Genomic DNA, 57,671 nt, shown 5'->3' with positions numbered 1-57,671 from the left:
GAGTTACTGGCAATTTTTGCGTTTCGTCGCAACGAGCTGGTACCGGCTCAACAACATTTAGAACAAGCTTACCAATTGGCACTGCAGCATCAGCACCACGAACGCATTGCCTCCATTACCACCAATAGTGCTTTGTTGGTACGAAGTATTGGCTTGTACGATGAAGCCAGCCAGTTGCTGCAACAAGCAGAGCAATTGGCAAATCGCTACAGCCTGAGCGCCGCTACCAGGGCCATTATCCGTAATAATCAATCGTCACTGCTGGTGGCGATGGAGCACTATGAAACAGCAATAGCGCATCTGGAAGAGTCTCTGCAACTGGCTTTTTTCCAGGCCGATGACATTGCCTTTGTGCAACGCACCCTGGCCAGCAGCTACCTGGCACTGCAGCAATACGAAGCGGCCAGTCACTACGCATCACTGGCGCTTGATTACTACCTGCAACGTGATGATCCCTACTCCATCAGCCAGATGTACCTGGTGCAGGCGCAACAGGCTTTAGCCCTTGGAGCACTGGATAGCGCTGAGCAAAAGCTGGCGCAAGTTAGCCAGTTGCTGGCAAAGCATTCCCTGCCAGAGAATGAGCTGCAAGCGGTTCTGTTGCAAAGTCAGCTCTATCAGGCACAACAAAACTATCCGGCAGCACTCGAGGCCTTGCAGCAATACCAGCGCCTTTATAGCCAAAAGCAAAACGAACAGTCACGTCGTCACGTGGTGGGGCTACGGGACCAGTTGTATTTTCAGCAACAACAACAAGCCATTGCAGAGCTGGAAACCCAGTTGCTGCTCTCTGAATTGACGGCGCGGCATCAGCACCGCCAAAATATCACCATTATCAGCGCACTTGCTCTCGGTTCGCTGTTGCTGATTTATTTTTTCCGGCGGCAGCAACAAAAACGCATTCAGGCCGAACACCTGACCAGGAAGCTCCATCAATCACTGCAGCAGTTGCAGCAGGCACAGCAACAGCTTATTGAATCAGAAAAGATGGCGTCGCTTGGCACTCTGGTTTCTGGCCTGGCGCACGAAATGAATACACCGCTTGGGATCCTGACGACAGCGCTCTCGTTATTGGATGAGCAAGTCACCGTATTTAGCGCCTCAGCCCGGAACAAGCAGTTGACTCAGCAAAAGTTTCAGTCTTTTTGTGAAAAGTCGGCAACAACCCTTAAATTGTGCCAGCAAACCCTGCAGCGCTGCTCAAATCTGGTGCAGAATATCAAGCAGTTGGCCATTCGCCCCGAACAGGACTACGATGTCAGTCTGTCGGCTTTAATCGCCAGCGTCCGAACGTTATTGAGTGAGCAGCTGCGAAGAGTTCAGGTGCTGGAAGAAGGCACAGAGCTTACGCTTCATTGCAGTGGTCAACAATTGCAGATGGTGTTGCTGGAGCTGTTTCAAAACTCATTACAACATGGCTTAACCCAGGAGGAAAAGCCACAGATCAGGCTGGCACTGGAGCAGCAAACCGACCATTTAGTGTTACGCTACAGTGACAATGGCTGTGGCATCGAAGAGACAGAGCGTCAACATGTGTTCGAACCATTTTATACCACAGCCCGGGGAGCCGGACGGACCGGCCTTGGTCTTAACCTGGTGTACAACCTGATGACTCAGGCATTTGGTGGCAGTGTCGAGCTCACTGCCTGCCAGACAGGTTTTGAGTTATTGCTGTATTTCCCCAAAGCTCTGCTTACTCATGCGCCGGCAGCAGCCAACTGCTCCAGCACCAAACAGCCAATGGAGTAACCTGCACCAAAAGAGCACAAAATGGCCTTATCACCCGCTTGCAGCCCGGTCTTATGTTGGTGAAAAGCAATGATGGAGCCCGCTGATGCTGTATTGGCATAGCGATCCAATACCAAAGGTGCTTCCTCCGGCAACGGATCCCTGCCAAGAATTTTTTTGGCGGCAAAGATGTTCATATTGATATTGGCCTGATGCAACCACAGGCGCTTTAATTGCTCCGGCGTCACCTGCTGTGCAGCCATCTCTGTCGCAATCACATCGGCCACCAACGGCAGTAACTCTTTAAACACCTTGCGACCTTGCTGGCGGAAAAACGCGATCTCCGGCTCGGGTGATGCAAAGCAATGCTCGGTATAGCCAATATCGCAGCGAATGTTGTTAGAAAACTCGGTTTTAAGGCGCATGCCCAAAATCCGAAACGCCAAAGGTGAACTGCAAGTGTCTTCGGCTTCAATAATAGTGGCGGTGCAGACATCGCCAAAAATGAAGTGGCTATCGCGGCTGCGATAATTGACCTGAGGTGAAGCAAACTCCGGGTTTACTACCAATACAACTTTGGCGGTACCGCCACGAATGGCATTGGCTGCATTGCTGATGGCAAAGGTAGCAGAAGAACAGGCTACATTCATATCAAAGGCATAACCAGTTACACCCAACTGCTGCTGCAGCTCTACCGATAAAGCCGGATAAGGCCGCTGCATATTGGAAGCGGCGCAGATGATCAGGTCAATATCACTGGCAGTTTTGCCAGCCTCTGCCATCGCTTCTTTGGCAGCGATAAGCGCCATTTCCACCATTTCCGGCGCCTGGTCTTCACCACGACGCGGAAACACCGGATGCATCACCGCAGGATCCAGAATACCCTCTTTGTAGAGCACATGGCGTGACTTGATGCCGGAGGCTTTTTCGATAAATTCGCAGCTCGAATGCCCCAGGGCCTCCAGCTCGCCACGTTCAATCTCAGCCGCATGCTGCTGATTGAAGTTATCCACATACTGATTGAAGCTGGCGACCAGCTCTTCGTTGGAAATACTGTCGGCTGGCGTAAAAACACCTGAGCCACTGATCACAATATTTTTCATAGCCTAACCTTGTCGTATTCGATCTGTGCTGTCAGATCTGGTCTTTATCAACTGATTATACCGCTGTCAGCAAAAGCTGACAGCGCAAATGTGACCTTTTTCTGACTTTAGTTCAATAAAGCCCGCATCGCCTGCTGCAGACCATCCAATGTCAGTGGATACATGCGCTTTGTCATGATGCGCTGGATCTGGCCAATCGACTGATAATGCGGCCACCAGGCCTCAGGTTGCGGGTTCAGCCAGACGGCTTTGGGGTACTGAGCCAGCAAGCGCCTTAACCAGACTTCGCCGGCCTCTTCGTTGTAATGCTCAACACTACCGCCGGGCCAGGCAATTTCATAAGGGCCCATAGTGGCATCACCGACAAAGATGAGCTTGTAATCCGAGCCGTAGGTGTGGATCAAATCCAATACACTGGTCTGCTGCTCACGCCGGCGTTGATTGTGTTTCCAAACACCTTCGTACACACAGTTGTGAAAGTAAAAAAACTCCAACTGCTTAAACTCGGCTCGCGCCGCGGCAAACAGCTGCTCGCATTCCTGAATATAATCATCCATCGAGCCGCCAACGTCAAAAAACAACAGCACCTTGATGGCGTTGTGCCGCTCTGGCTGCCACTGCAAATCCAGCCAACCGCCCTGCTGCGAGGTAGCACGGATGGTTTCCGGCAAATCCAGCTCCTGACTGGCGCCGCTGCGGGCAAAACGACGCAGTTGCCGTAACGCCAGCTTGATGGAGCGGTTATTGAGCTCGGCATCACCATCCAGATCACGAAACTCACGCTTGTCCCAGACTTTAACCGCCCGTCTGGCACCCGAGCGGTCCTGACCAATTCGGATCCCCTCCGGATTGTAGCCATAGGCACCAAAGGGTGAGGTGCCGCCGGTACCAATCCATTTGTTACCACCGGCATGACGTTTTTGCTGCTCGGCTAAACGCTCTTTAAATTGCTTGAGCAACTCATCCAGACTGCCAAGGCCTTTCAGCGCCTCTTTTTGAGCCTCAGTCAACTGGCGGATCACATCCGGCTTTAGCCAGTCGTCAGGGATTTTGCTGGCAATATCGACGGCAGCAACACCTTCGAAGTACTCGGCAAAAGCCCGGTCGAACTTGTCGTAGTTGCGCTCATCCTTCACCAGCACCAGCCGTGCCAGGTAATAAAAGCCTTCGGTATCGGCAAACACCACCTGCTTATCCAGTGCTGCCAGCAGATCCAGCAACTCAGTAAGGCTGACGCTCAGGCCATGCTTGCGCAGCGTTTGGAAAAACTGGATCAGCATCAGCGGCGACGCGCCATAAAGGCCAGTTTTTCTACCAGGGCGACATCCTGCTCATTTTTCAGCAAGGCGCCAAACATCGGCATTAAACCGCCTTTTTGTTGTTTGTCTTGCAGTACTTCGACCGGGATATCTTCCGCCAGCAGTAACTTTAACCAGTCCAACAGCTCGGAGGTGGACGGCTTCTTTTTCAGGTTGGGCAATTCACGCAGTTCAAAGAATACTTCCAGCGCTGTGCTCAGCAGCTGTTGTTGAATGTTCGGGAAATGCACCCCAACGATCTCCCTCAGCAGCGCTGCATCCGGAAAGCGGATGTAATGGAAAAAACAGCGACGCAGAAATGCATCCGGCAGTTCTTTTTCGTTATTCGAGGTAATGATCACGATGGGTCGTTGTTTGGCGGCGACTTCCTCACCAGTCTCGTGTACGTAAAATGCCATCCGATCCAACTCATACAACAAGTCATTGGGAAACTCGATATCGGCTTTGTCGATTTCATCGATCAGCAACACCGGCCGCTGTTCTGCGGTAAAGGCCAGCCACAGCTTGCCGGGTCGAATGTAGTTGCTGATGTCCTGCACCTTATCACTGCCAAGCTGGCTATCACGCAACCGCGAGACGGCATCGTACTCGTACAGACCATGCTGGGCTTTGGTGGTGGATTTAATCGGCCAGCTGATAAGCTCAGCTCCCAGGGCCTCGGCCAGCTCTTCCGCCAGGCGGGTTTTGCCGGTACCCGGCTCGCCTTTGATTAACAGGGGCTTTTCCAGTGTAACCGCCGCATTGACCGCCAGTGCCAACTCATCGGAAACGATATAGTGTTCGGTACTTTGAAACGACATAATGGATCCTTTTTGCAACCTGCTGCTACTTTACCTTTTGCCTGCAGGTCATACCAGCATCAGCCATAAAAAACCATGAATGTTGCTTCATTTTAACGAAACTTCAACTATACTGCCTGTTGTATCCTGGTCACGGAAGGCAAGGTCTGTCTGTTTCGCTGTCTGTCCTCTGCGTATTCTCCGTTGTATTCCTTAAGAATGGAGCTGCACGATGAGACTGCGTATTTCCCCCAGAAACATGCTCACATCCAATAAAGATGGTGAGTCTTTCCTGCCACTTGGCGAGTACACCAGCAAAAAACGCCTGACCCGCAAGGATTTGCGCTTTATTCAACGGCAGTCTGCCGAGCGAAACCGAAAGAAAGGAATTTGGGGTACGCTGGGCAGTTGGGACCATCAGCCCTTTCTGCTGAAAGGCACCCTTTTATGCTCATCCCACGGCAGTGTGGCATCCTCTGTCGCCCATTCTGGCGAATCCACCTTACAGGAAATTCAGGCCATCCGCGAAGGACGGCCTCAGTACCTGAATCAACCAGGTCAGCCAGACAGCGAGCCTGTGATCGAGCGTTACCTGAGCCTGGAACAAGTCACACTTCCCGACTGCGGCCAGGGCTTTACCGCAGATGAAATTCCGATGTTACGGCTTACCGTTTTTGTAGCAGCCGACGAGGGTGCGCTGGTGTTTTACCAACGGATGTCGAAAAAGAAAAAAGGCGACATGTTGGCCGACCCAACCGATACCAGCATTGAATATCTGCTCCCGGAGCCTACCGACGATCAGCATCAGTGCCACCAGCGTGACCGTTTGCATTACCGTATACCGGCTTATCCGGCAACCGGGCTGGTACTCAGCGAGGAAGGTGGTGCTCTCCCTCCCCGTCTGTCTACTCAGACTGATGACGACATCGCAGCAACCAAGCTGGTTCTCAAGGTGCTTATTTTTAAACGGCAAAACAGCACCTCTGCAGATATCCTGCGCCGGGTAGCCGACCGGGTTGGGTTGGTAAAACACAATCTGCTACTCTGGCAAAACCAGCAGCAAGGCTATTACTTTACTGATGTAACCGCTGAAGATATTGATTTTGATCGCAAAACACTGCTGCTACTGCATGGCACCTTTTCCTCAACCCGGGGTACTTATGGCAATCTGTTTGAAAAACCAGTAGCGGGCAGCAACCAGGTGTTTCTGGAGCAGTTGCTTGCCCAAACAGACTTTGAGCAAATTCTGGCATTTGATCACGATACCTTGTTCTCAACGCTGGAACAAAATGCCGCTCAATTGCAAGACATCCTTGGCAAGCGTTGTTTCAGCCAGCCTGTCACCGCACTGGGCTTTTCACGTGGGGCTTTGCTGCTGAAGTACCTGGCAGTCCACTGCCCCAACCTGAATATTCAGCATGGCGTTACTGTTGCAGCGGCAAACGAGGTTGGCTATCTAACGCTCCCCCGCACTTTGGCAACCTTTTGCAGTGCCATGCGCCTGTTAACCCTTGGCAGTGCACCTCTTACCATGCTGAACGCCCTGGCTCAGCATTCCGAGCGCGCCTTACAGCAATTACCGGGCCTGCAGATGATGAGCAAACTGAACACAGAAAATCAGGCGCTACGCGCGCAAGGACCGCTCACTACTACTCTGGTCACTGTATCCGGTACCTTCGATAGCAGTTTAATCCGTGAGCAACGCTTGCTACGGCGGATTGGTGCGCGCACCTTGCATGCTTTGATCTCTGCGCTTCTGGTATCCTGGCGCCATGACTGGGTAGTGACGGAAACAGCACAACAAATCATAGCTCCCTGTCAGCCCCATCCGGTAAAACAACCAACTCAGGTAAAAAGTCGGCATACCTCGTATTTTGGCCAACAGCTCTCAGAGAGTGATTTATTCAATGCCCTGTATCCCTAAAGTGCTCAAGAGCCCGCACTATGCTCCTGACTTGCGGGCATTTCAGTACTCAGGCTATGGCCAAACAGCTATAACTTATAGCAAAACGCTTCTTTGCTTTTGGCCGTCCAGGCGTTAATTTAGGTTAAATTCTGCTAGGAAACTGGAGTCTTCGTAATGGCAAATATTTTTGATGACAACTCGTTGTCGATCGGCCGTACCCCGCTGGTCAAACTGAATCGTGTCACTGGCGGCAAAGTGTTCGCTAAAATTGAAGCGCGCAATCCAAGCTTTAGCGTCAAATGCCGGATTGGTGCTGCTATGATTTGGGATGCCGAGCAAAAAGGCTTACTGGGTGAAGGCAAAGAGTTGATCGAGCCGACCTCTGGTAATACAGGTATTGCGCTGGCATTCGTTGCTGCCAGCCGAGGTTACAAACTCACCCTGACCATGCCGGCGACCATGAGCCTGGAGCGCCGCAAGTTGCTAAAAGCGCTGGGGGCTAATCTGGTGCTGACCGAAGGCCCTAAAGGCATGAAAGGTGCTATTGAAAAAGCAAAAGAAATTCAGGCCTCCAACCCGGAAAAGTACGTACTGCTGCAGCAGTTCGACAACCCGGCCAACCCGCAAATTCACTTTGAGACCACAGGCCCGGAAATCTGGAACGACACCGATGGCAAAATTGATGTCTTTGTAGCGGGTGTCGGCACCGGTGGCACCATTACCGGGGTAAGCCGCTTTATCAAACTGGAGAAAAAACATCCACTTATTAGCGTAGCGGTAGAGCCAACCGACTCACCAGTTATCACCCAGCAGCGCGCCGGTGAAGAGCTAAAACCAGGACCACACAAAATTCAGGGCATCGGTGCCGGTTTTATCCCGGGCAACCTGGATCTTGAGATGATCGACCGGGTTGAGCTGGTCAGCAACGACGACGCCATTGCTATGGCCCACCGCTTAATGAAAGAGGAAGGTATTTTAGCTGGTATCTCTTCCGGCGCCGCAGTGGTTGCCGCAAACCGCTTGGCCGAATTGCCAGAGTTTGCCGATAAAAACATTGTGGTTATTTTACCAAGCTCAGCAGAGCGCTATCTCTCTAGCCCACTGTTTGCCGATGTCTTTACCGAACAAGAGCTGCAAGCCTAAGCTGCGGTTTATTGCAAAGGTCGCTTCGGCGGCCTTTTTTTCTGCCTGTGTTTCGCCTTAAATAAAGTTGCTACTTTACAGATTGGCTTTCAAAGCCCAAACTTGAGTTCTGAATGCTATTTAAAAGTCTTACCAACCATGCTAATACGCTTATTACTTGCATCCATGCTGTTACTGCTTTTTACTGCTTGCTCTGAGCAAAATGAGGCTTTATCCGGCACCTTTCACGCACCTGAGCATGCCGCTGCAGAGTTCTTTGACGCCATTTACAACAAAAATGATTTAGAGCTGGCAAAAAGCTTAAGCACACCTGAGCTGGCCGAATTAATGGCGCATTACGCCACACCGCGGCAGGTAGCCCGGACTTTGATCAATATGTCGTACGATGAAGTCACTATTAATGTCAATCGGGCCGGACAAAACCTGCGCGAACAATACGGCAATGAAACCGATGTGATGCTGGTGTTCAGCGGCCCTTTTGATGGTCGTATTGTCAATGAAATGCGGGTAGTCCGGATGGTGCGGGTACGGGGCCGTTGGCTGGTAGCCGAAATTAAAAATGATCCTTTCAGCAGAGGCCACAGCTAACAGCTGCGGCCTTCACCATTACTTTTTCCGGAAAAACTGCTGCACCGCTTGCTGGCAGGCATCACTTTGCAGCAGTTGCTGGAACTCATTGAGCTCTTCCCGCAAGGTATAATGCAGTGCTTCTTGCTGATTGGCTTTGAGCAAACGTTTGCTGCTTTGGATTGCCTGAGTTGGCATGGCAGCCAACTGGTGCGCTTTTGCTAACGCAAAAGCCAGCAACTCACTGGCCGGCAGCAAGCGATTGACCAGTCCCATCCGCTCGGCAGCAATGCCATCAAAGGGTTCGGCCAACAACAGGTATTCACAAGCCCGGTGGTAGCCTATCAATTGTGGCAATAACAAACTGGATGCGGCTTCCGGACAAAGCCCAAGCTTGGTAAAGGGCAACTGAAAGCGGGTATCTGCAGTTGCATACACCAGTTCACAGTGCAGTAAAGCTGTGGTACCAATCCCAATGGCCAAACCTGCCACCGCTGCCACAACCGGCTTCGGAAATTCAGCCAGTTGATACAAAAACCGAACCGTCGGATGTTGCTGGTTCAGCTCACCGCCCCCCATAAAATCCTGCAAATCATTGCCAGCTGTAAAGCAATCGTCCTGGCCTTGCAACAACACTACCTTGACTTGTTCATCAACAGCAGCCTGCTTGAGCGCATCGGCCAGTTGCTGATACATCAGCAGGTTCAGTGCATTCTTTTTATCCGGGCGCTGCAATGTGAGGCAAAGTACGCCATCTTGCAGTTGTTGTTCCACGCCTGCCATTCGTCGTTCCTTTTCTTTAATGTCCAAGTACCTGTCCTTCACGGCGCGGATCGGCTCCACCTTGCAAGCCAGCATCCAACAGCACGATGCCATGCAAGCCACTGTTTAAGTCGATGATCCGCACCTGATGCCCCATTTGCTCCAGGGCCGATTGATGCTGTGCGATAGCAGTGCCTTTTTCCAAAGCCAGAAAATCATTACGGTGCGTTACCCGGGGTAAATTAATGGCCGACTGAATATCCAGTTGCCAGTCAATCAGTGCAACCAAAGTCTGGGCAACATAGTTGATAATGCGGCTACCACCCGGTGAGCCAAGCACAATACGCAAACTGCCATCACCATCAAACACCATCACGGGGGACATGGATGAACGGGGTCGTTTGCCACCCTGAACCCGATTCGCCACCAGCTCACCGTCCAGCTCTGGTGCCAATGAAAAATCGGTCAGTTGATTATTCAACAAGTAGCCATTCACCATCAAGCCGGAACCAAATACATTTTCAATGCTGGAGGTCATGCTAACGGCATTGCCATTGGCATCGACGATGGAAAAGTGAGTCGTATTGCTAAGCTCCGGACTTAAACTGCTACTCCGCGCCAAATTTGCAACGGGCTGCCCCGGCCTTACTTCAGACAAGGCTTTATCGGGCTGAATCAGCGCACTTCTCGCAGCCAGGTAGCTCGGCTCTATCAACTGCTGGGTCGGTACCTCGATAAAATCGGTATCAGCCACATAGTGATCACGATCCACGAAAGCAAGCTGCGATGCCAGAGCAAACAAATGGATGGCCTCAATGCTATCCGGAGCCAACTGGTCTAACTCAAAACGTTCCAATAAACCAAGAATTTGTACCACAGCGATGCCACCCGAGCTTGGCGGCGGCATGCCACAGATGGTGTAACTGCGATACGAGCCACAAACAGGATCACGCTCGACCGCCTGATAGGCCGCTAAATCGGTGACAGCCAAAGTTCCTGCATTGACAGGTGCTTGCTGCACCGTCTCGGCGATGGCAGCTGCATTCCCGCCCTGATAAAAGGCGTTAGGCCCATGCTCCGCCACCTGCCGTAAAATATCGGCATAAGCCTGATTGGTAATCACAGTGCCAGCTTGCAGCGGCTTTCCATCCGGATAAAAATACGCGCTGGCTGCAGGGCTATGCTGAATGCCCTGATTCCAACCGACTGCCAATTGCCGGGCCATCCGATCAGACACCGGAAAGCCGTCACTTGCCAGTTGAATGGCATCCTCAAACAGCTGCTCCCAGGCTAAAGTGCCATAGCGCTGATGTGCCTGGTGCATGGCCGCAAATAAACCGGGCACGCCAACAGACTTGCCTCCCACATAGGCCTCTCGCCAGGGCATGGCGTTATCGCCTTGCATAAACAACTGCTCGGTGGCGGCTTTGGGTGCAGTTTCACGGCCATCAAAGGTGGTCATCTGCTGCTTTGTCTGATCCCAATGCAAAATAAAAGCTCCGCCACCTATGCCGGAGCTTTGGGCTTCCACCAAGCCCAGCACCAGTTGCACAGCTATCGCTGCATCGATGGCACTGCCGCCTTGTTGCAATACCCGAATTCCGGCCTGGGTAGCCAGAGGGTGAGCTGCTGACACCATAAAACGCTCAGCCTGCACCAGTTGTTGCTGATAGTAACCCGTTGCTGCTTCAGGCTCACGATCAGCCTGTACCGGCACAGACGCCAGTACCAGCTGTGAACTGCACAAAAGATAAAGTGATGGAATAAGAAACTTCATAAGAACCTACTACTGCAAGCTGTACCGAACTTAACCCTACCCAGAAGCGACCTAAAGATCAATCCAGATTCTTCATGACAGAACAAAAGACTCTGGCTAGACTAGCCGGATGCAAAATATTTCCTTATTACACCGACGCCCTTCCCGGCTGTCCTTGCTGACCGCAGCTAGCTTCCTGCTAAGCCTGGTGCTGCTGCTATGGCTGCCAGATCACTGGGTGGACCGGTTCAACTATCAACCGGCAGCACTGCGGCATGGCGAGTGGTGGCGCCTACTCACAGCCAATCTGTTGCACACCAATCACTGGCACTTACTACTTAACCTGGCCGGGCTCAGCTTGCTATGGCTATTGCACGGCCAGCACTTTAACAGCAATCGTTATTTGCTGTGGCTCTTGCTGGCCGGGGTTCTAACCAATTTGCTGCTGTTGCTCACCATGCCAGAGCTTGATCGCATGGTAGGCCTGTCCGGTGCTTTGCATGCCATGGTGGTGCTGGGTGCTCTGGCCGATATCCGGCGTAAAGATCGCACCGGCTGGCTCCTGCTGCTGTTGGTATTGGCAAAAGTTGGGCATGAACAGTTGCAGGGTGCAGATAGCCAACTGGCCGATTTGATTGCAGCCCAGGTCGCCGTCGATGCCCACCTGGCCGGTGTTGTGGCAGCTATGCTGTTGTTTCCGGCCTGGTACTGGCGCAGCAAAAAAAAATCCACTGCCTGAGCAGTGGATCAGAGAGCGGGTTTTAGTCACTTAACTGCTGCCACCAGTCAGGCTGATCTTTTAGATGCTTATCGAACCAGGCCAACAGATGATCCCACCAGACATAGCGCTTTTCACGATCAATAATGTGGTGATCTTCGCCTGGGATCTCAACCAGTGCTACTTCACGCCCCAGCAATTTCAATGCTGTAAACATTTGCTGTGATTCACCAGCCGGCACATTAACATCGGAATCGCCAGTGATCAGCAGCAATGGCGTCGTGATTTTATCAGCCATATACAAGGGGCTCTGACCAACATAAAGCTCATGATTGTTCCAGGGAAAACTATCGCGGCTGGCAATACCTGAATACAGGAACCCCCACCAGCCCTGCCCCCAGTACGAGCTGAGAGCACTGATGCCGGCATGGGAAATGGATGCAGCAAAGAGATCGGTTTGTGTGGCCAGATACATGGTCATAAAACCACCGTAGGACGCGCCAATATTGCCCAGCCGTTTGCCATCCACAAAATCATGCTCGGCGACAAAACGTTCGGTGGCATAGATAATGTCATCGGCGGTGTATTTACCCCAGGCATTTACATGCAACGCCGAAAAGCGCTGACCATAGCCAATAGTCCCGCGTGGCTGCACTACATAGACAATGTAGCCATTGGCAGCCCAATGATGAAACGGGTAGCGACCGGTAAACTGGCGATTCACCGTAGTCGTGCCACCATAGTAATACACGATGGTTGGGTATTTGTTACCGGCGTCAAAATCCGGCGGCAGATAATAACGGCCTTCAATGCGGTCACCTTGCGGATTCTCGACATGGAAATCGCGCACCTCACCAAGTTGCGTATGCTGGTACAAGGCAGTACTGCTATGCAGCACAGTGGCGCGGCGCTGACCAGGCCTGACCAGCTCAAGTTGCTGCGGTGTCGCCACACCAGAGCCAACAGCCAACACAGTGGCTCCCCGGTCATTGGCCAGTTCAAACCGTTCAATCACATCCAGAGATAACGCCAGCTTCTGAAAGCGTTGCCGGTTGGTATCTACGTTGTACAGTGCTGAGCGGTCGCCTTCGTTGATCAGAGCAATAACCTGGCCACGTGCATTCACCGCAACAGAACTAATGGCAGGGTTAAAGTCCTTCGACAAGGGCTGAATATGGCCGCCATCTGCATCCATCAGATACAACTGACCATCGTAATCATTGGCAATGTAATCCTCCGACGGCAAGTTAACTCCTGCGCCAGCGGCAAAGTTCGGGCCGGCAACAACCAGCAGTTGATTCCGGTGGTATTGCACCTGGTTCAGATGCTGAAAAGTACCAATTTCGCGGCTTTGCAGGCTGGTTAAATCCAGCTCAAACAAAGCTGTGCTGGCATGCGGTGCAGCAGTACGGTCATTGACTCTTTGGGTATAGAGCAAAGCCTTACCATCAGGCCGCACATCGCTTAAGGTGCTGCTGTTGGCATCGGTGGTAAGGGCTCGTACCAGGCCGCTGGCGATGTCCAGTTGAAACAGACGGCTGGTATCACGGTAGCCACGCCAGCGATCTTCCAGTGCGCGGTACATTTTAGCTTTGGCTTGCTGCAGACTGGTATCCGGCTCTGTCCATTGCAACAAAATGCTGTTGCTATCTGGAGCCCAACGATATTGGCCCAGACCGCTTTGGTTTTCCAACAAAGAACGCAATTCACCGGTGTTCAGGTTCATCAGCCACAGCGTATTGTTGGCGATGTAACTTAGCCACTGATTGTCCGGGCTAAAAGCGGCCCGGCTTAACACCTGGCCGCTCCAGCTATGCTGCACCTGGTTGCGGCTGACGTCGCGCAGCTCCGTCCGTTGCAGTTGTACGTCACTTACATCCGAGCGGCCACTAAAACTCAGCAACATCCAATTGGTATCCGGCGATAATGCTAGCTGCGTGATGGTTTCGGCATTGGTTAACTGACGATTGTTCACCGGCTCTTGTGCCGCCAAACGAAACTGAGCCTGAACCTCATTCTGGCTGGTCAGTTGCAGTTGCACATCGTCTTGCGCATCGCGACCATCGGTAAAAAGGATTAACTGCTGCCAGCCTGTTGCCAAAGCAAGCTCGGTACTGACGCCATTTTTTGGCTGAAAATTCAGGTACAGCTGAGGGGCTTGCAAACCTGAGATCTCCAGTTTGCCTTTTAAAAAAGCATCGTGTTGCAGTTGAACAAACCAAACACCAGGGCCGGCCTCGGCAGCTTCAGTCGGTGTCAACTGCCGCCATTGCAAACGCTGCCCAAACAGCTCGACTGAACGACCAGCTACGGGGATGGGCTGACGCTCCAGCAAACGCAGTACTTGCTGGCGCTGCTGTTTCGCTTTGCCGCTTTGCTGCAACTGCTCGGAGGCAAAAGCTGGCAAAGGACCAAGAAATAGCACCTGCTCTGCTTTCACAGTCTGGGGAGCGGCCAGTGCGCCAAATGGCAGCACCAGCAACAACAGGGCAAAGGTACAGAGGATTCGTATCATGGCGTTTGATTCTCATCTTATGGAAAAAACAATGCAATGCTATGCTAACAAGCAGCCTGCTGGCTCACAATGCCGTGAAGATAAAAGGGGTGATGATTGCGACCAGCGTTGGAGTGCGACCAGCTCGCATTAAAAGTCAGCCTCAGCCGTAAAGGTTAAGGCTTTCTGGCTTACCGGATGAAACAATGTCAGTGTCGCTGCATGCAGCAACAGGCGATCGCTTTGCGCCTGAACTGCTTTAGGCGCGTAAAATGGGTCGCCCAGGATCGGATGACCGTACGCCGCTGTATGCAATCGCAACTGATGGGATCGCCCGGTTACAGGGTGCAGCCGGATTCGGCTGCAATCCATATCCGCCTGATAAGACAGCAATTCAAAATCGGTAACTGAAGCCTTGCCTGCCGGGCAAACTTTGTAACGTGGCCGGTTTTCAGCATCCGGAGCTATTGGTAAATCAATCCGGCCATGTGCTTGCCGCCACTGACCAGCAACGACTGCCAGATAACTCTTTTTGACCACTCGGGCCTGAAATTGCTTACTAATGGCTGATAACGCTGCAGGATGCAGCGGTAATACCAACAGCCCACTGGTGTCATAATCCAGCCGGTGCACCACGGCAGCTGTTGGAAATTCTTGTTGTACCCGCTTGATCAAGCAATCCTGATTGTCCGGATGTCGGCCTGGTACGGTCAATAATTTGCATGGTTTGTTCACCACCAACAGGTGCTCATCCTGAAACAGCAACTGGTATGCTTGATGGGTGGCGGGAAGAACAGCAAGATCGGTGGCAGCAGGCGTCATAAGGCATCATCAAAAAAATAGCGGCATCAGCCGCTATTATTGCAAAAGTAAGCGCATTTAGAAATCATGCAGCTTTTTAAAAGTCGTATTTCGCCATAAACTGCAGCCGGTTTAAATCGCCATCGACGCCTGATTCCAGTTTACGGGTGGCATGACGGAATTCCAGACCAAATTGCAAATGCCGTGATGCCTGGTAAATCATGTTGGCCGCCAGGCTTTCGGTGCTCTTGGTAGCCCCAACCCCCGTCAGGTCAGTATCATTATCTACCCGTAAAGTGGCATAAATCAGGTTGGTACGCCAGTGCGCATCCCAAACATGGCGGTAAGCGGCAGTAAAACCAGTTGATTTAATAGCGTGTAATTCGCCATTGGCATCCAGCACAGCTCCATTGGATGTGTTTAAACCAATGTAGCGGCCTAAGCCTTTGCCGGTATTCAACGTAAAGCGAATATCATTGGTATCGGACACCATCACTTTACCAGTCACCGATACACCATACCCCATCACGCTGTCGTCAATTTGCAAGGCTCTGTCCTCATACGCCAATTGCCGTACTAAACCTGATACCGACAGACTGCCCCAGTCCCCTTTGTGATTGTAACGTGCCACCAGATCCGGCATGGTATTGTCATCGCTGACGATACGTGTCCCGCCTAAGTGTGGAGTAATGGTACTTTCCGGATTTTCAATGGCAAACTGGAAGTTGCCATGGGTGTAACGAATTTGCGGCTGTCGCACGAAAATCTGACCATCGGTATTACCAACAAAGTCGACGCTTTCCGGCAAAGAGGTCAGGTCCATAAAGGTGGACCAGGTCTGGCCAAACAACCATTTGTCGTAGGTAAAAAATGCATGGCGGATCCCAGGCGAATAGCCATTGGAAATACGCTGATCCCCCCCTGGAGTCGACATCATATCAAACTCCAATCGCCCACCGATGGTTTTACCATTCTCAAGTTTGGTTTGGGTGGTAAAGAAGAACCGCGACTGGCGGGCATGCATATCAAACTTTGTGCTTTCGCCTTCCCCTGCCACAGGCGTGAGTGAAGGAATATAAAAATCCCGACCTATACCAGTGGCCAGATTGCCGTCCGGTGTATCGTTCAGCATTACATCCAGCTTCACAAAACCACCAAAACTGATGTCGGTATTGCCTACGGTAAAAGATGCCTGGGCCTGGCTCAAGCCAAGCGTCATACTTGCTGCCAGTAAGGTACAGGCAAAAGGTAGTTGTTTCATGCGGTGCTCCCTGGTTTTCTTGTCTTATTGGTGCGATTGTTTTCTGAGCTATTTACCATGGCTAAGGTTGGTTCAGGGCTTCTCATTCTGCAATTAGCCTTTAGTCGCATCAACTGCTAAAGTCGTTACAACCATTTTTTGCCGCATTCTAGCCTGAATCTCAACAAGCTAGACAATGGTCTAATTTCTTTCCGCGCTGTTATTGGTTAGAACATAAGTTCTTTATTTTTGATTAGAAAACTAATGGGGACACAGTTATGACACAGCCGAGTCTTTACCCGGTTCCAGCGGCCGCCGAAGCACGCTGTTTGATTGATAACGAAGCCTATCAGCGGATGTATCAACAGTCGGTGCAGGATCCGCAGTCGTTCTGGGCTGAGCATGGTAAGCGCATCGACTGGTTCACACCCTACACCAAGGTGAAAAATACCAGCTACCAGCCAGGCAACATCAGTATCAAATGGTTTGAAGACGGCGTACTAAATGCCAGTTACAACTGCCTGGATCGTCACCTGCCACACAAAGCCAACGACATCGCCTATTTCTGGGAAGGGGATGAGCCAGGCGTACAAAAGAATGTTAGCTACCAGGAGCTGTACGAGCAAGTTTGTCAGTTGGCTAATGGCATGAAATCTCTTGGTGTGGTGAAAGGTGACAGAGTTACCATCTACATGCCAATGATCCCGGAAGCTGTAGTGGCTATCTTGGCCTGTGCCCGGATTGGCGCTGTGCACTCTGTAGTCTTTGCGGGTTTCTCCCCCGATGCATTGGGCAGCCGGATCCAGGACTGTGATTCCAAACTGGTGATTACTTCCGATCAGGCCCCGCGGGGCAGCCGCTTAACTCCGCTGAAAGACAATACCGACCAGGCTTTGGCGCATCTGGGTAAAGCCAGCCCCGTGCAACATGTGATTGTAGTAAAGCATGTAGGCGACAACATTGATGAGCACCCAGGCCGTGATGTCTGGTACCACGAGCTGCTGGCCAAACAGTCGAAACACTGTGAGCCAGAACCAATGAGTGCTGAAGACCCACTCTTTATACTCTACACCTCGGGTTCTACCGGCAAACCAAAGGGGGTGTTGCACACCACTGGTGGTTACATGGTCTGGGCTTCAATGACCCATCAGTATGTCTTTGATTACCACCCCGGCGATATTTACTGGTGTGCAGCCGATGTCGGTTGGGTCACTGGCCACACGTACATTGTCTATGGCCCATTGGCCAATGGTGCCAGCAGTGTGCTGTTTGAAGGGGTTCCAACCTATCCATCGGTGAAACGGATGGCACAAATTATTGACAAATATCAGGTCAATATTCTGTACACTGCCCCTACCGCGATCCGGGCGCTGATGGCACATGGTGAGGCGCCAGTTGCAGGTGCCCAACTCAATTCATTACGTACCTTAGGCAGTGTGGGTGAACCCATTAACCCCGAAGCCTGGAGCTGGTACCATGAAAAGTTTGGTCATGGCAATTGCCCTATTGTCGATACCTGGTGGCAAACAGAGACAGGAGGTATCCTGATCACGCCTCTGCCCGGCGCCACTGCATTAAAGCCGGGCTCTGCTACCCGACCATTCTTTGGCGTAAAACCTGCCATTGTCGATAACGAAGGTAAACTGCAAGAAGGAGCAGCCGAAGGTAATCTGGTGATCCTGGATAGCTGGCCAGGCCAGATGCGCACAGTCTTTGGTGATCATGAGCGTTTTGAGCAAACCTATTTCAGCACCTACAAAGGCACCTACTTTACCGGTGATGGTGCCCGCCGTGATGAAGATGGCTATTATTGGCTAACCGGCCGGGTTGACGATGTACTGAACATTTCAGGTCATCGTCTGGGTACTGCTGAGATTGAAAGCTGCCTGGTGGCCCACGATGCCATCGCCGAAGCGGCCGTGGTCGGCTACCCACATGACATCAAGGGCCAGGGCATTTATGTGTATGTCACGCCACGCGTTGGTGTTGAACCTTCCGACGATCTAACCAAAGCAGTCCGCGCCTGGGTACGGCAGGAAATATCGCCTATCGCTTCACCTGATATTATCCAGTGGGCTCCTCAGGGCTTACCAAAAACGCGCTCAGGTAAAATCATGCGCCGTATCTTGCGTAAGATTGCAGCCAATGAACACGACCAGTTGGGTGATATTTCCACTCTGGCCGATCCATCAGTAGTTGATCAATTGATTGAAAACAGGTTAAATCGTTAACAGGGACAGTCCGTTGTCTCACGCTGTATACATCAAGGCCGCATTTTGCGGCCTTTGGTTCTATACTAAGCCGAAGAAAATACAATAATAAAGACGAGGAAGCATGGCCAAATTGATCGTGGCAGACGACCACCCCCTGTTTCGCAATGCGCTGATCAATGCCATCAGCAATACCTTCAGTACCAAAGCAACCATCGAAACCGACTCTTTTGAATCGACTTGCCAGGCACTGGAACAACATCCCGACACCGACTTGCTGTTGCTGGATTTGCATATGCCCGGTAACTGTGGCTTTCTAGGCCTGATCCAGCTGCGCAAGAACTACCCTACGTTACCTATCGTAGTGATTTCCGCCAGTGAAGAGCTGGATGTGGTGAAACGGGTGATTTCCTTTGGCGCTTCGGCCTATATCCCAAAATCTGCCAATCCGGCACAAATCAGCGACGCCTTAAAAGAAGTGCTGGCGGGTGAGCTTTGGGTACCAGCCTCCATGCAAAAGGCTTTGCAAGAGCAGGAAAGTCAGGGCGAAGATTTGGACTTAGCCGCCCGGGTTGCACAGCTGACGAATCAGCAATACAAGGTGTTGTACTACCTGACGGAAGGCTGGCTTAATAAACAAATTGCCTACGATTTAGCTATTTCTGAAGCAACCGTCAAAGCCCATATCACAGCGATTTTTCGCAAACTGGGTTGTACCAACCGTACCCAGGTCGTGATCCAAGCTCAGCGCTTAACGCTCGAACCACCGGTGAATAAGGCATTGTCCGGCCATGAGCACGATTGACTCGCCCTGCATTGCTTGTTGCAAGCTGGATACACACAAAGTGTGCATCGGTTGCTACCGGCATATTACTGAAATTGCCAACTGGAACCGAAAAACCGCTGCAGAACTCAACGATATTATGCAACGAGTGGCCGAGCGAAAGCAGCAGTATGCCAGCCTGAACCACAACGATATAGCGACCACAGCCATTACCCAGGCGGAATGGCAGGCCGCCAAAGTCAAGGCCCGCTTAAGCTAAACCCGGGCCAAATCCTGCTGCACTGGCTGCAGCTGTTTCAGCAGCATCGCGTGCTGCAACGACTGTTGCAGCGGCAGCTTCACTTTCAGTTGATAACAAGCTCCGGGGGCTAACAGCAAGTCGTGGTTTTGCTGATCGCGCAGCGCCTCAAGCACAAAGGCTTGATTGCCCAGCGGGCTCATCAGCACCAGTTGATCGCCAACGGCAAACTGGTTTTTAACCTCCACCAGAGCAAAACCGTCCGCATCGGCCTCCCCAATAAACTCACCGACCAGTTGCTGTTGCCCGACACTGTGGCTGGTCTGGTAGTTTTGCAGCTCTTGCGGCAGGTGACGGCGTAAAAAGCCTTCGGTAAAACCGCGATTGGCCATGCCATCGAGCTCCTGCAGCAAGCTGGCATCGAAGGCTTTGCCAGCCCCCGCATCGTCAATGGCCCGGCGGTACACCTGAGCGGTGCGGGCAACATAATAGGGCGACTTGGTGCGGCCTTCGATTTTCAGTGACTGCACCCCCATCTCGGTCAGGGCTTTAACATGGGCAATAGCGCGCAAATCTTTCGAGTTTAAGATGTAACTGCCATGCTCGTCTTCTTCCATCGCCATCAGCTCACCGGGGCGGCCTTGTTCTTCAATCAACACCGGCTCACTGACCGGCTGGTTTTGAACAGGGGTAAACTGGCCGACCGCATCTTCGGTAGCCGGATGCACCTGATAGCTCCAGCGGCAGGCATTGGTGCAGGTGCCCTGGTTTGGGTCGCGTTTATTGATGTAACCGGATAACAGGCAACGACCAGAATAGGCCATGCACAAGGCACCGTGCACAAAGACTTCCAGCTCCATCTCGGGTACCTGGCGACGAATTTCCGCAATCTCTTCCACCGCCAGCTCGCGCGATAAAATCACCCGCTCCACGCCTTGCGCCTGCCAAAATTTGACCGCGGCCCAGTTCACCGTATTGGCCTGCACCGACAAATGCAGTGGCATCTTAGGAAAGTGCTGCTTTAGCAGGTAAATCACGCCGGGATCCGATACGATCAGCGCATCCGGCTCCAGCGCCACCACCGGCGCCATGTCCTCGACAAAACGCGTCAGCTTGCTGTTGTGCGGCGCAATATTGACCACCACATAGAACTTCTTACCGAGCTGATGCGCTTCACCAATGCCAGTGGCCAGGGTGGGCAAGTCAAATTCGTTGTTGCGCACCCGCAAACTAAAACGCGGCTGGCCGGCGTAGACTGCATCGGCGCCATAGGCAAAGGCCAGCCGCATGGCTTTTAAACTGCCGGCTGGCGAGAGCAACTCAGGGGCAACCCCCTCAGACACAGACTGATCGGATACAGACAAGGACACAGCAAGACTCCGGAAAAAAATAACCACCGCATGGTAATGATTTTTTTCGGTGTCATCTTGATCCAGCACAACAAAGCCACAGGTTCACCAGTCAGGCCGCCTGCTCTTTCGCCTGCAAGGCGGTTGGCAGCTGCAGCCTGGCTTGTTGCTGCCGGTAACGCAAGGCCACCTGGCCAATGATGATCAAACAAGGCGTACTCAGGCTGGCGGCAACTGCTGCGGCCGATTGCAGATCCGTTAACTGGATCTGCTGCTGTGGCCGGCAGCCCTGCTGCACCAGAAGCACCGGCCAGTCGGCCGCTAAACCATGCTGTTGCAGTTGCTGGCTGATCTCGCCCAAAGCGGCCGTACCCATGTAAAACACCAGCGTCTGATTGGGCGCGCTTAAATCGGCCCAATCCTGACTGGTGGCCGAGTGTTGATCGACCGCACTGATAAAGCGCAGCTGCTGTGCCTGGCCCCGCTCCGTTAGCGGAATACCGGCCGCAGCAGCGCAACCGGAAGCTGCGCTGATGCCAGGTACCAGTTGATACGCAATGCCCGCCTGCACCAGCGCATCCAGCTCTTCGCCCAGCCGGGCAAAGATCGCCGGGTCGCCGCCTTTTAACCGCAGTACCCGCAGCCCCTGCCGCGCATAGTGCACCAGCAATTCACCGATGCGCTGCTGGCTGACGCTGTGCTGGCCACACTTTTTTCCAACATCAATGCGCCGGCACTTTGCCGGCAGCAATGCCATCACTTCGTCACTGACCAGCCGATCGTACAGTACCACCTCGGCCTGCTCCATCAGCCGCACGGCGCGAAGCGTCAGCAAATCGGCAGCACCGGGGCCGGCCCCTACCAGGGCGACTTCACCGGCGGCAAAGGCTTGATTGAATCGCATCATCTTTTTCTCCTTCCTACATCAGTAGGATTAACTAGCAACCGCCAGGCGGCTGTGCTGGCGCAACAAGGCGGTTAATTCCGGAATACAAGAGCCGCAATTGGTACCGCAGCGCAGTTTTTGCCCCAGACTGTCCAGGCACTGCTGGCCAGCCTCGATAGCCTGACAGATCCGGGCTTCACGCACCTGAAAGCAGCTGCAGATCACTGCGCTGTTATCTGTGTCGCGGTTATCGGCAGCACAGGCCTGCAACAGCTGGGGCCGCTGCTCTGCAACAACGTCAGTGGCAAATTGCTGATCCAGCCAGGCAAGATCGGCCTTGGGCTTTTGCGCTGACCACAGCAGCAGCCACTGCAATGCATCGCCATCAAAACCGGCGGCCCGCACCTCGCCACTGTCCGACTGATAGCTGTACAGACTGGCTTTTAACCCCAGCTGCGCCAGCCAGCTATCCGCCCAGAGCAACTCGGTATCCGGCACATCCGCCAGCTGATAACACTGGGCATGAGCCAGTGGCTGGCGGGCAAAGTAATGCCCGGCCAACTGCTGGTGCTGCTGCTTTGTCAGCGGCTGACGGCATAGCAGCAGCGCCTGCCAACGACTTCGCAGCGGGCGAACTGCCACCTGGCTCAGCTTCAGCGCGGGCTGGCCGGACAGCGGATCCACCCGGGCAACAAAGAGCACATCGCAGCGGCCATGGCTGCTGTACTGAGCGGTCCAGTGCATCGGCACAAACAGCTCGCCGCGTCGCTGGGCAGCTGTTAACTCTGCCCGAGCCAGCATCCGGCCCTGCGCATTGTTCAGCTGCACCAAGTCGGCGGCTTTAATCGACAGCAAGGCCGCATCATCCGGATGCAAACAGACAAAAGGTTCGGCTTTTTGCTGCATCAGCTGTGGGATCTGGCCGGTTCGGGTCATGCTGTGCCACTGATCGCGGATACGACCACTGTTCAGCAACCAGGGATGATTCGCTTCCTGAACGAAAGATGGCAAAGCCACCTGTCGTACCGGCAGCAGCTGCGCCCGGCCATTGGCGGTAAAAAAGCGGCCATCGGCAAACAGCCGGGCGCAACCTGCCGGATACTCGCGATTGACCGGCCACTGCACCGGCAACAAGGCCTGATAGGCTTCAGCAGACAGGCCCTGCAACCCGGAGATATCAAAGGCCCGGCGCTGGCACTGGGCCCGTTCGCTGCTGCTTTCTATTTGCTCAGGGCTGTTTTCTTCTCGCTCAGGGCTGCTGTTCATATGCTCAGCGCCATTGCACCAGGCGGATAATGCCGCATGTTCGGCAAAAATATCGGCCGGCTGTTGGTAAGAAAAATCCCTGGCAAAGCCCATCGCCGCAGCGACCTCGGACAAAATCTGCCAATCGGCTTTGGCCTGGCCCGGCGCTTTGAGCACAGCACGCTGACGGGAAATACGCCGCTCAGAATTGGTGACGGTGCCGTCTTTTTCACTCCAGCCGGCAGCCGGCAACTGAATATCAGCCAGCTGCACGGTATCGCTGCTGTGGTAGATATCCGATGCAATCACCAGCGGGCACTGCAGCAAGGCCTGTCGCACCGCATCGGCATCCGGCATGCTGACCACAGGATTGGTGCCAATGATCCAAATCGCCTTGATGTCGCCGCGCTGCACGGCCTGAAACAGCTCCACCGCCTTGTAACCAGGCTGGGTCACCAAAGCCGGAGCCTGCCAAAAAGCGCCCACAGCAGCAATTTGCTCCGGCACCGAGTAATCGATATGGGACGCCAGCTGGTTGGCCAGGCCGCCCACTTCCCGCCCACCCATGGCATTGGGTTGGCCGGTCAGTGACAGCGGGCCGGCCCCCGGCTTGCCAATACGGCCGGTGGCCAGATGCACATTGAGAATGGCATTGACTTTATCGGTGCCATCCACCGCCTGATTCACGCCCTGCGAATACAGCGTCAGGCTGCGGTTTTCATTGGCGAACCACTGATAAAAGCGCAGCACATCGGCCAGCGGCAGATCGCAAACGCGGGCCACCCACTCCGGCTTCACCGCATCCAGTCGGGCACTGCTTAAAGTCGCAGCCAGCCCATCGCAGTGGGCCTGAAGATAGGTCATATCCAGCTGCTGTTGCTCAGCCAGATAGCACAGCAAGCCATTGAATAGCATCACATCGGTGCCAGGGCGAATGGCCAGATGCAGATCCGCCTCTTCGCAACTGGCCTGATGGCGGGGATCGATCACCACCAGCCGGCTTTTTGGCTGCTGCTTGAGCACCGCCTGAATCCGCTGAAACAACACCGGATGGTTCCAGGCCATATTGGCCCCCACCAGCACAAACAGACGGGCCTGTTCAATGTCGTCGTAGCAGCCCGGCACCACATCGGCACCAAAAGCCCGCTTGTGCCCGGCCACGGTCGAGGCCATGCAGAGCCGGGAGTTGGTATCAACATGCGGACTGCCAATAAAGCCTTTCATCAGCTTGTTGGCAACGTAATAATCTTCTGTCAGCAGTTGGCCAGATAAGTACATCGCCACCGATTGCGGGCCATGCCGGGCAATGGTTTGCTGCAAGCGCGTGGCCACCGCCTGGGTTGCCACCGGCCAGCTTTGTGGCGCACCATCCACCACCGGCTGCAGCAGTCGCTCCTGCTGGCTCAGGCTTTGGCCCAGTGCACTGCCTTTGACACAGAGCCGGCCGAAGTTGGCTGGATGGTCGGGATCGCCCTGCACTGTTATGCTGGTTTCGCTGACCTCTCTGTTTTCACTGGCAGCTCTGTTTTCCCTGGCTTCGCTGGCCTGCTGCGACTGGATCAGCACACCACAGCCCACGCCGCAATAAGGACAAGTGCTCGCTGTTGCCATCATCTACTCCAAAAGCGACTGCAAAAAAAGCGCCCGCCGATCAGCCGGATTTTTGGGGTCCGGTCATCGTGCGAGCGCCATTGCTCATTCGTTCATAAGTTGTGGCTTAGCACAGCAAATGCTATGCCAGGCAGTTTAACTGATGAAAAATCAATGCATTATATTTTATGCCTCAGCAAGCAAAACCGCACAGCTGCCTTAAAGCTGTGCAGCTTGCACCAGCACTGAGCAAGCGAACAGTGCCCGATGCTGCGCCAGGTGCTGTGAAAACCAGGCCAAAGCCATGGCCCATCGAACAATTAGCAGGTTGGAACAGCTCTTGCTATGACCCATCACCATGAAGATCACAGGATGCAGCCTCAGGGTGGAACGCGCAGAATTATCCGTTATGCTGGTAGACGATGAAACCGAGCGGGCTCAGTTGCTGGAGCAGGCGCTGCAGCAGCATGGTTACCAGGTGATCTGCCGGCTAACCAGCACCGCAGCACTGCGTCATCATGTCGAGCGCTTGCAACCCGATATGATCATTATTGATATGGACTCGCCGGACCGGGATACGCTGGAGCACATGGCGGTGATCAGCCAGCACAACCCCAAACCCATCGTATTTTTTGCCGAGCAGGATCAGGACCCAGACAATATCCGCTTAGCCATTCAGGCAGGCGTCAGCGCCTACATTGTCGATGGGCTCACGCCGAAACGGGTCAAACCCATTCTGGATGTCGCCATCGCCCGCTTTCACGAATTTCAGCAACTGCGACAACAGCTGGCCAGCAGTCAGACGGCTTTGGCCGAGCAACAACTGCTGGAAAAAGCCAAGCGGCTGCTGATCAAACACCGTGGCTGCACCGAAGCCGAAGCCTTTCAAACCCTGCGCAAGCTGGCGATGGACCGTCAGCAAAAAATGACGGAAGTAGCCCGCGATCTGATTAGCCTGATGGAGGTGCTATGACAGCCCGTTACCAAGCAGAGAAAACCAACCTGATCCTTGGCTTTGTGCCCTTGCTGGATGCGGCCCCCTTGATCGTCGCCAAAGAGCTCGGCTATTTCAGCGCCCAGGGGCTGACGGTGCAGCTGCAAGCGGAGCGCTCCTGGGCCAGTATCCGCGATAAAGTGGCCTGGGGGCTGCTGGATGGTGCCCAGATGTTGGCGCCCTTGCCACTGGCCTCGACACTGGGCTTAGGCAGTTCTGCCATTCCGATGGTCACCGGCCTGGTGCTTAGCCAGGGCGGCAACGCCATTAGCTTGTCCGAAGCGCTGTGCCAGCAATTGGATTTACCACCATCGCTCACCGGGCTCACCCCGGCAGAACTTGGCGCCCGCTTACGGCAGCATCTGCAGCAAAGCAATCGTCAACTGACGCTTGCCACTGTCTCGCCTTATTCCTGCCACCACTATCAGTTGCATTACTGGCTGCAGCTCAGTGGCATCGAACCGCGTCAGGTGAATGTGATTGGCTTAGCGCCGGCCGATATGGCCTCCCAGCTCGATGGGGGGCGTATTGATGGGTTTTGTGTCGGTGAGCCCTGGAACAGCCTGAGCCAGCAACAAGGCAGCAGTCGCATTCTGCTGAGCAGCGAGCAGCTATGGCCGCACTGCCCAGAGAAAGTCTTTGCCGTAACGGCCGACTTTGCCAGCAAGCAGCCACAGACCCATCTGGCACTCATCACCGCCTTATTGCAAGCCTGCCAATGGCTGGCAACCCCAGAGGCTGCCAGCGGCTTAACAGCCCTGTTGGCGCAACCGGCTTATTTGCCTGATTTGCTGCAGCAGATGCCAGCTGGCCCGCTGCTGAACCCTGCGATCCCCCAGGCATTTTTTGGTGACGAGCTGAATTTTCCCTGGTGCTCACAGGCCGCCTGGCTTCAGCAGCAAATGCGCCAGCTTGGCCAGTGGCAAGGCCCCATCGATCCTCAGCTGTTGCGTCAAATCTACCGCACCGATCTATACCGGCAAGCCGCCGCAGCCTTGCAGTTAACAGCCCCGGCCAGCGACTGGCGGCTGGAAGGCCAGCAAGCACCGGGTTTTGCCGGTGGGGAAATTTTTTCCATTCGCAACAACGCTAGCTACTAGTGGTTAAGGCCCCGTTCTGGTGCAAGCTGCGCAATTACAGGGCAAGCGGCATCAGGGCCATTCAACGCCACCAGGAATTAAATAAATTAAAATCAGAAACTTAACCGAAGCATCCAAACTGGCATAGCTTCTGCATTCTATCGGTAGCTCCCAACGATGGGGGCCACCACAATCAAACAACCGGCAAAGGCGCCATCGGGTTGTCTCTCACCAGAGATGCACCCCGATGGCGTTTTTTTTATGCCACAACAGCTATCAGAAGGACTGGCATTATGAAGCGTTCTTTAGTCAAGAAGGGATTGAACACCCTGCTGCTGTTCGGGCTTGGACTGAGCCTGCAGCTGTCGGCACAACCGGAAAAAGACGAATTGACCTTCGGCTTTATCAAGCTGACCGACATGGCCCCGTTGGCGGTGGCGCTGGAGCGCGGTTACTTTGAAGACGAAGGCCTTTATGTGCAGTTGGAAGCGCAATCCAACTGGCGGGTGTTGCAGGATCGGGTGATTGATGGCCAACTGGATGGCGCCCATATGCTGGCAGGTCAGGTGCTGGCATCCAGCATTGGGATTGGCGTTCAGGCCGAGCTGCAAACGTCTTTTATCATCGGCTTAAATGGCAATGCCTGCACCGTCAGCCACAGCATCTGGCAGCAAATCAGCTCTGAAGTGCCACGACGGGCCGATGGCCGGCCGGATTACCCGCTGGCCGCCAGCGTGCTGACACCGGCGCTGCAGCAGGCCGCCGAGCAAGGCCGCAAGCTGCAGTTTGGCATGGTGTTCCCGGTATCCAGCCACAACTACGAGCTGCGTTACTGGCTTGCGGCCAGCGGCATTCATCCGGGGTTTTATGATCCAGCCAGTGGCGACAACAGCGGCCAGCTCCATGCCGATGTCTTGCTATCGGTAACCCCTCCGCCGCAAATGCCCGCCACCATGGAAGCCGGCACCATTCAGGGCTATTGCGTGGGCGAGCCCTGGAACCAGCAAGCCGTGGCCCGCAATCTGGGCGTACCGCTGGTGACCAATTACGACATTCACAGCAATATGGCGGAAAAAGTTTTTGGCGTCAGCCGGCAATGGGCCGAGCAGCATCCAAAGACGCATCTGAAGGTGGTCAAAGCGCTGATCCGCGCCAGTCACTGGCTGGATGCGGAGCAAAACGCCAATCGTCAGGCCGCCGCCAGGCTGATTGCCCAACCTTTTTATGTCGGCGCTGATGCGAACATCATTGCCAACAGCATGACCGGCGTCTTCGAGTACGAAGCAGGCGATGTCCGCCAGGCACCGGATTTTAATGTGTTTTTCCGTTACCACGCCAGCTACCCCTACTACTCGGATGCCGTCTGGTACCTCAGCCAGATGCGCCGCTGGGGCCAAATTCCGCAAGCCCAGCCGGATGACTGGTATCAGCAGGTGGCGCAGCGGGTATTTCAGCCGGCCATCTACCAGCAGGCCGCGCTGGCGTTAATCGCAGACGGCAAGCTGAGCGCCAGCGACTTTCCGGATTTTAACAACGAAACCGGCTACCGGCCGCTGGATCAGGTACGCTTTATCGATCAGCAAAGCTTTGATGCCAAAGCACCCAATGCCTACCTGCGGCAGTTTGCCATCGGCCTGAGTGATGACCCCATGCCTCAGGCACAGCAAGCTCAAGCTCACAGTACCCAAGCCCAGAACGTTCAATCTAACAACGCAGGGAGTCAGCCATGAGTACCACCTTACCCAATCGCTGGTTGCGGGCCCGCAGCTGGTTGCCACAGCGCCTGAAGTTACAGCGGCTCAGTGAACAATTTGCTTTAGCCGCCGTTGGCATAGCCGCCTTTCTGCTGTGCTGGCATCTGGTCGCAGGCCAGATCCATACCTCGCTCGGCAGCTTTCCGGGTCCGCTGCAGGTGGCCGAGCAATGGTCCGGCCTGGTGGCAGAGCACCGGCAGGAAAAAGCCCGCGAAGCGGCTTTTTTCGAGCGCCAGCATCAGCGCCATGCCGCTGCCCTGGCGGAGGATCCAACGGCCGAACTGGTGCTAAGACCCTACCGCGGCCGGCCGACTTTTTTCCACCAGATCCAAACCAGCTTGCTCACTGTGCTGGCGGGTTTTGTGCTGGCATCCGCCATCGCCATCCCCACCGGCATGGTTATCGGCTTAAGCAACCGCCTCTATGCCGCCAGCAATCCGCTGATCCAGCTGTTTAAACCGGTCTCTCCGCTGGCCTGGCTGCCGCTGATCACCATTTTGGTCAGTGCCCTGTACCAAAGTGAGGATCCCTGGTTCAGCCGCTCCTTTGTGGTGTCGGTGCTGACCGTCACGCTCTGTTCGCTCTGGCCTACCCTGCTCAATACCATTGTCGGCGTCAACTCGGTATCGAGCGATCTGAACAATGTCAGCAAGGTACTGCGGCTGAACTGGTGGACCCATCTGCGTCGCATCGTGCTGCCTTCGGCCATTCCGCATATTTTCACCGGCCTGCGGCTGTCGCTCGGCATTGCCTGGATGGTGCTGATCGCCGCTGAAATGCTGGCGCAAAATCCCGGCCTTGGCAAATTTGTCTGGGATGAATTTCAAAACGGTTCGTCCGATTCCCTTAGCAGGATCTGTGTGGCAGTGCTGGTGATCGGCTTGATTGGCTTGCTGCTGGACCGGTTGATGTTGCTGCTGCAGAGCAAACTGAGTTGGGACAAAACAGCGGTATTGCGCTAATAGCGCGGACCAAAACCACCGGACAACAGGAGCAGCACCATGCAAAAACCACATTTAGAATTAAGCCAGCTGGGTATTGAGTTTCCCGGCGCCAATGGCCCCTTTATTGCGCTGCAGCAGGTGGACTTGCAGATAGCGCGCGGTGAATTTATCAGCCTGATTGGCCACTCCGGCTGCGGTAAATCCACCGTGCTCAACCTGGTAGCAGGCTTGTTGCAAGCCACCACCGGCGGCGTCTTGCTGAACAACAAAGAAGTGAATGCTCCAGGGCCCGAGCGGGCGGTGGTGTTTCAAAACCACTCCCTGCTGCCCTGGCTTACCGTCTACCAGAATGTGGAGCTGGCGGTAAAACAGGTGTTTCGTGGCCAAAAACGCAAAGCCGAAATGCGCGACTGGATTGAGCACAACCTGGCGCTGGTGCAGATGCAGCATGCCAGCGACCGGCGGCCGGCCGAGATATCCGGTGGCATGAAGCAGCGGGTCGGCATTGCCCGGGCGCTGGCGATGCAGCCGGAGGTGCTGCTGATGGATGAGCCGTTTGGCGCGCTGGATGCGCTGACCCGGGCCCACTTGCAGGACTCCCTGATGGAGATCCAGGCCAGGCTGAACAACACCGTCATTATGATCACCCACGATGTCGATGAAGCCGTGTTGCTGTCTGATCGCATTGTGATGATGACCAATGGCCCGGCTGCCACCATTGGCGAGGTACTGCCTATTACCCTGCCCCGGCCACGCAACCGCATCGAGCTGGCCGATTGCGCCACCTACAACCATTACCGCCATCAGGTGCTGAGCTTCCTGTACGAAAAACAGCGCAAAATCGAACCGCTGCCCAGCCAAGCCGCGCTAAAGCCAGCGCCCGGAGTAAAACGCGCATGACAGAAGCAGAGCTGCTCATTATCGGCAATGGCATGGCCTGTCAGCGGTTACTGCGCGAACTGCTGCACTGGCCAGGCCGGCCCAAACGCATTGTCATTCTGGCTGCCGAAGACAGACCGGCCTACAACCGGGTGCTGCTGTCCAACCTGCTCAGTGGCGAGCAGGCCGATAGCGCTGCTGAGCTCGGCGGCATCGACTGGTACCGTCAGCAAGGCTTTGAGCTGATCTGTGGCGATGCCGTAATCCAACTGGATGCTGCCAACAAGCGGGTGCTCTGCCAAAGTGGCCAGCGCTACCGCTATCAACAACTGGTGCTGGCCTGTGGCGCCGATCCGATTCGTCCTGGCTATGCGCTCAATCCGCAGGGCGAGCTGCACCACAACATCAGCCATTTTCGCAACTGGCAGGATTTGCTGCAGCTGCGTTCGGCCAGTCAGCACCACCAGCAGGCGGTGGTGGTAGGCGGTGGTTTTTTGGGGCTGGAAGCAGCGGCAGGCCTGCAGCAGCTTGGCATGCAGGTGCGGCTGATCCAGCGCGGTGCCAGTGTGCTGAACCGCCAGCTGGACCGACCGGCCGCCCTGATGCTGCAACAGGCACTGGCGAACAAAGGCATCGAAATCCATACCCGCAGCCAGCTCAGCAGGCTCAGTTACCGCCAGGGCCAGCTGCACAGCATCCGCTTGCATGATGGTCGCCGCTTTGAAGCGCAGTGGCTGGTACTGGCCCTTGGCATCCGCCCGGCCACCCGACTGGCGCAACAGGCCGGCCTTCGCGTTAACCGCGGCATCTGTGTCAATGACAAGCTGCAAAGCTCCAGGCCAGATATTTATGCGCTCGGTGAATGCATCGAGTATCAGGGGGAAACCTTTGGTTTGCTGGCCCCTATTCAACAACAAGCCAGGGTACTGGCGGCGGTACTTTGCGGCCAATCCGACCGGTACCAGCCAGCAACCATCTGTACCCAACTAAAAATCAGCGGCATTGCCGTCAGCTCCTGCGGCGATATTGCCGCCCTGAGCACCGATCCGAGTCGCTCGGATCACAGCCAGGTGTATCAGGATCACCAACTGGGCCATTACCGCCGTCTGTGGTGGAAAAACCAGATCCTGCAAGGCGCTGTGCTGTTTGGCGATACCCGGCTTAGCCCATTTTACAGCGACCTGATCCGCAGCGGACAACCGTACCGTGGCGATAGCCACAGTGCCTTGTTCAACCCGGCCGATCAGGCCGCCTGAACCGAGGAACCCTGGGATGACAAAACCAAGCAAGATGACAGAGCCAAGCAAGATGACAAAACCAAGCAAACAGTTGATGGTGGTTGGCAACGGCATGGTCGGCCAGCACTTTTTAGAGCAGTGGCTGTCGCAACAGGTTGGCAGCGACGACTGGCATGTAACAGTATTTGCCGCCGAAAACCGGCCGGCCTACGATCGGGTGCATCTGTCGGAGTATTTCCAGCTGATGCAGAAAACGCCATCAACAGAACAACCACCGCTGCAGCTGGCCAGCAACGACTTTTACCAGCAGCCACAGCTAAGCCTGAAGCTGAATGAACCGGTGCTGGCCATCGACCGGCAACAGCAGCAGCTTCGCACGGCTCATGGCAGCTACCACTACGATGCGCTGGTGCTGGCCACCGGCTCTTACCCCTTTGTGCCACCGATTGAAGGGCGAGAGCAGCCGCATTGTCTGGTGTACCGCACTCTGGATGATCTGGAAGCCATTTACCAAAGCAGCCAGGGTGCCAGCTCCGGCGTGGTAATTGGGGGTGGCTTGCTGGGGCTGGAGGCCGCCAATGCGCTGAAGCAGCTTGGTTTGCAGGCCCATGTGGTGGAATTTGCCCCCCAGCTGATGCCAGTGCAACTGGATGCGGCCGGCGGCAGCATGCTGCGCCAGCAAATTGAAGCCTTAGGGGTGCAGGTGCATACCGACAAGGCAACTCAGCGCATCGTCAAAAGCACGCAGCGGACTGGCGAAGGCAAAGAACATCGCCTGCAGCTGGAATTTAACGATGGCAGCAGCCTGGCTACCGATCTGGTGGTGTTCTCTGCCGGCATCCGGCCACAAGACGCGCTGGCCAAAGCCGCTGGCCTGGAGCTTGGTGAGCGTGGCGGTATAGTCATCGACTCCAGCTGTCGCACCAGTGATCCAGCCATTTACGCCATTGGCGAGTGCGCACTCTGGCAGGGCCAGTTGTTTGGCCTGGTGGCACCGGGGTATCAGATGGCCCGCACGGCCGCAGCGGTGCTTGCTGGCGATAGCTCGGCCAGCTTTCAGGGCGCCGATATGTCGACCAAACTAAAGCTGCTGGGGGTCGATGTTGGCTCCATCGGCGATGCGCATGGCCGCACACCGGGTGCCGTCAGCCTGTATTACCGCAACGACAAGGCCGGGCACTACCGCAAGCTGGTGCTGGATCAGGATGGCAAGCAGTTGCTGGGCGCAGTGCTGGTGGGCGACAACAGCTATTACGATGCGCTGCTGAGTTTCGCCCTGCATGGCATGACGCTACCGGCCGAGCCGGAGTCGCTGATCCTGCCGCAGGGCCAAACCAGCCTCACACCAACCAGCCTGCCCGACAGCGCCACCATCTGCTCCTGCCACAATGTCAGCAAGGCCGCTATTTGCCAGGCGGTCGATCAGGGCGTGACAGAGCTGGCTGGCATTAAAAGCTGTACCAAGGCAGCCACCGGCTGCGGCGGCTGCGCCAGCCTGCTAAAAAATGTGCTGGAGCAGGAGCTGACCAGCCGTGGCGTCAGTGTCAGCAAAGATCTCTGCGAGCATTTCGGCTACAGCCGTCAGGAGCTGTACCATCTGGTACGGGTGGGCAAGATTCGTACCTTCGATCAATTGCTGCAGCAGCACGGCAAAGGCCATGGCTGTGAGATCTGCAAACCGGCAGTGGCTTCCATTCTGGCCAGTTGCTGGAATGAGCCCATCCTGGCCAAGCCCCATGTCAGTTTGCAGGATACCAACGACACCTTTTTGGCCAATATGCAAAAAAACGGCACCTACTCGGTGGTACCGCGTATTCCGGGCGGTGAGATCACGCCGGATATGCTGCTGGTGCTGGGCGAAGTGGGCCGCAAGTACCAGCTGTACACCAAAATCACCGGCGGCCAGCGCATCGATTTATTCGGCGCGACCCTGGATCAACTGCCGCTGATCTGGCAGGAGCTGATTGACGCCGGCTTTGAAACCGGCCACGCCTACGGCAAATCGCTGCGTACCGTCAAATCCTGTGTCGGCAGTAGTTGGTGCCGCTATGGCGTGCAGGACAGCGTCAGCATGGCGATTTTGCTGGAGAACCGCTACAAGGGCGTACGGGCACCGCACAAAATCAAGATGGCGGTATCGGGCTGCACCCGCGAATGCGCCGAAGCCCAGAGCAAGGATGTCGGGGTGATTGCTACCGAGAACGGCTGGAACCTCTACGTCTGTGGCAATGGCGGCATGAAGCCACGCCACGCCGACTTATTCGCCACCGATTTAACCGACGATCAGCTGATCCGAACCATCGACCGCTTGCTGATGTTCTACATTCAAACCGCCGATCGGCTGCAGCGCACCTCCGTCTGGCTGGGAACGCTGGACGGTGGCCTGGATTACCTGAAAGCGGTGATCCTGGACGATAGCCTGCAACTGGGCGAGCAACTGGACGCACAAATGGCTCATCTGATTGCCGAGTACCAGTGCGAATGGAAAACCGCCCTGAACGATCCCGAGCAGCGCAGCCGCTTTCGCAGCTTTGTCAATGCCGCCCCACCGGAGCGAGCCAGCTTTGGCTTTCAACCCGAGCGCGGCCAGCTGATCCCCAGTCGCACGCTGGAAGCCCCCCAACAGGAGATAAAACCATGAATGCACCGCTGCAGCGTTTAGTGTCTAACGCCGACACCAACAGTCGCACTGGCACTGACACAGCCACTGGCTCAGCCACGGACAACAGCCTCGGCCAAACGCCAGCACACCAAGGCAGCCTGGCTTCCTTGCCGCTGGCCAGCCTGGCCGATCTGGTGCCCTGGTCCGGCGTGGCCGCCAAAGCTGGCAGCCAGGAACTGGCGCTGTTTTATTTACCCGGCCAAAGCCCGGAGCTGTACGCGGTGAGCCATCGCGATCCGGCCACAGGGGCAGCGGTGATCGCCCATGGTTTAATCGGCGAAAGTCAGGGGGAGTTTTACGTCGCTTCGCCGCTGCATAAGCAGCAGTACCGCTTAAGCGATGGCTGTTGCCTGAACGATCCAACGCTGAGCCTGCAGGTGTACCCGGTGTACTGGCAAGACGATCGCATCTGGCTGATGCAGTACGAAGCCGAGCAACTACCCCAAACGGGGTAAGGATGCGCCTCTTCATGGCAATAACAATGCCTGGCGAAACCTCTTAAGCTTATACACAGAACACCGAGCTGCTGGCTCTACCGCTTCTGTACGAAGGAAGCCATGAACAGCATGCCGTGGCAATCAGGCCACCGGGTATGGCGGGAAACGGCCCTACCTCCCGATTTGGAAAGGTGAATTATGCTGATCGACGCTTATGCGCGCCGTTTTACCTATTTGCGGCTGTCCATTACCGAAAGCTGCAATTTTCGTTGCAGCTACTGCCTGCCCGACGGGCCGGATTGCAGCTCCCGTAAGGACGAGCTGACGCTACCGGAAATCAAACGTCTGGTCAAAGCCTTTGCCCTGCTCGGCACCCGCAAGGTCCGGATTACCGGCGGTGAGCCGTCATTGCGCAAAGATTTAACCGATATTATTGCCGCCTGCAAACAAACCGACGGCATCGAGCAGGTGGCGCTGACCACCAACGGCTACCGGCTGCAGCGCGATCTGAGCAGCTGGCAACAGGCGGGCCTGGATGCCATCAATGTCAGTGTCGATAGCCTGGATGACGCTACCTTTCATCTGGTCACTGGTGAGAACCGCCTGCCGGCCATTCTTGCTGGCATCGATCAGGCCATTGCTGCTGGCATTGGTAAAGTCAAACTCAATACCGTACTGCTGCGCCAGCACAATGCGCTGCAACTGCCCGATTTCCTGGAATTTGTCCGCGATAAAGCCGTCTCGTTGCGCTTTATCGAGCTGATGCGCACCAACGACAATCAAAGCTACTATCAACAACAGCATTTAAGCGGTGCCAGCATTCAGCAGCAATTGCTTAGGCAAGGCTGGCAGCTTGAAGCCAAAGGCCGCAGTGCCGGCCCGGCGCTGGAGTACAGCCACCCGGATTATCAGGGCCAGATTGGCCTGATCATGCCCTACAGCAAGGATTTTTGCGCCGATTGCAACCGGTTGCGGGTGTCCAGCCGTGGCCAGCTGTTTTTGTGCCTGTTTACCGAGCAGCACCAAAACCTGCGCAACTTGTTGCAAGACGATAACCCTGAGCCCTTGATGCATTACCTGCAACGCGCGGTGCTGGGCAAGGCCGCAAGCCATGAGCTGCATCAGGGCAACAGTGGCTCGACCCGTCATTTGGCCATGATAGGTGGCTAAAGTTGGTGACTAGCTGGAGGTGATTTTGATGTCCGTACCGCAAAAAACAACGCCGATGCCCTTTGATGCCATCCTGCTGGCTGGTGGTAAATCCAGCCGCATGGGCACCGATAAAGCCGAACTGAATTGGCAGGGCCAACCGCTTTGGCAGTACATGCGAGCGCTGGCGATAGCAGCAGGGGCTTCAGACGTGTTCGTCAGTCGCAATGCCGCCGGCTTTATTGCCGATCGCTTTGCCAAAGCCGGGCCGCTGGCCGGCATCGAAGCCGGCTTAAACCGCTGCCGCCGCGATCGGGTGCTGGTACTGGCCATCGATACACCGCTGCTTAGCGTCAGCGACATTCAGCAACTGGTATCCAAAAATACCCGTAAAGCGGTGTGCTTTACCGGCCATGCCCTGCCCTGCGTGCTGCCCAACACCCTGTCGGTGCATCGATACTTGCAGCAGGTGCTATCAAGGCCCCACAGCAATCGCTCGGTGCAAGCGCTGCTTGGTGCCATTGGCGTTGAAAGCTGTGAGCCCAGCCATGCTGCCGCGCTAAGCAATACCAATACCCCGGCTGACTGGCAGCAGGCCCAGCAGTTCACTTCGAAGGAGTCTTGCCATGGCTAAAGCATCCCGACCTTTTCAATCACTGCAACTGGCCATTCTGACGGTTTCCGATAGCCGCAGCCGCGCCAATGACAGCAGCGGTGATTTGCTGCAGCGTCTGGCAGAGCAAGCTGGCCATCAGGTACCTGAGCGGGCACTGCAGCCGAACAATCGTTATCAGCTGCGCGCTCAAATCAGCCAGTGGATAGCATGCCCTGCGGTGCAGGTGGTGCTGGTCAATGGCGGTACCGGCTTTGCTGCCAGCAATTGCACTGTTGAAGCGCTAACGCCGCTGTTTGATCAAGCCATCGATGGCTTTGGTGAGCTGTTTCGCCAGCTGTCGTTTCAACACATTGGCAGTGCCAGTCTGCAATCGCGCGCCTGCGCTGGCCTTGCCAACCAAACGCTGATCTTTGCCATGCCGGGCTCGGGCTCGGCCTGTGAACTGGCCTGGCAGCAGTTGATCGAACCGCAGCTTAATGCTGCCACCGGCCCCTGTAATTTTGTCCCTCATCTTAAAAACAGCACAGCAACTGGCTGTGAAGGAATTGCTTGATGTCTGCAGAAAACCCAAACAAAGAAAACCAGCTCACCCATTTGAATGCCGATGGCAGCGCACTGATGGTGGATGTTTCCGGCAAAGCCAGCAGCATGCGCGAGGCCATTGCCAGTGCCAGCGTGCAAACCCGGCCGGATGTGATTGCGCTGATTGAGCAGGCGCTGGTAAAAAAAGGCGATGTGCTGGCCACCGCCCGCATTGCCGGCATTATGGCGGCGAAAAAAACCAGCGATGTGATCCCACTGTGCCATCCATTGCCGCTGTCCAAAGTCAGCATCGATTTTGAACTCAATGCCACAAGCGGCCAGATTTTTATCCAAAGCCTGTGCCGGGTGCAAAGCCAGACCGGGGTGGAAATGGAGGCCCTGACCGCCGCTTCGGTGGCAGCACTAACCATTTACGATATGTGCAAAGCGGTCGACCCGGCCATGGTGATTGGCCCGATCCAATTGCAGCAAAAAACCGGTGGCAAACATGGCCTCTGGCAACGGCCTACTGAAGGAGCAGCCTTATGATCAAAGTCCTTTTCTTTGCAGCACTGCGTGAGCGGTTAAATACCGCGGCGCTGGAACTCGACAGCAGCAGTTTTGAACGCGATGCCAGTGCCGCTTCGGTGCTTAAGCATCTGCAAAGCCGCTCTGCCGACTGGCAGCAAGAGCTAAGTCGGCAGGACTTGCTGTGCGCGGTGAACCAACAGCTGTGCCCACTGCACACCAAGGTAAACCCCGGTGATGAACTGGCGTTTTTTCCGCCGGTCACCGGTGGTTGAATCAGCCGAAGCGGAGGCAAGCATGAGCATTGTTGTGCAGGTACAAAACGAGGATTTTTGCGTCGGGACCCAGTACCAGTTGCTGAGCCAGGACAGCCGCTGCGGCGCTGTGGTGACCTTTACCGGTTTGGTGCGGGAGCTAAGCAGTGGCGATTTGCAGCAGATGACGCTGGAGCATTACCCCGGCATGACCGAGCAAGCGCTGCACGCTATTGCCGCTGAAGCCCAGCAGCGCTGGCAACTGGGCGCGGTGCGGATCATTCACCGCATTGGCGCTTTAACACCGAATGAGCAGATTGTGTTTGTTGGTGTGGCCAGTGCCCACCGCGCTGCCGCCTTTGCCGCCGCGCAATTTGTGATGGATTACCTGAAAACCCGGGCGCCGTTCTGGAAAAAAGAACAGAGCAGCCAGGGCGAAACCTGGGTCGCGGCCAAAACCAGCGATCAGGATGCCGCCGAGCGCTGGGGGTAATCGATGCGTATTCTTTGGGTCTTCAGTTTGTTGCTCTGTATGCTGCCGGTCAGGGCCTCGGAGCCGCTGACCATCGCAGCTGCTTCCGATCTGCGCTATGCGCTGGATGAGATCATCGCGCTGTACCAAAATGAACACCCCAAGGCGCGGATCCGCGTCAGCTATGGCTCATCGGGCAAAATCAGCACCCAAATTCGTCATGGCGCTCCTTTTGATCTGTTTTTTTCGGCCGATATTCAGTTCCCTGAGCAGCTCTATGCCGAAGGCCATGTCAGCACAGCGCCAGAGCTGTATGCGATAGGCCGCATCGTGCTGTGGAGCCCGCGGCTGGATCTGACGGAAGTCACCTTGTCGCAGCTTAATGCACTCAGCTTTCGCCGCCTCGCCATCGCCCAACCGGCGCATGCACCCTATGGCCTGCGCGCCAAAGAAGCTTTGCAGGCCCTTGGCCTGTGGGATGTGCTGGAACCTAAGCTGGTGTATGGCGAAAACATTGCCCAAACCGCCCAGATGGCGCAAAGCGGCGCGGCCGAAGTGGCCATTATTGCGCTGTCGCTGGCCCGTTTTCCACAGCTTTCCCGCCATGGCTATCAGCTGATCCCAAGCGATTTGCACCAGCCACTGACCCAGGCCTACAGCGTGACCCGCCATGGTGCCAACAACGCCAGCGCCCATCGTTTTGCAACCTTTATGCAAAGCAGCGAGGCGCGCTCCATCCTTGAGCACTACGGTTTCGAGCTACCGGCCAGGCGCGTGAAGTAAGGGTGATGATCGAACTCACTGCACACGATTGGCAAGCCATCCAACTGACGCTGAAGCTGTGTTTGTACACCACGCTGATTTTATTGTTGCTGGGCACCCCGCTCGCCTGGTGGCTGGCCCAGGGCCAGAGCCGGGGTCAGTGCCGGGTGCGCACCGCCATTCAGGCGCTGGTAGCCTTGCCGCTGGTGCTGCCACCCACAGTACTGGGCTTTTATCTGTTGCTGCTGCTCGGCCCACAGGGCGCGGTTGGCGGCACTTTGGAGCGGCTGGGGTTTCAGCATCTGGCCTTTAGCTTTCCCGGTATTTTGATTGGCTCGGTGATTTACTCGCTGCCTTTTACCGTGCAGCCGCTCTTGGAGAGCTTTCGCCGCATGGGGCCAAGGCCGCTGGAAGTGGCGCAAACGCTCGGGGCCGGTAAACTGGATCAGCTGTTTAGTGTGGTGCTGCCGCTTTGTCGCGGTGGTTTTATTGTCGCCGCCACCCTGACCTTTGCCCATACGCTGGGCGAGTTTGGGGTGATTTTAATGCTGGGGGGCAGCATACCGGGTGAAACCCAGGTGCTGTCGGTGCTGATTTACGATCACACCGAAGCGATGAACTACAGCCAGGCGCATCAGCTGTCGCTCGGCCTGCTGATTGCCGCCTTTGTGGTGCTCTTTATTGTCTATGGCCTGAACAAGCGCTTTGACCGGGGGCCACTGACATGACCGACCATAGCCTTTCCCGCACAGGCGTTAAACTCAGCTTCTGGCACAAGCTTAGCTGGCGCTGGCAGCGTTTTGGCAATACCAGCGTAGCCGCTAGCAGCACCCATTGCCAAAGCCAGCCCGAAGCCGTCACTCTTCGCCTTCACTGCACGGTCAAGCGCGGTGATTTTTGTCTGCAACTAAACGATACTCTGCCACTTAAAGGCATTACCGCTCTGTTTGGCCGCTCTGGCTGTGGCAAAACCAGCTTGCTGCGCGCTATTGCCGGGCTGGATCGCCATGCGAATGCGCAGATCCGCTTTGGCAACACCACCTGGCAGCAGGATAGCTATTTCTTACCGGTGCATCAGCGCCGAATTGGCATGGTGTTTCAGGAAAGCAGCTTGCTGCCGCATTTATCGGTGCAGCAAAATCTGCTGTATGGCTACCAGCGCCTCGGCGCCAGGCAGCCGATTGCACTCAAGCCAGAACAAGTCATCACCCTGCTGGAACTGACGCCACTGCTTAGCCAAAGGCCAGAGCAACTGTCCGGCGGTCAACGCCAGCGGGTGGCGCTTGGCCGGGCGCTGCTGAGCCAACCGCAGTTGCTGCTGCTCGATGAGCCACTGGCGTCCTTGGATCAGCAAAGCCGCAACGACATTCTGCCGTTTTTGCAGCGCATCGCCGCAAAAACCGGCATACCGATGCTGCTGGTCAGCCATCAACTGGACGATGTGGTTAAACTGGCCGATCAGTTGGTGCTGATGCAAGACGGTCGCATCCACAGCCAGGGCCCGCTGCCGCAGCAACTGCTCCGCCCCGAACTGGCCGCCAGCGGCGCTTTATCGCTGCTGCACGCCAGCCATAGTACCAGCAAAGCGCATCTGCTAACGCTTACCATTGGCCAGCAGCAGCTGCAATTGCCAGCGCCGCAATTTACCCAACCCAGCTACCGCCTGCGCATCCAGGCCCGCGATGTCGCGCTGAGCACCCAGCCGATCCAGGACAGCTCAGTCAGCAATCAACTAAAAGTCACCATCACCGGCTTCCAACCAGCCCCCCACCCGGCCGAAACCCTGGTACAACTGGACCTCGCCGGCCAGCCCCTGCAGGCGCTGCTAACGCAGCAATCTGTTGGGCGGTTGGGATTGCAGGTTGGACAACAGGTTTATGCGCAGATTAAGGCTGTTGCTTTGGATTGATGGTCTATTACCGTGTAAGCAACTAAATTTGCTAACAATTTATGAGAGAGGTACCGTTGTCTCCCCCTTGCGTTACAACCATTTGTTTTTCCGTATTTTTTATGCAATCCTCCTTATCAAAGGATTCGTAAAAAGGACAAAATCGTGACAAACACATTGAAAAGGACTGTTACGAACATAAAGGTTTTAATTGTAGTAATACTTACTGCCACCAATAGAGCTATTTCCAACTGGCTTTTCATACTTCAGCCAGAAATAAGTAGTGAGAAAAAAACTGAAGACTTCCTGCCTCTAACCCCTACTCTTCTTGATTTTGATGATATTCAAGAGTACGAAAGGCAATTGAATAATGCACTACAAGGTAAGTCTTGCAAAAAGATCACCAATATTGCAATTACAGGTAGTTATGCGGTCGGCAAAAGTAGCTTTCTCAGAACCTTTATCTACCACAATCCCATGTATCAAGATTCGCCTGTTATCTCTATGGCAAAATTTAGTACTAATGAGGTAGAAGAAGATAAAAATATTGATGAAGAATTAACCCAGGATCCAAGTCATCCCGATGTTAAAAGCTCAGCAGAAACAAGGCGGCATTTTCGTGAGCAGGTCGAGATTGAGAAGAGTATTTTGGAGCAGCTTCTATACTCAGCTAATCCCAAAAAGCTTAGCTTATCAAGCTTCAGGAGGTTAAAGGAGCCTTCAGTATTTCTTACTCCTTCACTTTTCCTACTTGTAATCAGTGCTTTAATGCTAATGCCTACCGTGTGGCAAAATATAGCATCTACGCTCCCAGAGTGGATCCCATTATCTCTCATCCCACAGTGGCTTGCGTATATTTATATTATCTTTTTTACACTTTGCACCTTACCATGGTTGATAAAAATAATACGAGGGTACTCAATTACCAAGTTTTCTATCCAAGGTGTGGATTTTGAGAGGCAAAGCCATCGCTCATTTTTACGAGAAAACATTGACGAATTTATCTATTTTTTTGATAAGACCAAGGTGCAATTAGTCATTTTTGAAGACATTGACCGACTTGAAGCAACACACGCAATGACCATACTCACGCATATCCGTGAAGTTAATCGAATAGTTAATCTCAGCCGAACTGTACCAGTTTTTTTCATATATGCAGTCAAAGATGACTTATTTAAAGCAGATGACAGAACGAAATTTTTTGACTTGATAATTCCTATCATTCCAGTAATCAACTCAAATAATGCCTATGAGAAATTAACGGCTGCTCTTGACTTGAAGCCAGAAAATAACTGCATACATAAGGCATTATCAATAAATTTGGTAAAAGATGTTTCATTATTTTTTGGCGATCTTAGGATGATTTACAATCTAGCCAATGAGTACAAACTATACAAATCAAAACTAGCCAAGAACCACCCGCTTGATTTGAATAAGCTCTTTGCAATGCTCGTGATCAAGACTTTACATCCATCGGTATACACTCAACTACTAATCAACAAAGGACCGATAAACCAGGTGATTGAGTTAGCAGATATTGCCAGAAATGCACTTAAGGAAGATATCAATAAGCAGAAACATAAAATAACCGAGAAAATCAATCAGAAAAAAGATCTAATTGCGAAGAGTAAACATGATTTATTGGCATTGTTTTGGGTGTATTGTGTTAAAAAAAGTGGTTTAAATCCTTTTCCTACTGGCATAAAAATTGGGAGTGATATCACTCATATACCGGCGGTTTTCGAGACTGACTCAGCATTTGAGAAATTCATGCTCGGAACTCTTGAGCAAAAAGCGATGGTGGTTAATTATCGAAGCCATGATGTTGGTTATTTTGAGTCCCCCTTAAATATAAAAAATAATTTTGATTTAAATTATGCGCAATGTTTAGATCTAATTGAATTAGATGAAACAGCAATGGATAGAGAGCTTTCGGAACTTAATCAGAAGTTAAAGAAGATAAGTGATTACCAGCTAAAAGACCTTATGCAGGAGGCCTCAGCACGATATGTACTATTGGAACCACTTAAGGAAAATTATAGGGTAATTAAATTTTTACTAAGTCATGGACATATTGGAGAAGATTACGCAGATTACACCAGTTTCTTTTATCCTGGAGCAATAACACTGGCAGATAAAGTAAAGCTTCAGAGAATAAAGATGCTCGAAAAGCTTCCTAGAAGTACTCCGTTTGACAAACCTAGCGAAGTTATTGAGCAGCTGCAGCCAGCCGATCTAACCGATGGTCGCGGACTAATTAGTGGTCTATTTCCAGAATTAGTAAAGCCTAGAAATAAAGCAAAACTACGAAGCGCATTATCAGACTCGAGCCCATTCGCAGATGATATTATTGTATTATGGAGAAATTTGAAAGGAGGACGCCAGAGAATTACTTTTCTAACAACCTTACTTGAAAGCGACTTTTATAATACAGTTTCAATAATTAAGTTGATAGATGATTCACCTGAGTATCATGATGGTGTAGTTCGTCAATACATCAAAGATCTATTGGGCGACCTGAGCAATAATGCACATTTGAAGCTAAAAGATTCCGAGCCATTCTGCAAAGTGGTTTCAGGACTGAAAACTCTAGATGATCTTGAAGATTTACAGTGTGAGTGGTTCTGGTCTTCAACTAATATTCAATATTATCAGTTAGAACATGTCTCAGAAGGGATCGCAAGTAAAATAATGCAATCTGGTCAGTTTCGGTTTAGTGCTAGTACGATGACTGCATTACTACAACATTCATTTGAGCACGGAGATAATACCTCGCTTTTATCCTATCAATCTATTTTATCAACAAAACATGAAGCCTTCATCGATCATATCAACGATGATATTGTGGAATTTATCAGTTTTCTAGAAAAAAATGATAGTTGGCAAGAATCATATAGCAGTGCTATCGCTCTGTTTAATAAAGAAGATTTGCACGAAGAAACTAAACTTAAGATTGCCAAATCAACAGGGGCAACATTTAAATGTAATGACATTCCAGATGCCTGCTTGCTTGAGTTCATTCGCCACGACCTGATTAGCGCGAGTTTAGATGAAATTGAAATTGCTCACAGCGAATTTGATTTAATTGAAAATACTGATCCGGTGGAAGTGGACAAGGCATTCGCTGAATTTGTTGAGCGAAACATTGAAACACTTATTTCTAATATTGGGACTGAAACTAGCACTAATTTTTTAAGTTACCTTTTAATGCTAGATATCACGAACGAGGCATTTATACGTCTGGCAGGAATGTACACTTTGAACGAAGATTTTTTAAAAAAATTACAGTTGACGGACGAAAGGTGGCAATTACTGGCAGGGATATCTAAGCTAACTTTTAATAAAGAAACATTTATGTTCATTCAATCGAAATCCGAAAGTGCTGCTGCAAAGTTTATTATGAGAAAATGGCCTTCACATTACGATCACCTGAATAAAGAAGCAAAAATATTACCTGGCACTATCATCACAATGTTATCCTCTGATAACATTGAAATAAAAGAAAAGCTTAAGTTATATGAGGCACACAAAAGTATTAATTTTTCCGCCACTGGATCTCTCGCTGATTCCCTTGTCGATAAAGCTTTGAAACATGACCTGAGTTTACCACCTATAGACAGCAGTTTAATTTCACAGTTGAAGTTATCTGACAAAAGTGAGCTGAGAGCAAAAGCTGCGCTTTATTACATTTCAAATTCAAATGGGGGATTTACTGAAGTTTGTGAGCTTCTATCACTATTCAAAGTACTTGGTCTTGAGAGCTTTTCTGACAAACCCAGAACTGTGAGCGTGAGCAATACTCAAGTGATGAAGACTATATTGAGTAAACTGCAGTTCTTTGGCTATATAGGTACAATAAGAGGCGATGCTTCAGAGAAATTAATCGGGTATCTAAAAACTAGTATGTGTGTTGATTAAGACACTTAAATCATTAGGTCAAGTCCATTGGGGCAAGCCTTAACTTGAACCCTTGAACTGCCCATCAGCTGCAATGAGCAAAAAAGTTAGCCAAGCAGTGCCATGCGCTCTTGCTCGGTGAGTATGCCCACCAACACAGTGCGGCGGCGCAGTTTTTTCATCCGCTCGCCGTTGTCCAGCAGTGCGGTGCGAAATAGATCCGGCTGGTCAATGCAATCTAAAATACTGTGCCAGTGAATGTAGCCGCCATGCTTTATCTGCCCGGCCTGATAGCGCTGCTCCAGAGTCTGACGGATACCGCTGATACGCCAGGGCTCAGCCAGCAGCTTTTCGGTCATGGCACTGTGTAGCCGCAAAATATGCTGATCGGTGGCGGCTGAAGCTTTGCTGACACTGCGTCGGCGCATTCTTGGTGGTGACATCTTTACTGCCTTAAAGCGTACAATTGCCGCCAGCGCAATGACTGCGCTTGGCGGCCCAATAGGCATAGGCTTTGCTGGCCAGCCAATAGCAAGGTGGCAGGCGTAACAGCGCCACCACTCGGGTATGTCCGGCCAATTGCCAATAGTAGAGGCTGGCATCGATGCCAATCAGAAAGTGGTCATGCCGCCACAGATGAATTTGTTGCATCATCGCCGCTTTCGTCACCCCGGCAAAGCCGCTAAAGCCGTCGGCACTGATATCGACAAGCTCTAAATGCGGCCTTAGTTTGGGTGCCAACCAGTTAATTTCGCGCCGGCATAAAGCGCAGCTGCCATCAAAAAACAGTTTTTGCATCGCTAAGGCTCCATTCCGCTGTTAGCTAACAACTCTTGCAACAATTACGGCATACGCGTCTTATCGATCAATGTGTTTAATCTGAATTGCTGCCTGACCTTCGTATTATGCTAAGGTTTATGCTGTTAACACTGGATCAGACCAACAAAAACAACCAAGGAACTTTTTATGCGCGCTTTTGCAGTGATGCTGTTGTTTGTAGCCGGGCCGGCCCTGGCCGAATCGTTGCCCTGGCCGGAGCGGCCGGTCGTCGCCAACACACCTCAATTGAAGCAGATCATTGCCGAAGATGCCCAGCTGCAGCAATTGGCGGAAGGGTTTCGCTGGTCAGAGGGGCCTGTGGTGGAGCCGGATACCGGCGATGTACTCTTTACCGACGTACCGCAAAATACCCTGTATCGCTGGAGTGAAACCGATGGTTTATCGGTGTATTTGCAGCCTTCCGGCTATACCGGCCTGTACCCGGACAATCAGCTGCAAGAAGGTGCCAACGGCCTGATTTTTAATGCCGACAATCAACTGGTGTTGGCCCAGCATGGCGATCGGCGTCTGGCGGTGCTGCTGGATGCGACCACGCAGCCACCACAGTATCAAACCCTTGCCAGCCAGTATCAGGGCAAAGCCTTTAACAGCCCGAATGATCTGGTGCAGCACAGCAGCGGTGCCTATTACTTTACCGATCCCCCCTACGGCTTAAAAGGCGGTGATGCATCCGCCGAAAAACAGCAAAGCGTCAATGGTGTTTACCGGCTTGGTGCAGATGGCTCGGTGACCTTGCTGATCACTGATTTAACCAAGCCCAATGGCCTGGCATTTTCGCCGGATGAACAATGGCTCTATGTGGCCAACTCAGATCCCGATGCTGCCGAGTGGTGGCGCTACCCGGTGCATCAGGATGGCAGCTTGGGCAAGGGGACGCTGTTTTTTGATGCCACAGCGCACACCAAAACAGCCAGTGGCCTGCCGGATGGTTTAAAGGTGTTGCCATCCGGTGTGTTGCTGGCGACCGGGCCTGGTGGGGTTTGGGTGCTTTCGCCAGAGGGTGAACACCTGGGGACCATTCAAACCGGGGTAGCAGCAGCCAATGTGGCGCTGAATGCCGATAACAGCTGGCTGTACATTACCGCCAGCCAGTATTTATTGCGTATTCAGCTGGCTCCTTGATACAGGGAAAGCAATCATTGCTGATACAAAAGGCACAGGGGATAATCCATGCCCTGCGACAAAGGCTCTGGCTGCGCGATTGCGATGAAGAAACCGCAGCTAACTTTCTAACACCACGCCGGGGTTGGTAGCAATAATGAGCTCGGCGTTACGGTTATCTGGATTACTCGCTTCGTTATTGTAGAAATCCAAAACAACAATGCCAAACCTTGCTCCTACTTGTTGGCGTTGTAAAAACTCAGTCAGCCCCGGATTCATCATGGGATCTACTTTGCTAAGACCACCACCCCAAGCGTACTGGTAAGGAGTATGCCCACCTTGCGCGATACTATTGTAGGTAATGTGCATCACACCATCATCAGGGTTTGTGATGGCACTGTTTATTGATGCTTCAACCGCCGCCAGTTTTTTATGCGTATTGTGCTCTTTGTATTGATCTTCGATCTCAAAGATCTGCTGTTCTGGTGTTGTTAAGGTGAACGTTTCATTCACTTTCCAGCCATAGGATAAATCGATGCCAGTGTTGCCTGCAAAGCGCCTTAACAGCACTATTTTACCCTGACACTGCTGCAATGTGGGCACTCTGCTTTCCAAATAAAACAAGCTCTGATATTTCTCTTGCGCGATGTAATCATCAAATTTTTCTTGTACGTTTTTAACGCTTCCAGTTGCGGCGTCCATGAGCATAACCAGTGTTTCGCTGGGGTTTTTTAACAGAAAAATGAGACAATCATCAAGCACATTCCCCAAAGAAATACCACAGCTGATGATGCCATGATAAATATTGAGGGGATCAGACTCAGAACCGTTTGCATCAACACGGATATCAAGAAAACGAATACCATCGTTTAGCTGCGTATAAATACCAAAATTTTGTGTTCGGGCAGCGCCAGGCGGCGCTTTTGCTGTACCTGAGTCATGAGTCCCAGGCATAGAGATTTGGTCTAATGTTAAACGTTTATCCAGCGCCTGCATCCAGTTTTTTGTGGTTACATCAGTCATCGCATGCTCCGATCTTGTCTACCCGTTCAGATAACGGCCAGTCCCCATGAGATAAAGTCTATGGTCTGGCCTTATTGGCTAAGACTTAAGGGTGTTTGTAATGACCAGTCTTCACTGCGTTGGTATCCGAATTGTCCATTTGAAATAAGAACAATTCTACCGCTGAAGCAGACTCACTGGTGCGTGCTGCTATAGAGCCAGAGCCAACTTTGCGTTTATTAAGAATGTCAAAGATAAGTTTGACGGTATCGACGATGCTACCCACCGGGTCCTCTGAAATAATGTCACTGACCACATTCAGCGAATCTTCAACCAAGCCTTCTATATACTGTTGGTTGACTTCTTTCCAGGTTACACCAAACATTTGTTTGGAGCCAATCCACCAGTTATTATGGGTCTCAAAGTGTCCTTGGCCTACAACAAAATCGTCCAGGGTGTAAGCAACACCTTTGATGTGCAGCACTAAGGTCCCTCGCACTGCAAAATTAAGCGCTTCAGGTTGTTCATCGTTAAATGTTTTAGCGATGACCCCGCCACCTTTGGTGTTGTTTAGAAACCACTTCGCAACATCACTAGAGTTGTGGCGGCCCGCTTTGACGGTTAGTGTCGTCCCTTTGCAGCTCACGCCCTGATAAGGCTGGCCCTGCGTAATTTTGTGATCTTTTTCTGTAAAAGAAATCTCTGAGAGTCCTTCAATGTTGAAGACAAACTCATTGTTGTGCAATGTTGTCATGTGCTTTTCTCCTAATCAACTGTGATAGTCATCGTTTGCATTGGAAAACCTGATTGATCAATCAACCAAAAAACACCAACAGTTAAAAAGTAGTTTACACAAGCTTTATTTGCAAATTCGTTACTTCAAAAATCCTTTACTTTCAAAAGTCACACCTCACGAAACATCGCCACTTATTTGGTTGATATGATGTATCCATGACGTAGCTATCCCTGGCGGACAGTGGGTTAAGCTCCAACGACCGCCTGTTGTCAGCTATAATTTACAATAGAGCGTGTTTTCTGCAACCATGAAACGCCTTCGCACATTTAGCTGCTGGTAAGTTCAGTGCGAACCATCGCAGCACCTGCTGTTAAAGCCTGAAGTTTGCCCCGTGCAATCTGGCGCGGTAGTGGCGCCATGCCGCAGTTGGTGCATGGGTAGAGCTTGTCGGCATCAACAAACTGCAGTGCCTGGCGCAGCGTGGCGGCGACTTCCTCCGGGGTTTCAATGCTGTGGTTTGCTACATCAATGGCACCTACCATCACTTTTTTGCCACGAATAAGCTCCAGCAAGTCCATCGGCACCCGAGAGTTGTGACATTCCAGCGAGATGATATCAATGGAGGACTCCCGAAGTTTAGGAAACACAGCCTCGTACTGGCGCCATTCCGAGCCCAGCGTTTGCTTCCAGTCGGTATTGGCCTTGATGCCGTAACCATAGCAAATATGCACAGCAGTTTCGCAGTCAAGGCCGGCTATCGCCTGCTCTAAGGCAGCAATGCCCCAGTCATTCACTTCGTCAAAAAACACATTAAAAGCCGGCTCGTCGAACTGAATAATATCCACCCCAGCTGCCACCAACTCTTTGGCTTCCTGATTGAGAATTTTGGCAAACTCAAAGGCCAGTTGCTCACGGCTTTTGTAATGACCATCGTACAGAGTGTCAATCATGGTCATCGGGCCTGGCAGCGCCCATTTGATTGGTTGTTTGGTTTGCTGACGTAAAAAGCGCGCATCCTCCACAAAGACCGGTTTTTGCCGGCTGACCGCCCCCACCACCGAGGGTACGCTGGCTTCGTAGCGATTTCGAATGCGCATGATTTCGCGTTTGGCAAAGTCCACGCCATCTAAATGTTCAATAAAGGTGGTGACAAAGTGCTGCCGCGATTGCTCGCCGTCGCTGACAATATCCAGCCCGGCTTGTTGCTGCTCGTGCAGCGCCAGCCGCAGCGCATCCTGTTTGCCATCGGTTAACTCCTGGCCCTGCAATTTCCAGGGCGACCACAGGGTTTCAGGCTCCGCCAACCAGGATGGTTTGGGCAAACTGCCAGCGGTGGAGGTAGGAAGTAGTCTATTCATCATGCAATCGCCCGCTCTTCAGTTAACGAGATTTCAGGTATAGGGTACTGTGCAGCCCATTGTTCCAGCAGCTGCTGGTGCGGCTTGATAAAGTGCTCTTGGGCAAACCGGCCCTGCTCCACCGCCAGCCGGCTGCGCTCTTCCCGATCGTAGACGATGTCGGTTGCGGCGTGATCTGGGTTTTTCAGATTGGGCTGATAGCGCTCCCCTGCCGTAGCATGGGCACTGTAAATTTCCGGCCGGTATATTTTTTGAAAGGTTTCCATGGTGCTGATGGTGCCAATCAGCTCCAGATTGCTGTAGTCATTGAGCAAATCGCCAAAGAAATAAAACGCCAGCGGCGCGGCGCTTTGAGCCGGCATAAAGTAGCGCACATTCAAGCCCATTTTTTTGAAGTACTGCTCGGTCAGCGAGCTTTCATCCGGCTGATACTCCACGCCCAGCACCGGGTGCCAATTCCTGGTACGCTGGTAGGTTTTGTTGTCGGATACGCTGAGGCAAATCACCGGCGGCTTGCGAAAGTGTTGCTGGTACTCGCTGGAGCTGACAAAGCACTGAAACAGTTTGCCGTGCAAATCGCCAAAGTTTGGCGGAATGCTGAAATTGGGCTTGTTTTTGTTATGTTCCAGCAATACCACACTGAAATCATAATCGCGCACATAGGACGAAAAGTTATTGCCAACAATGCCTTCAATCCGCTGCTTGGTTTTGCGATCAATGATACTGGTTTTAAGCACTTCTATCGCCGGGAACCCCTGCGCTTTGCCTTGGATGTGGATATCGACGGAAATAATGTCCAGTTGCACCGCATAGCGATCGGCATTTGGGTTATCCCAGGGCGCCAGTGCATTAAAGCGGCGGTCGATCATCGCCAGGGTTTTGCGCAAATTCTGCTGACGACTGGCCCCTCTGGCCAAATTGGCAAAGTTGGTGGTGATGCGGGTGTTGTCGGCCGGCTGATAATGCTCGTCAAAAGCGATGCTCTTAATGCTAAATGTAAAGTTGTTCATAATCTTTGCTACCCCGTTGTCTGTTACCTAGGCTGCTGCTTTGCGAGCGGCAACCCCTGTTGCATGCATTTGTTGCCAGTGCATTCGATGCCAATTAGGCATCTGGACATCTAAACGGCAACCATGAATGTGTTATACGCGCAAAATTCGGGGAAGGAAAATGGTGATATTTCAGGTGCAGCATGAAAAATTTTCATAGTGCCATTCTCCTCTCAGCAACTGCTTTGCTGCATAGCCATAAAGTGCTGGTGATAAGTAGCTATTGGGAGAGCATGTGATAGACAGACTAAAACGATGACCACTGCCAGATACCCGCACCAATCGCATGATTTAAGCATATTGACCGCTTTGTGCGATACGTTATACTCTAGGGGGTGGTTAGCAATGGAGCTTTACAATGCAAACATTAACCGCAAATGATGCAAAGCGGAATTTTGGCGAATTGCTGCTCAATGCGCAGCGGGAACCGATTAAAATCAGCAAAAACAGCAAAGATGCCGTGGTGGTGATGTCAATTCATGATTTTGAAGCATTGGAGGCGATGAAGGCGGAGTATTTGAAACAATGCTTCGATGCTGCGAAGAAGGACCTGGCCAACGGCAAGGTGGTTGATGGCGAAAGTTTTCTTAACACGCTCTAAAGCCATTGATGCAACAGAAAAGCTTTCAGCTAAGCAGCCTGGCACAGGCACATTTGCGTGCAATTAGAGATTACACCCTAACAAATTTCTCTGAATCACAGTGGCTAAAATACAAAGCAACTCTGCTGTCTGGCTTTCAAATGTTGGCCGATAATCCTGAACTGGGGCGCAGTTGCAACGACATCTACCCCAATGGATTCTATTTCCCGATTGGCAAACATACCACCTACTTCACAAAAGAAGACGGCTTTATTCTGATCGTGGCCGTATTAGGGCAACCACAACTGCCACAAAAGCACCTGCCATAGCATGACAGTGACTCTGCGGTAACTAAGACGACAAGGAAGCCCTCTTAGCTTTTACTGTGGCAGGTATGCTACCGCTCACTCAACCGGCTTTTGGTGCTGCAACAACCAATCGTAGAGATCCTGACCGGCATACACCTGGCGCCAGGCGTCATGTTCTGCCTGCTCTAACATACTAAAGCGGACGTTGTAATGGCCCAGTTGGCGCAGGGTTTCAATACCGGGATAAAAGTAATCTTTATTTATGGCTGAATCCCGCCCGGCGGCGAATACCCAAAGCGGGGTTTGTGCTTGTGCGATAGGCGGCATTAAATCCGGGTGGCCCCAACCCACTACCGGTGCAACCGCAGCAAATAACTGCGGGTGCTGGCTGGCCATAAACCAACTGCCAAAGCCACCATAACTGATGCCGGTTAAGTAAAGGTGCGTAGGATCGGTGTGGAACTTCGCCTGCACCTGTTGCAGGATCAGCAGTAGATCTAGTTCTGCGGTTTCCCAGCCATCTGGCAGCAGTGCCGGCACTGTGCTCATATCCGTCACAGCGGCTGCTGGAGCAATAGGTGCGCTGGATGGAAAACTATCCGGCCGCGGCGGTACGCCATCCGTCAGACGCTGTGGAATATCCGCCGGTGAACGGTTTGCAATGTAAGGCAACTGCCCCATATCAAACATAGGCAGCTGCGGCACCACGATAATAAACGGCAGCTCGCGCTTTTGCACCCAGGCTTCATACAAAGGGCCATGAATTAAGGTGTAATCCAACTCATCCAGGCCATTCCCCCGTTCGCCATTGCCGTGTAAAAACAGTAACACTGGCCACTGTTTGTCACTTTCTTGCTGGTAACCAACCGGTAAATAGACAAAGTACTGCCGTGGCAGATTATCAATACTGCTTTGATAATCAAGCCGCAGCAGCTTAGCGTCACTTTCAAGCTGACGCTGAGCCGGGACGCGACTATCGCACGCAACGAGCACCATAAGCACTATGGCCAACACACCTGCAGCTAATTGCTGTTTCATCATCACTCCGCGACAAAAAGACCTGAATCAGGCTGTTCGTAAGATTTTTTCCATCTTACGGCCTTTGGCCAGTTCGTCCACCAGTTTGTCCAGGTATCTGACTTGCCTGGTTAAGGTGGTCTCGATGTCTTCAATGCGATAGCCGCAAATGGTGCCAGTGATCAGGCTGGCATTCGGGTTGAGTTTGGCTTTAGCAAAGAATTGCTCAAAGGTGGCCTCACTCTCAATCAGGCGCTCCAGGTCTTTGTCATCAAAGCCGGTCAGCCAGGCAATGACCTGATGCAGCTCTGCCAGAGTTCGCCCTTTCTTTGCAACTTTGCTGACATAGTGCGGGTAGACCGAGCTAAAAGTCATCCGCGCCATGCGCTCGTCATGTTCTTGAGTAGTGGTCACAGGAAGCCCCCATATTCAAATGCATCTGGACCATTGTTGACCGATTTGGCCTTGCTATCAACCGCGAAATGCAGCCTCAATGGCAGCGATATCGATTTTCTTCATCGTCATCATCGCATTAAAAGCCCGTTTGGCGGCGGCACGATCGGTGCTGGTGTAGGCTTGGGTCAGTGCCACTGGCGTAATTTGCCAGGAAATACCCCATTTGTCCTTGCACCAACCACACTCGACCTCCTGGCCGCCATTGCCCACAATGGCACTCCAGTAACGATCTGTCTCTTGCTGATCCTCGGTAGCAAGTTGAAAAGAAAAAGCTTCACTGTGCTTCACGCCAGGTCCGCCATTCATCCCAAGGCAGGCAACCCCGAGTACAGTGAACTCGACGGTGAGCACATCCCCTTCTTTCCCCGCAGGGTAATCACCGGGCGCACGGTGCACCGCCTTGATGCTCGAATCCGGGAAGGTCTCAGTATAAAAACGTGCGGCTTCTTCGGCATCGTTATCGTACCAAAGGCAAATGGTATTCTTGGCAAGGGTGGTCATGATCCGTTCTCCTGTCTGTGCTATTGCCCTAAGTGGCAATTATAGTCGGCTGAGCTGGCCCGGATTCGACAGGGATGCTAACTAAAAGGACAATCTATAATGCTGATGAACTGCGTAACGTCAATAATTTAGCGGCAAAGCCAATAAAGACAACCCCAGTAACCGATTTTAGTGCTTTGGAAAATTAGCTGGCACACTTGGCCACTGGGTATTGTCTGATCTGCTTGCTAAGCAATGGGCGAGTCGCGATCCGGACTCACGCATTATTCGCTTCAGTAGCAAAGGCTTGGCTGCATTTCGTAGTCGTTACACCATGCCTTAAAACAGCACAAGTGCTGCAAACTATTGGGCAGCTAATCGTTACACTTTAATAGCTTACAGCATCTGCCGGATGTCATCTGATACCTCAATACAACGCCAGATTCAGTGCGATACCACTTAACAAAATAGCGACAGCGCCATCAAACAGCTGCCAGCGTCTGGCAGAGTTCAGCCAGATTTTCAGCTTCGGTGCCAGCGCGGTTAACGAAGAAAACCACACCAGCGAAGCGGTACAGGCGCCAAGCATAAACCAGAGCGGTGTCGCCTGTTGATTAGCGACGCCGCCGATTAAAAACACCGTATCCAGATACACATGCGGATTCAGCAAAGTAATAGCCAGCGCCGTTACTGCGGTTTTGCTGTTGCTCATCACTTGGGCAGCCGTATCGGCCTGCAAGCTGTTGCCACCGCGCCAGGCACGGCGCGCTGCGTGCCAGGCCAGCCATACTAATAACGCCACACCCAACCAGGTGAGCAACGGCACCAATGGCGGTACCAGTTGCTGCATGTGATGCACCGCAAATACCCCCAGTACAATTAACAGGCTGTCGCATACAATACAGACGGCTGCGATGATCAACCGGTTTGCCCCAGCCATGCTTTGACTTAATACCCAGATATTTTGCGCACCTATAGCCACAATTAAACTTATGCCAACACCAAACCCCAGTAAAAACGTCATGTTGCCCCCATGCAATGAAACCTGCGCCAAAAAACCTGGGCAAAACATACCCTTTGCCACTACCATTAATCCAACGAATTATTTTATATCTTAATGAATTAAATTCATGATTGATTACCGTCTATTGCAAGCACTCTCCGCCGTAGTGGAACAAGCTGGCTTTGAGCGGGCAGCAAAACAGCTGTTCCTGACCCAGTCTGCTGTTAGCCATCGCATCAAGCAACTGGAGGCCATTGTGGGCCAGCCGGTGTTACTGCGCACCGCGCCACCAGTAGCCACCCCGATGGGACAACGTTTGCTGAATCATCTGCAGCAGGTACGGCAAATGGAGGCATCACTGGGGTTAGAGGCGACCAGCGTGACCACAGTGCGACTGGCGGTAAATGCCGACTCGCTGGCAACCTGGCTGCCAGCTGCGCTGGTTATGCCGGACTACCCTGAGCTGTGCTTTGATTTTGTGGTGGAAGATCAGTCGGTCGGTTTAAAACGAATGAAACAAGGCGATGTCATGGCCTGCCTGTGCGCCAGTAGCCAGGCAGTCAATGGCGCCAGGGTGCAAGCGCTGGGCGCCCTTCGTTATCGGGCAGTCGCCAGCCCGGCCTTTATTCAACGTTACCAGCTCGATAAAGATTTACTGACCCAACTGCCCAAGGCCCCTTGCCTGGTGTTTAACCAGGATGATCAGTTGCAACATCAGTTCTTGCTGGATATCTGCGGCCAGCCACCGCAAAAAACGCATTTATGCCCATCGTCGGAAGGCTTTTTGCGTGCCACGCTGGCAGGTTTAGGCTTTGGTTTGCTGCCAGAGCTGCAAATGCAGACCTTGCTGGAAAGTAAGCAATTGGTTGATATAACGCCAGATTACCAGTTGGATACACCGCTCTACTGGCATTACTGGCAAAACGAAAGTCCTTTAATGGCGCAATTGCGCCAGCAAATTACAGCTACTGCACGGCAACAGCTCAATACTGAGCGACTCTGACTTGTGAGCGATTTTAACCCCCAAAGTTGACGGCTTCTGTCCTTGCCCCTTCCCTCCACTGGCTTACTATGAAAGCCTACGACAAGGTAAGGATCCTGTGATGACTGTACAACAACGACAACAATACAGCACGATTCCATTTCGCCTCGGTGTATTACCGCTGGCACTATGCAGTGCACTGAGCTCACATTTAACCAATGCCGAGGAAGCAAACACAGAGCAAGCAGCCAGCCGCAGTATCGAAGTTATCGAAGTAACGGCGACCCGGCAAACCGAAAACCTGCAGCGAGTGCCGATTGCCGTTACCGCTTTATCCAGCACCGAGCTGGAGCAGTACCAAATTCAAAACCTGGGCCAACTGGAGGCCCTGGTACCCAACCTGAACCTGCATGTCGGCGATGCCGCCAATGCGGTGGTCTATATTCGTGGTGTCGGCCAGCTGGACTCGATTTCCTTTAATGATCCCGGAGTTGGCATTTACCTGGATGATGTCTATCTGGGCCGGGTGCAAGGCGCTTTTCTGGATGTGGTCGACCCGCAACAAATTGAAGTGCTGCGCGGTCCGCAGGGAACTCTGTACGGCCGCAACACCATCGGCGGCGCGGTGAAATTTACCAGCGCCCGCCCCAGTGACATCCCGGAAGGCTATCTCAGCCTGATGGCAGGCAACTTTAATCAACGAGGCGTAAAAGCCAGTCTGACCGGCCCGCTGCTCGAAGAGCAACTAGCCGGTCGCTTTGCCATTGCCAAAAACAGCCGCGATGGCTTTAGTTTTAACCAACATACCGGCCAGCATGATTACGACAAAGACTCGCTTACCTGGCGTGGCAGTCTGCTTTACACCCCAACCGATGATTTATCAGCCTATCTGGTGCTGGATGGTTCTAACCAGAACCCGGATTTTTCCCGCACCCCGCATCGGCTAACGCCGATTTACTCAATCCCAACAGGGGATTTCTTGCCGGTGGGCGATGATCCCTTGGTGGTCAATGCCAACTTTAATGACCGTGAAGAATTGCGCACCAAAGGGGCAGCCCTGACACTGGATTATCAGTTGCAGCAATCTACCCTCAAGTCCATTACGGCGTACCGGGAAATGACCTACCGTACGCATCTGGACCTTGATGGCACACCCGATGCCAGTTTTGGTATCTACAGCTACGAAGATCAGGATCAGCTTAGCCAGGAACTGCAGTGGCTGTACCGCAGCGAGCGCTTATCGCTGGTATCCGGGCTATTTTACTTTAAAGAGAACTCCTGGAGCCTTGGTGGTGCCATTGCGCCGGACTTTTTTGTGCCGCTAGGTGATGGCATTTTCTTTCCATTTCCGGTGATTAGTGCTGGTTTGCGCGATCAAACCAATACCAGCTATGCTATTTACAGCAACCTGACCCTACAGCTGAACGAACCACTCAGCATGACACTGGGTGCCCGCTGGACCAGCGAGAAAAAGCAGGTTAGCAATCGCGGTGAAGAGTTTGCCGGTACCGGCATTGATACCCCGCAAGGCATGCAAGCCGTATTTGGTACGGGTATTGGCCATAGCCTGACTGGTTACGATGCCAGCCAAAGCTGGAATGATTTCTCCCCACGCGCCGTACTGAACTACCAATACTCCCCCCAAACCATGCTGTACAGCAACATCAGCAAAGGCTTTAAAAGCGGTGGTTTCAATGGCCGCTTAACCTCGTTTGCCCAGCCCTACGATCCGGAAACCCTGTGGAGTTATGAAGTCGGTTCCAAGTCGATGTTACTTAGCCAGCAAGTGCGGCTAAATTCGGCTTTATTCTACAACGATTACAAAAACTTCCAGCTCAGTCGTTTTTCGATTGATCCGGATACGGGGGCCTTTTTATCGCTGTTTGAAAACGCCGGCAAAGCCAGTACCTATGGTGCCGAGCTGGAACTGCAGGCTTTGCTTAGCGACAGCTTAACGCTGAACCTGAATCTGGGCTACCTGGCCGGTGGCTACGATGAACTGCTGGGCGATTTTGAGCAGGAAATCAGCGATGAGCGGGAGCTGGTGAATGCACCGCGCTGGAATG

Annotated in this window: 52 protein-coding genes and 1 riboswitch (2 of these 53 running past the window's edge); of the genes, 31 read left to right on the top strand and 21 right to left on the bottom strand. The window is 53.1% G+C overall.

Going from position 1 to position 57,671, the window contains the following annotated elements:
- Positions 1–1,749 carry the 3' portion of an ATP-binding protein gene (locus ABC502_RS08845; protein WP_345915610.1) on the top strand. 306 nt of this gene lie to the left of the window's left edge, so the window shows 1,749 of its 2,055 coding nt (coding positions 307–2,055); its start codon lies off the left edge, out of view; the stop codon is at positions 1,747–1,749.
- Here the strand turns inward: ABC502_RS08845 and ABC502_RS08840 are convergent.
- From ABC502_RS08840 to ABC502_RS08830, 3 genes are all read right to left on the bottom strand, one after another.
- Positions 1,698–2,831: a beta-ketoacyl-ACP synthase III gene (locus ABC502_RS08840; RefSeq protein WP_330089050.1), complete on the bottom strand. Its 1,134-nt coding sequence runs from the start codon at positions 2,829–2,831 to the stop codon at positions 1,698–1,700. The genes ABC502_RS08845 and ABC502_RS08840 overlap by 52 nt on opposite strands.
- Positions 2,832–2,938: 107 nt before the next feature.
- Positions 2,939–4,111, bottom strand: coding sequence for a VWA domain-containing protein (locus tag ABC502_RS08835; protein WP_345915609.1), 1,173 nt, complete (start codon positions 4,109–4,111; stop codon positions 2,939–2,941).
- Complete coding sequence (locus ABC502_RS08830) at positions 4,111–4,950, bottom strand: MoxR family ATPase (protein ID WP_345915608.1); 840 nt, start codon at positions 4,948–4,950, stop codon at positions 4,111–4,113. Before ABC502_RS08830 ends, ABC502_RS08835 begins: the two co-directional genes overlap by 1 nt.
- Before the next feature lie 211 nt (positions 4,951–5,161).
- Here ABC502_RS08830 and ABC502_RS08825 point away from each other — a divergent pair, with 211 nt between their 5' ends.
- The 3 genes from ABC502_RS08825 to ABC502_RS08815 all read left to right on the top strand — a co-directional run bounded on the left by ABC502_RS08825 (position 5,162) and on the right by ABC502_RS08815 (position 8,566).
- Positions 5,162–6,853, top strand: coding sequence for a hypothetical protein (locus tag ABC502_RS08825; RefSeq protein WP_345915607.1), 1,692 nt, complete (start codon positions 5,162–5,164; stop codon positions 6,851–6,853).
- A gap of 156 nt (positions 6,854–7,009) precedes the next feature.
- Positions 7,010–7,978, top strand: coding sequence for a cysteine synthase A (gene cysK / locus ABC502_RS08820; protein WP_330089046.1), 969 nt, complete (start codon positions 7,010–7,012; stop codon positions 7,976–7,978).
- Positions 7,979–8,116: 138 nt separating this feature from the next.
- Complete coding sequence (locus ABC502_RS08815) at positions 8,117–8,566, top strand: hypothetical protein (protein WP_330089045.1); 450 nt, start codon at positions 8,117–8,119, stop codon at positions 8,564–8,566.
- Positions 8,567–8,584: 18 nt separating this feature from the next.
- Here ABC502_RS08815 and ABC502_RS08810 read toward each other — a convergent pair whose 3' ends face one another.
- Complete coding sequence (locus ABC502_RS08810; RefSeq protein ID WP_345915606.1) at positions 8,585–9,328, bottom strand: enoyl-CoA hydratase; 744 nt, start codon at positions 9,326–9,328, stop codon at positions 8,585–8,587.
- A 16-nt stretch (positions 9,329–9,344) separates the two neighbouring features.
- Entirely contained in the window at positions 9,345–11,084 is a 1,740-nt protein-coding gene (gene ggt / locus ABC502_RS08805; protein WP_345915605.1) for a gamma-glutamyltransferase, read from the bottom strand.
- 109 nt (positions 11,085–11,193) lie between these two features.
- Between ggt and rrtA the strand changes: the two genes are divergently transcribed.
- Positions 11,194–11,802, top strand: a complete 609-nt coding sequence (gene rrtA / locus ABC502_RS08800) for a rhombosortase (RefSeq protein ID WP_330089042.1) — start codon at positions 11,194–11,196, stop codon at positions 11,800–11,802.
- Between the two features lie 22 nt (positions 11,803–11,824).
- On the opposite strand, the gene ABC502_RS08795 is transcribed toward rrtA, so the two are convergent.
- The 3 genes from ABC502_RS08795 to ABC502_RS08785 form a co-directional block, all read right to left on the bottom strand.
- A complete protein-coding gene (locus tag ABC502_RS08795; RefSeq protein WP_345915604.1) occupies positions 11,825–14,296 on the bottom strand; it encodes a prolyl oligopeptidase family serine peptidase in 2,472 nt (823 codons plus the stop codon).
- Positions 14,297–14,425: 129 nt separating this feature from the next.
- Positions 14,426–15,097 (bottom strand): pseudouridine synthase, encoded by a 672-nt coding sequence (locus ABC502_RS08790; protein ID WP_345915603.1) that lies wholly within the window; start codon positions 15,095–15,097, stop codon positions 14,426–14,428.
- Between the two features lie 76 nt (positions 15,098–15,173).
- The gene (locus tag ABC502_RS08785; protein ID WP_345915602.1) at positions 15,174–16,337 is read right to left on the bottom strand and encodes a DcaP family trimeric outer membrane transporter; all 1,164 of its coding nucleotides are present in this window, start codon (positions 16,335–16,337) and stop codon (positions 15,174–15,176) included.
- 257 nt (positions 16,338–16,594) lie between these two features.
- Between ABC502_RS08785 and acs the strand changes: the two genes are divergently transcribed.
- The 3 genes from acs to ABC502_RS08770 all read left to right on the top strand — a co-directional run bounded on the left by acs (position 16,595) and on the right by ABC502_RS08770 (position 19,569).
- Positions 16,595–18,547, top strand: coding sequence for an acetate--CoA ligase (acs, locus tag ABC502_RS08780; protein WP_345915601.1), 1,953 nt, complete (start codon positions 16,595–16,597; stop codon positions 18,545–18,547).
- Between the two features lie 103 nt (positions 18,548–18,650).
- A complete protein-coding gene (locus ABC502_RS08775; RefSeq protein ID WP_330089037.1) occupies positions 18,651–19,331 on the top strand; it encodes a response regulator transcription factor in 681 nt (226 codons plus the stop codon).
- Positions 19,318–19,569, top strand: a complete 252-nt coding sequence (locus ABC502_RS08770) for a DUF1289 domain-containing protein (RefSeq protein WP_330089036.1) — start codon at positions 19,318–19,320, stop codon at positions 19,567–19,569. The genes ABC502_RS08775 and ABC502_RS08770 overlap by 14 nt, the downstream gene beginning before the upstream one ends.
- Here the strand turns inward: ABC502_RS08770 and yegQ are convergent.
- The 3 genes from yegQ to ABC502_RS08755 form a co-directional block, all read right to left on the bottom strand.
- Positions 19,566–20,891: a tRNA 5-hydroxyuridine modification protein YegQ gene (gene yegQ / locus ABC502_RS08765; RefSeq protein ID WP_345915657.1), complete on the bottom strand. Its 1,326-nt coding sequence runs from the start codon at positions 20,889–20,891 to the stop codon at positions 19,566–19,568. The two genes, ABC502_RS08770 and yegQ, sit on opposite strands and share 4 nt — an antisense overlap.
- Before the next feature lie 118 nt (positions 20,892–21,009).
- Entirely contained in the window at positions 21,010–21,804 is a 795-nt protein-coding gene (gene cobA, locus ABC502_RS08760) for a uroporphyrinogen-III C-methyltransferase (protein WP_345915600.1), read from the bottom strand.
- A gap of 27 nt (positions 21,805–21,831) precedes the next feature.
- On the bottom strand, positions 21,832–24,639 hold the full coding sequence (locus tag ABC502_RS08755; RefSeq protein ID WP_345915599.1) for a nitrate reductase: 2,808 nt from the start codon (positions 24,637–24,639) through the stop codon (positions 21,832–21,834).
- Between the two features lie 364 nt (positions 24,640–25,003).
- On the opposite strand from ABC502_RS08755, the gene ABC502_RS08750 reads away from it, so the two are divergent.
- From ABC502_RS08750 to ABC502_RS08665, 18 genes are all read left to right on the top strand, one after another.
- Complete coding sequence (locus ABC502_RS08750; RefSeq protein WP_345915598.1) at positions 25,004–25,591, top strand: ANTAR domain-containing protein; 588 nt, start codon at positions 25,004–25,006, stop codon at positions 25,589–25,591.
- Positions 25,588–26,712 (top strand): CmpA/NrtA family ABC transporter substrate-binding protein, encoded by a 1,125-nt coding sequence (locus tag ABC502_RS08745; RefSeq protein WP_345915597.1) that lies wholly within the window; start codon positions 25,588–25,590, stop codon positions 26,710–26,712. The genes ABC502_RS08750 and ABC502_RS08745 overlap by 4 nt, the downstream gene beginning before the upstream one ends.
- Positions 26,713–26,984: 272 nt before the next feature.
- Positions 26,985–28,421 (top strand): CmpA/NrtA family ABC transporter substrate-binding protein, encoded by a 1,437-nt coding sequence (locus ABC502_RS08740; protein ID WP_345915596.1) that lies wholly within the window; start codon positions 26,985–26,987, stop codon positions 28,419–28,421.
- A complete protein-coding gene (locus ABC502_RS08735) occupies positions 28,418–29,407 on the top strand; it encodes an ABC transporter permease (protein ID WP_345915595.1) in 990 nt (329 codons plus the stop codon). The genes ABC502_RS08740 and ABC502_RS08735 overlap by 4 nt, the downstream gene beginning before the upstream one ends.
- 39 nt (positions 29,408–29,446) lie before the next feature.
- Positions 29,447–30,289 (top strand): ABC transporter ATP-binding protein, encoded by an 843-nt coding sequence (locus tag ABC502_RS08730; protein WP_345915594.1) that lies wholly within the window; start codon positions 29,447–29,449, stop codon positions 30,287–30,289.
- Positions 30,286–31,524: an FAD-dependent oxidoreductase gene (locus ABC502_RS08725; RefSeq protein WP_345915593.1), complete on the top strand. Its 1,239-nt coding sequence runs from the start codon at positions 30,286–30,288 to the stop codon at positions 31,522–31,524. Before ABC502_RS08730 ends, ABC502_RS08725 begins: the two co-directional genes overlap by 4 nt.
- A 52-nt stretch (positions 31,525–31,576) precedes the next feature.
- A complete protein-coding gene (nirB, locus tag ABC502_RS08720; protein WP_345915656.1) occupies positions 31,577–34,147 on the top strand; it encodes a nitrite reductase large subunit NirB in 2,571 nt (856 codons plus the stop codon).
- Complete coding sequence (gene nirD, locus ABC502_RS08715; protein WP_345915592.1) at positions 34,144–34,623, top strand: nitrite reductase small subunit NirD; 480 nt, start codon at positions 34,144–34,146, stop codon at positions 34,621–34,623. The genes nirB and nirD overlap by 4 nt, the downstream gene beginning before the upstream one ends.
- A 49-nt stretch (positions 34,624–34,672) precedes the next feature.
- Positions 34,673–34,815, top strand: a riboswitch (molybdenum cofactor riboswitch).
- Positions 34,804–35,775: a GTP 3',8-cyclase MoaA gene (moaA, locus tag ABC502_RS08710; RefSeq protein WP_345915591.1), complete on the top strand. Its 972-nt coding sequence runs from the start codon at positions 34,804–34,806 to the stop codon at positions 35,773–35,775. It overlaps the preceding riboswitch by 12 nt.
- Before the next feature lie 28 nt (positions 35,776–35,803).
- The gene (locus tag ABC502_RS08705; protein WP_345915590.1) at positions 35,804–36,388 is read left to right on the top strand and encodes a molybdenum cofactor guanylyltransferase; all 585 of its coding nucleotides are present in this window, start codon (positions 35,804–35,806) and stop codon (positions 36,386–36,388) included.
- The gene (gene moaB / locus ABC502_RS08700) at positions 36,381–36,923 is read left to right on the top strand and encodes a molybdenum cofactor biosynthesis protein B (protein ID WP_345915589.1); all 543 of its coding nucleotides are present in this window, start codon (positions 36,381–36,383) and stop codon (positions 36,921–36,923) included. Before ABC502_RS08705 ends, moaB begins: the two co-directional genes overlap by 8 nt.
- The gene (moaC, locus tag ABC502_RS08695; protein ID WP_345915588.1) at positions 36,923–37,441 is read left to right on the top strand and encodes a cyclic pyranopterin monophosphate synthase MoaC; all 519 of its coding nucleotides are present in this window, start codon (positions 36,923–36,925) and stop codon (positions 37,439–37,441) included. Before moaB ends, moaC begins: the two co-directional genes overlap by 1 nt.
- On the top strand, positions 37,438–37,695 hold the full coding sequence (locus ABC502_RS08690; protein ID WP_345915587.1) for a MoaD/ThiS family protein: 258 nt from the start codon (positions 37,438–37,440) through the stop codon (positions 37,693–37,695). Before moaC ends, ABC502_RS08690 begins: the two co-directional genes overlap by 4 nt.
- A 22-nt stretch (positions 37,696–37,717) precedes the next feature.
- The gene (moaE, locus tag ABC502_RS08685) at positions 37,718–38,167 is read left to right on the top strand and encodes a molybdopterin synthase catalytic subunit MoaE (protein WP_345915586.1); all 450 of its coding nucleotides are present in this window, start codon (positions 37,718–37,720) and stop codon (positions 38,165–38,167) included.
- 3 nt (positions 38,168–38,170) lie between these two features.
- Positions 38,171–38,929, top strand: a complete 759-nt coding sequence (modA, locus tag ABC502_RS08680) for a molybdate ABC transporter substrate-binding protein (protein WP_345915585.1) — start codon at positions 38,171–38,173, stop codon at positions 38,927–38,929.
- Positions 38,930–38,934: 5 nt separating this feature from the next.
- Positions 38,935–39,636: a molybdate ABC transporter permease subunit gene (gene modB, locus ABC502_RS08675; RefSeq protein ID WP_345915584.1), complete on the top strand. Its 702-nt coding sequence runs from the start codon at positions 38,935–38,937 to the stop codon at positions 39,634–39,636.
- The gene (modC, locus tag ABC502_RS08670; protein ID WP_345915583.1) at positions 39,633–40,817 is read left to right on the top strand and encodes a molybdenum ABC transporter ATP-binding protein; all 1,185 of its coding nucleotides are present in this window, start codon (positions 39,633–39,635) and stop codon (positions 40,815–40,817) included. Before modB ends, modC begins: the two co-directional genes overlap by 4 nt.
- 144 nt (positions 40,818–40,961) lie before the next feature.
- A complete protein-coding gene (locus ABC502_RS08665; RefSeq protein WP_345915582.1) occupies positions 40,962–44,714 on the top strand; it encodes a hypothetical protein in 3,753 nt (1,250 codons plus the stop codon).
- A gap of 86 nt (positions 44,715–44,800) precedes the next feature.
- On the opposite strand, the gene ABC502_RS08660 is transcribed toward ABC502_RS08665, so the two are convergent.
- Entirely contained in the window at positions 44,801–45,136 is a 336-nt protein-coding gene (locus ABC502_RS08660; protein WP_345915581.1) for a hypothetical protein, read from the bottom strand.
- 10 nt (positions 45,137–45,146) lie between these two features.
- Positions 45,147–45,491, bottom strand: a complete 345-nt coding sequence (locus tag ABC502_RS08655) for a DUF393 domain-containing protein (protein WP_345915580.1) — start codon at positions 45,489–45,491, stop codon at positions 45,147–45,149.
- A gap of 168 nt (positions 45,492–45,659) precedes the next feature.
- On the opposite strand from ABC502_RS08655, the gene ABC502_RS08650 reads away from it, so the two are divergent.
- Positions 45,660–46,655: an SMP-30/gluconolactonase/LRE family protein gene (locus tag ABC502_RS08650; RefSeq protein WP_345915579.1), complete on the top strand. Its 996-nt coding sequence runs from the start codon at positions 45,660–45,662 to the stop codon at positions 46,653–46,655.
- A 99-nt stretch (positions 46,656–46,754) separates the two neighbouring features.
- Here ABC502_RS08650 and ABC502_RS08645 read toward each other — a convergent pair whose 3' ends face one another.
- The 4 genes from ABC502_RS08645 to ABC502_RS08630 form a co-directional block, all read right to left on the bottom strand.
- Positions 46,755–47,657 (bottom strand): phosphatidylinositol-specific phospholipase C, encoded by a 903-nt coding sequence (locus ABC502_RS08645; RefSeq protein WP_345915578.1) that lies wholly within the window; start codon positions 47,655–47,657, stop codon positions 46,755–46,757.
- 85 nt (positions 47,658–47,742) lie between these two features.
- Positions 47,743–48,390 (bottom strand): flagellin, encoded by a 648-nt coding sequence (locus tag ABC502_RS08640; RefSeq protein WP_345915577.1) that lies wholly within the window; start codon positions 48,388–48,390, stop codon positions 47,743–47,745.
- Between the two features lie 308 nt (positions 48,391–48,698).
- Complete coding sequence (locus tag ABC502_RS08635; RefSeq protein WP_345915655.1) at positions 48,699–49,730, bottom strand: methionine synthase; 1,032 nt, start codon at positions 49,728–49,730, stop codon at positions 48,699–48,701.
- The gene (locus tag ABC502_RS08630; protein ID WP_345915654.1) at positions 49,730–50,743 is read right to left on the bottom strand and encodes a DUF1852 domain-containing protein; all 1,014 of its coding nucleotides are present in this window, start codon (positions 50,741–50,743) and stop codon (positions 49,730–49,732) included. Before ABC502_RS08630 ends, ABC502_RS08635 begins: the two co-directional genes overlap by 1 nt.
- A 394-nt stretch (positions 50,744–51,137) precedes the next feature.
- On the opposite strand from ABC502_RS08630, the gene ABC502_RS08625 reads away from it, so the two are divergent.
- Entirely contained in the window at positions 51,138–51,380 is a 243-nt protein-coding gene (locus ABC502_RS08625) for a type II toxin-antitoxin system Phd/YefM family antitoxin (RefSeq protein ID WP_330088460.1), read from the top strand.
- A gap of 8 nt (positions 51,381–51,388) precedes the next feature.
- Entirely contained in the window at positions 51,389–51,688 is a 300-nt protein-coding gene (locus ABC502_RS08620; protein ID WP_345915576.1) for a type II toxin-antitoxin system RelE/ParE family toxin, read from the top strand.
- A gap of 75 nt (positions 51,689–51,763) precedes the next feature.
- On the opposite strand, the gene ABC502_RS08615 is transcribed toward ABC502_RS08620, so the two are convergent.
- The 4 genes from ABC502_RS08615 to ABC502_RS08600 form a co-directional block, all read right to left on the bottom strand.
- Complete coding sequence (locus tag ABC502_RS08615) at positions 51,764–52,705, bottom strand: alpha/beta hydrolase-fold protein (protein ID WP_345915575.1); 942 nt, start codon at positions 52,703–52,705, stop codon at positions 51,764–51,766.
- A 27-nt stretch (positions 52,706–52,732) separates the two neighbouring features.
- A complete protein-coding gene (locus ABC502_RS08610; RefSeq protein ID WP_345915574.1) occupies positions 52,733–53,098 on the bottom strand; it encodes a DUF2200 domain-containing protein in 366 nt (121 codons plus the stop codon).
- A 57-nt stretch (positions 53,099–53,155) separates the two neighbouring features.
- Positions 53,156–53,641 (bottom strand): VOC family protein, encoded by a 486-nt coding sequence (locus ABC502_RS08605; RefSeq protein WP_345915573.1) that lies wholly within the window; start codon positions 53,639–53,641, stop codon positions 53,156–53,158.
- Between the two features lie 406 nt (positions 53,642–54,047).
- A complete protein-coding gene (locus ABC502_RS08600) occupies positions 54,048–54,644 on the bottom strand; it encodes a LysE family transporter (protein ID WP_345915572.1) in 597 nt (198 codons plus the stop codon).
- A 106-nt stretch (positions 54,645–54,750) separates the two neighbouring features.
- Between ABC502_RS08600 and ABC502_RS08595 the strand changes: the two genes are divergently transcribed.
- Together ABC502_RS08595 and ABC502_RS08590 are read left to right on the top strand one after the other, a co-directional pair.
- On the top strand, positions 54,751–55,626 hold the full coding sequence (locus ABC502_RS08595) for a LysR family transcriptional regulator ArgP (protein WP_345915571.1): 876 nt from the start codon (positions 54,751–54,753) through the stop codon (positions 55,624–55,626).
- 100 nt (positions 55,627–55,726) lie between these two features.
- On the top strand, positions 55,727–57,671 hold the 5' portion of the coding sequence (locus ABC502_RS08590) for a TonB-dependent receptor (RefSeq protein ID WP_345915570.1). 323 nt of this gene lie beyond the right edge of the window; 1,945 of the gene's 2,268 nt are visible here — the first part of the coding sequence; its start codon is at positions 55,727–55,729; its stop codon lies off the right edge, out of view.

It is taken from the genome of Alkalimonas sp. NCh-2, assembly GCF_039631345.1.
GTDB lineage: Bacteria > Pseudomonadota > Gammaproteobacteria > Enterobacterales > Alteromonadaceae > Alkalimonas > Alkalimonas mucilaginosa.
This window is presented reverse-complemented; position numbering and strand designations above follow the sequence as displayed.

Coding starts and splice junctions, on each gene's coding strand:
- cysK (WP_330089046.1), top strand. CDS start 7,010: ATGGCAAATATTTTTGATGACAACTCGTTGTCGATCGGCCGTACCCCG.
- ABC502_RS08660 (WP_345915581.1), bottom strand. CDS start 45,136: ATGTCACCACCAAGAATGCGCCGACGCAGTGTCAGCAAAGCTTCAGCC.
- ABC502_RS08605 (WP_345915573.1), bottom strand. CDS start 53,641: ATGACCACCCTTGCCAAGAATACCATTTGCCTTTGGTACGATAACGAT.
- ABC502_RS08840 (WP_330089050.1), bottom strand. CDS start 2,831: ATGAAAAATATTGTGATCAGTGGCTCAGGTGTTTTTACGCCAGCCGAC.
- ABC502_RS08620 (WP_345915576.1), top strand. CDS start 51,389: ATGCAACAGAAAAGCTTTCAGCTAAGCAGCCTGGCACAGGCACATTTG.
- nirD (WP_345915592.1), top strand. CDS start 34,144: ATGAATGCACCGCTGCAGCGTTTAGTGTCTAACGCCGACACCAACAGT.
- ABC502_RS08645 (WP_345915578.1), bottom strand. CDS start 47,657: ATGACTGATGTAACCACAAAAAACTGGATGCAGGCGCTGGATAAACGT.
- ABC502_RS08775 (WP_330089037.1), top strand. CDS start 18,651: ATGGCCAAATTGATCGTGGCAGACGACCACCCCCTGTTTCGCAATGCG.
- moaA (WP_345915591.1), top strand. CDS start 34,804: ATGCTGATCGACGCTTATGCGCGCCGTTTTACCTATTTGCGGCTGTCC.
- ABC502_RS08735 (WP_345915595.1), top strand. CDS start 28,418: ATGAGTACCACCTTACCCAATCGCTGGTTGCGGGCCCGCAGCTGGTTG.
- ABC502_RS08770 (WP_330089036.1), top strand. CDS start 19,318: ATGAGCACGATTGACTCGCCCTGCATTGCTTGTTGCAAGCTGGATACA.
- ABC502_RS08640 (WP_345915577.1), bottom strand. CDS start 48,390: ATGACAACATTGCACAACAATGAGTTTGTCTTCAACATTGAAGGACTC.
- ABC502_RS08650 (WP_345915579.1), top strand. CDS start 45,660: ATGCGCGCTTTTGCAGTGATGCTGTTGTTTGTAGCCGGGCCGGCCCTG.
- ABC502_RS08835 (WP_345915609.1), bottom strand. CDS start 4,111: ATGCTGATCCAGTTTTTCCAAACGCTGCGCAAGCATGGCCTGAGCGTC.
- cobA (WP_345915600.1), bottom strand. CDS start 21,804: ATGATGCGATTCAATCAAGCCTTTGCCGCCGGTGAAGTCGCCCTGGTA.
- ABC502_RS08600 (WP_345915572.1), bottom strand. CDS start 54,644: ATGACGTTTTTACTGGGGTTTGGTGTTGGCATAAGTTTAATTGTGGCT.
- ABC502_RS08740 (WP_345915596.1), top strand. CDS start 26,985: ATGAAGCGTTCTTTAGTCAAGAAGGGATTGAACACCCTGCTGCTGTTC.
- modB (WP_345915584.1), top strand. CDS start 38,935: ATGATCGAACTCACTGCACACGATTGGCAAGCCATCCAACTGACGCTG.
- modA (WP_345915585.1), top strand. CDS start 38,171: ATGCGTATTCTTTGGGTCTTCAGTTTGTTGCTCTGTATGCTGCCGGTC.
- ABC502_RS08655 (WP_345915580.1), bottom strand. CDS start 45,491: ATGCAAAAACTGTTTTTTGATGGCAGCTGCGCTTTATGCCGGCGCGAA.
- nirB (WP_345915656.1), top strand. CDS start 31,577: ATGACAAAACCAAGCAAACAGTTGATGGTGGTTGGCAACGGCATGGTC.
- ABC502_RS08795 (WP_345915604.1), bottom strand. CDS start 14,296: ATGATACGAATCCTCTGTACCTTTGCCCTGTTGTTGCTGGTGCTGCCA.
- modC (WP_345915583.1), top strand. CDS start 39,633: ATGACCGACCATAGCCTTTCCCGCACAGGCGTTAAACTCAGCTTCTGG.
- ABC502_RS08595 (WP_345915571.1), top strand. CDS start 54,751: ATGATTGATTACCGTCTATTGCAAGCACTCTCCGCCGTAGTGGAACAA.
- ABC502_RS08825 (WP_345915607.1), top strand. CDS start 5,162: ATGAGACTGCGTATTTCCCCCAGAAACATGCTCACATCCAATAAAGAT.
- ABC502_RS08830 (WP_345915608.1), bottom strand. CDS start 4,950: ATGTCGTTTCAAAGTACCGAACACTATATCGTTTCCGATGAGTTGGCA.
- ABC502_RS08615 (WP_345915575.1), bottom strand. CDS start 52,705: ATGAAACAGCAATTAGCTGCAGGTGTGTTGGCCATAGTGCTTATGGTG.
- moaC (WP_345915588.1), top strand. CDS start 36,923: ATGTCTGCAGAAAACCCAAACAAAGAAAACCAGCTCACCCATTTGAAT.
- ABC502_RS08745 (WP_345915597.1), top strand. CDS start 25,588: ATGACAGCCCGTTACCAAGCAGAGAAAACCAACCTGATCCTTGGCTTT.
- ABC502_RS08790 (WP_345915603.1), bottom strand. CDS start 15,097: ATGACGCCTGCTGCCACCGATCTTGCTGTTCTTCCCGCCACCCATCAA.
- ABC502_RS08705 (WP_345915590.1), top strand. CDS start 35,804: ATGTCCGTACCGCAAAAAACAACGCCGATGCCCTTTGATGCCATCCTG.
- rrtA (WP_330089042.1), top strand. CDS start 11,194: ATGCAAAATATTTCCTTATTACACCGACGCCCTTCCCGGCTGTCCTTG.
- ABC502_RS08755 (WP_345915599.1), bottom strand. CDS start 24,639: ATGGCAACAGCGAGCACTTGTCCTTATTGCGGCGTGGGCTGTGGTGTG.
- ABC502_RS08815 (WP_330089045.1), top strand. CDS start 8,117: ATGCTAATACGCTTATTACTTGCATCCATGCTGTTACTGCTTTTTACT.
- ABC502_RS08730 (WP_345915594.1), top strand. CDS start 29,447: ATGCAAAAACCACATTTAGAATTAAGCCAGCTGGGTATTGAGTTTCCC.
- moaE (WP_345915586.1), top strand. CDS start 37,718: ATGAGCATTGTTGTGCAGGTACAAAACGAGGATTTTTGCGTCGGGACC.
- ABC502_RS08785 (WP_345915602.1), bottom strand. CDS start 16,337: ATGAAACAACTACCTTTTGCCTGTACCTTACTGGCAGCAAGTATGACG.
- ABC502_RS08635 (WP_345915655.1), bottom strand. CDS start 49,730: ATGAATAGACTACTTCCTACCTCCACCGCTGGCAGTTTGCCCAAACCA.
- ABC502_RS08625 (WP_330088460.1), top strand. CDS start 51,138: ATGCAAACATTAACCGCAAATGATGCAAAGCGGAATTTTGGCGAATTG.
- ABC502_RS08725 (WP_345915593.1), top strand. CDS start 30,286: ATGACAGAAGCAGAGCTGCTCATTATCGGCAATGGCATGGCCTGTCAG.
- ABC502_RS08690 (WP_345915587.1), top strand. CDS start 37,438: ATGATCAAAGTCCTTTTCTTTGCAGCACTGCGTGAGCGGTTAAATACC.
- acs (WP_345915601.1), top strand. CDS start 16,595: ATGACACAGCCGAGTCTTTACCCGGTTCCAGCGGCCGCCGAAGCACGC.
- ABC502_RS08810 (WP_345915606.1), bottom strand. CDS start 9,328: ATGGCAGGCGTGGAACAACAACTGCAAGATGGCGTACTTTGCCTCACA.
- ggt (WP_345915605.1), bottom strand. CDS start 11,084: ATGAAGTTTCTTATTCCATCACTTTATCTTTTGTGCAGTTCACAGCTG.
- moaB (WP_345915589.1), top strand. CDS start 36,381: ATGGCTAAAGCATCCCGACCTTTTCAATCACTGCAACTGGCCATTCTG.